58 protein-coding genes and 12 pseudogenes (1 of these 70 running past the window's edge) are annotated in these 55,157 nt (G+C 57.9%); 40 read left to right on the top strand and 30 right to left on the bottom strand.

Annotation, left to right across the window (positions count from 1 at the left end; all coding sequences use genetic code 11):
- Positions 1 to 1,409, top strand: the 3' portion of a protein-coding gene (locus tag C8024_RS13750) for a hypothetical protein (RefSeq protein WP_173206142.1). 211 nt of this gene lie to the left of the window's left edge; only the last 1,409 of its 1,620 coding nucleotides appear in the window; its start codon lies beyond the left edge, outside the window; its stop codon occupies positions 1,407 to 1,409.
- 5 nt (positions 1,410 to 1,414) lie between these two features.
- On the opposite strand, the gene nhaA is transcribed toward C8024_RS13750, so the two are convergent.
- A complete protein-coding gene (gene nhaA, locus C8024_RS13745) occupies positions 1,415 to 2,620 on the bottom strand; it encodes a Na+/H+ antiporter NhaA (protein WP_217272201.1) in 1,206 nt (401 codons plus the stop codon).
- Positions 2,621 to 2,721: 101 nt separating this feature from the next.
- Positions 2,722 to 2,901, bottom strand: a complete 180-nt coding sequence (locus tag C8024_RS13740) for a hypothetical protein (RefSeq protein WP_173206139.1) — start codon at positions 2,899 to 2,901, stop codon at positions 2,722 to 2,724.
- 123 nt (positions 2,902 to 3,024) lie between these two features.
- Between C8024_RS13740 and C8024_RS13735 the strand changes: the two genes are divergently transcribed.
- On the top strand, positions 3,025 to 3,930 hold the full coding sequence (locus tag C8024_RS13735; RefSeq protein ID WP_100092793.1) for a hydrogen peroxide-inducible genes activator: 906 nt from the start codon (positions 3,025 to 3,027) through the stop codon (positions 3,928 to 3,930).
- A gap of 63 nt (positions 3,931 to 3,993) precedes the next feature.
- Entirely contained in the window at positions 3,994 to 4,863 is an 870-nt protein-coding gene (gene aat / locus C8024_RS13730) for a leucyl/phenylalanyl-tRNA--protein transferase (protein ID WP_173206134.1), read from the top strand.
- Positions 4,864 to 4,898: 35 nt separating this feature from the next.
- On the opposite strand, the pseudogene C8024_RS23545 reads toward aat, so the two are convergent.
- From C8024_RS23545 to C8024_RS13705, 6 genes and pseudogenes are all read right to left on the bottom strand, one after another.
- Positions 4,899 to 5,030 (bottom strand): annotated as a pseudogene (locus C8024_RS23545) (hypothetical protein); the annotation flags it as partial.
- 29 nt (positions 5,031 to 5,059) lie between these two features.
- A pseudogene (locus C8024_RS23540) lies at positions 5,060 to 5,149 on the bottom strand (DUF2155 domain-containing protein); the annotation flags it as partial.
- 184 nt (positions 5,150 to 5,333) lie between these two features.
- Positions 5,334 to 5,741 (bottom strand): NADH:ubiquinone oxidoreductase subunit NDUFA12, encoded by a 408-nt coding sequence (locus tag C8024_RS13720; protein WP_100092791.1) that lies wholly within the window; start codon positions 5,739 to 5,741, stop codon positions 5,334 to 5,336.
- A gap of 84 nt (positions 5,742 to 5,825) precedes the next feature.
- Positions 5,826 to 6,326 carry a DUF192 domain-containing protein gene (locus C8024_RS13715; RefSeq protein WP_173206131.1) on the bottom strand — a complete coding sequence of 167 codons (501 nt, stop codon included), beginning with the start codon at positions 6,324 to 6,326 and terminating at the stop codon, positions 5,826 to 5,828.
- Positions 6,327 to 6,343: 17 nt separating this feature from the next.
- Complete coding sequence (locus C8024_RS13710; RefSeq protein WP_123906225.1) at positions 6,344 to 6,958, bottom strand: cold-shock protein; 615 nt, start codon at positions 6,956 to 6,958, stop codon at positions 6,344 to 6,346.
- A 152-nt stretch (positions 6,959 to 7,110) separates the two neighbouring features.
- Positions 7,111 to 7,437 carry a RecX family transcriptional regulator gene (locus C8024_RS13705; protein WP_367947346.1) on the bottom strand — a complete coding sequence of 109 codons (327 nt, stop codon included), beginning with the start codon at positions 7,435 to 7,437 and terminating at the stop codon, positions 7,111 to 7,113.
- Between the two features lie 375 nt (positions 7,438 to 7,812).
- On the opposite strand from C8024_RS13705, the pseudogene C8024_RS13700 reads away from it, so the two are divergent.
- Together C8024_RS13700 and C8024_RS13695 are read left to right on the top strand one after the other, a co-directional pair.
- Positions 7,813 to 9,541: pseudogene (locus tag C8024_RS13700) on the top strand (fatty acyl-AMP ligase).
- A gap of 87 nt (positions 9,542 to 9,628) precedes the next feature.
- Positions 9,629 to 11,998, top strand: a complete 2,370-nt coding sequence (locus C8024_RS13695; protein WP_367947345.1) for a putative bifunctional diguanylate cyclase/phosphodiesterase — start codon at positions 9,629 to 9,631, stop codon at positions 11,996 to 11,998.
- Here the strand turns inward: C8024_RS13695 and C8024_RS13690 are convergent.
- The gene (locus C8024_RS13690) at positions 11,905 to 12,744 is read right to left on the bottom strand and encodes a ParA family protein (RefSeq protein ID WP_173206129.1); all 840 of its coding nucleotides are present in this window, start codon (positions 12,742 to 12,744) and stop codon (positions 11,905 to 11,907) included. The genes C8024_RS13695 and C8024_RS13690 overlap by 94 nt on opposite strands.
- Positions 12,745 to 12,791: 47 nt before the next feature.
- Positions 12,792 to 13,141 (bottom strand): annotated as a pseudogene (gene arsC, locus C8024_RS13685) (arsenate reductase (glutaredoxin)).
- Positions 13,142 to 13,298: 157 nt separating this feature from the next.
- On the opposite strand from arsC, the gene C8024_RS13680 reads away from it, so the two are divergent.
- Positions 13,299 to 15,461, top strand: coding sequence for a TonB-dependent receptor (locus tag C8024_RS13680; RefSeq protein WP_367947344.1), 2,163 nt, complete (start codon positions 13,299 to 13,301; stop codon positions 15,459 to 15,461).
- A gap of 170 nt (positions 15,462 to 15,631) precedes the next feature.
- On the opposite strand, the gene C8024_RS13675 is transcribed toward C8024_RS13680, so the two are convergent.
- Both C8024_RS13675 and C8024_RS13670 read right to left on the bottom strand, forming a co-directional pair.
- Positions 15,632 to 16,171, bottom strand: coding sequence for a (2Fe-2S)-binding protein (locus tag C8024_RS13675; protein ID WP_173206123.1), 540 nt, complete (start codon positions 16,169 to 16,171; stop codon positions 15,632 to 15,634).
- A gap of 99 nt (positions 16,172 to 16,270) precedes the next feature.
- Positions 16,271 to 17,034: pseudogene (locus C8024_RS13670) on the bottom strand (class II aldolase/adducin family protein).
- A gap of 258 nt (positions 17,035 to 17,292) precedes the next feature.
- On the opposite strand from C8024_RS13670, the gene rpsU reads away from it, so the two are divergent.
- The 4 genes from rpsU to C8024_RS21915 all read left to right on the top strand — a co-directional run bounded on the left by rpsU (position 17,293) and on the right by C8024_RS21915 (position 18,777).
- Positions 17,293 to 17,499: a 30S ribosomal protein S21 gene (gene rpsU, locus C8024_RS13665; RefSeq protein WP_067197663.1), complete on the top strand. Its 207-nt coding sequence runs from the start codon at positions 17,293 to 17,295 to the stop codon at positions 17,497 to 17,499.
- A gap of 35 nt (positions 17,500 to 17,534) precedes the next feature.
- Entirely contained in the window at positions 17,535 to 18,098 is a 564-nt protein-coding gene (locus C8024_RS13660; RefSeq protein WP_100092782.1) for an FKBP-type peptidyl-prolyl cis-trans isomerase, read from the top strand.
- 65 nt (positions 18,099 to 18,163) lie between these two features.
- Positions 18,164 to 18,574 carry an FKBP-type peptidyl-prolyl cis-trans isomerase N-terminal domain-containing protein gene (locus C8024_RS21920; protein WP_254305921.1) on the top strand — a complete coding sequence of 137 codons (411 nt, stop codon included), beginning with the start codon at positions 18,164 to 18,166 and terminating at the stop codon, positions 18,572 to 18,574.
- Positions 18,574 to 18,777, top strand: a complete 204-nt coding sequence (locus C8024_RS21915) for an FKBP-type peptidyl-prolyl cis-trans isomerase (RefSeq protein WP_254305920.1) — start codon at positions 18,574 to 18,576, stop codon at positions 18,775 to 18,777. Before C8024_RS21920 ends, C8024_RS21915 begins: the two co-directional genes overlap by 1 nt.
- 19 nt (positions 18,778 to 18,796) lie before the next feature.
- On the opposite strand, the pseudogene C8024_RS13650 reads toward C8024_RS21915, so the two are convergent.
- Together C8024_RS13650 and C8024_RS13645 are read right to left on the bottom strand one after the other, a co-directional pair.
- Positions 18,797 to 20,886 (bottom strand): annotated as a pseudogene (locus tag C8024_RS13650) (bifunctional (p)ppGpp synthetase/guanosine-3',5'-bis(diphosphate) 3'-pyrophosphohydrolase).
- Positions 20,887 to 21,059: 173 nt separating this feature from the next.
- The gene (locus C8024_RS13645; RefSeq protein WP_100092780.1) at positions 21,060 to 21,389 is read right to left on the bottom strand and encodes a hypothetical protein; all 330 of its coding nucleotides are present in this window, start codon (positions 21,387 to 21,389) and stop codon (positions 21,060 to 21,062) included.
- 172 nt (positions 21,390 to 21,561) lie between these two features.
- Here C8024_RS13645 and C8024_RS13640 point away from each other — a divergent pair, with 172 nt between their 5' ends.
- Positions 21,562 to 22,101, top strand: a complete 540-nt coding sequence (locus C8024_RS13640; protein WP_100092779.1) for a helix-turn-helix domain-containing protein — start codon at positions 21,562 to 21,564, stop codon at positions 22,099 to 22,101.
- A gap of 19 nt (positions 22,102 to 22,120) precedes the next feature.
- On the opposite strand, the gene C8024_RS13635 is transcribed toward C8024_RS13640, so the two are convergent.
- Positions 22,121 to 22,702, bottom strand: a complete 582-nt coding sequence (locus C8024_RS13635) for an HD domain-containing protein (RefSeq protein ID WP_173206120.1) — start codon at positions 22,700 to 22,702, stop codon at positions 22,121 to 22,123.
- A 161-nt stretch (positions 22,703 to 22,863) separates the two neighbouring features.
- On the opposite strand from C8024_RS13635, the pseudogene C8024_RS13630 reads away from it, so the two are divergent.
- Both C8024_RS13630 and C8024_RS13625 read left to right on the top strand, forming a co-directional pair.
- Positions 22,864 to 24,047, top strand: a pseudogene (locus C8024_RS13630) (sensor histidine kinase).
- 43 nt (positions 24,048 to 24,090) lie between these two features.
- Positions 24,091 to 24,891 (top strand): LytTR family DNA-binding domain-containing protein, encoded by an 801-nt coding sequence (locus tag C8024_RS13625; RefSeq protein ID WP_100092777.1) that lies wholly within the window; start codon positions 24,091 to 24,093, stop codon positions 24,889 to 24,891.
- Positions 24,892 to 24,894: 3 nt separating this feature from the next.
- On the opposite strand, the gene C8024_RS13620 is transcribed toward C8024_RS13625, so the two are convergent.
- Complete coding sequence (locus C8024_RS13620; RefSeq protein ID WP_173206114.1) at positions 24,895 to 25,353, bottom strand: nucleoside deaminase; 459 nt, start codon at positions 25,351 to 25,353, stop codon at positions 24,895 to 24,897.
- A 163-nt stretch (positions 25,354 to 25,516) separates the two neighbouring features.
- On the opposite strand from C8024_RS13620, the gene rpmB reads away from it, so the two are divergent.
- Entirely contained in the window at positions 25,517 to 25,807 is a 291-nt protein-coding gene (rpmB, locus tag C8024_RS13615; RefSeq protein ID WP_100092776.1) for a 50S ribosomal protein L28, read from the top strand.
- A gap of 4 nt (positions 25,808 to 25,811) precedes the next feature.
- On the opposite strand, the gene C8024_RS13610 is transcribed toward rpmB, so the two are convergent.
- Positions 25,812 to 26,885 carry an esterase-like activity of phytase family protein gene (locus tag C8024_RS13610; RefSeq protein ID WP_217272200.1) on the bottom strand — a complete coding sequence of 358 codons (1,074 nt, stop codon included), beginning with the start codon at positions 26,883 to 26,885 and terminating at the stop codon, positions 25,812 to 25,814.
- Between the two features lie 110 nt (positions 26,886 to 26,995).
- Here C8024_RS13610 and C8024_RS13605 point away from each other — a divergent pair, with 110 nt between their 5' ends.
- The 6 genes and pseudogenes from C8024_RS13605 to C8024_RS13585 all read left to right on the top strand — a co-directional run bounded on the left by C8024_RS13605 (position 26,996) and on the right by C8024_RS13585 (position 30,884).
- On the top strand, positions 26,996 to 27,694 hold the full coding sequence (locus C8024_RS13605) for a CoA transferase subunit A (RefSeq protein ID WP_173206179.1): 699 nt from the start codon (positions 26,996 to 26,998) through the stop codon (positions 27,692 to 27,694).
- A gap of 31 nt (positions 27,695 to 27,725) precedes the next feature.
- A pseudogene (locus C8024_RS22600) lies at positions 27,726 to 27,968 on the top strand (DUF5076 domain-containing protein); the annotation flags it as partial.
- 103 nt (positions 27,969 to 28,071) lie between these two features.
- Positions 28,072 to 28,968, top strand: a complete 897-nt coding sequence (locus C8024_RS21905; protein WP_254305918.1) for a hypothetical protein — start codon at positions 28,072 to 28,074, stop codon at positions 28,966 to 28,968.
- 2 nt (positions 28,969 to 28,970) lie between these two features.
- Positions 28,971 to 29,612, top strand: coding sequence for a 3-oxoacid CoA-transferase subunit B (locus C8024_RS13595; RefSeq protein WP_173206108.1), 642 nt, complete (start codon positions 28,971 to 28,973; stop codon positions 29,610 to 29,612).
- A 10-nt stretch (positions 29,613 to 29,622) separates the two neighbouring features.
- Entirely contained in the window at positions 29,623 to 29,937 is a 315-nt protein-coding gene (locus tag C8024_RS13590; RefSeq protein WP_173206105.1) for a hypothetical protein, read from the top strand.
- Positions 29,844 to 30,884: a serine hydrolase gene (locus C8024_RS13585; protein WP_173206103.1), complete on the top strand. Its 1,041-nt coding sequence runs from the start codon at positions 29,844 to 29,846 to the stop codon at positions 30,882 to 30,884. Before C8024_RS13590 ends, C8024_RS13585 begins: the two co-directional genes overlap by 94 nt.
- Here C8024_RS13585 and C8024_RS13580 read toward each other — a convergent pair.
- On the bottom strand, positions 30,881 to 31,678 hold the full coding sequence (locus C8024_RS13580; protein ID WP_173206101.1) for a sugar phosphate isomerase/epimerase: 798 nt from the start codon (positions 31,676 to 31,678) through the stop codon (positions 30,881 to 30,883). The genes C8024_RS13585 and C8024_RS13580 overlap by 4 nt on opposite strands.
- Positions 31,679 to 31,824: 146 nt before the next feature.
- Here C8024_RS13580 and C8024_RS13575 point away from each other — a divergent pair, with 146 nt between their 5' ends.
- The 5 genes from C8024_RS13575 (at position 31,825) to C8024_RS20335 (ending at position 35,331) form a co-directional block, all read left to right on the top strand.
- A complete protein-coding gene (locus C8024_RS13575) occupies positions 31,825 to 33,450 on the top strand; it encodes a fatty acid--CoA ligase (protein ID WP_217272199.1) in 1,626 nt (541 codons plus the stop codon).
- A 79-nt stretch (positions 33,451 to 33,529) separates the two neighbouring features.
- Positions 33,530 to 33,814 (top strand): enoyl-CoA hydratase/isomerase family protein, encoded by a 285-nt coding sequence (locus C8024_RS20350; RefSeq protein ID WP_217272198.1) that lies wholly within the window; start codon positions 33,530 to 33,532, stop codon positions 33,812 to 33,814.
- Positions 33,811 to 34,272, top strand: coding sequence for an enoyl-CoA hydratase/isomerase family protein (locus tag C8024_RS20345; protein WP_217272197.1), 462 nt, complete (start codon positions 33,811 to 33,813; stop codon positions 34,270 to 34,272). Before C8024_RS20350 ends, C8024_RS20345 begins: the two co-directional genes overlap by 4 nt.
- A 139-nt stretch (positions 34,273 to 34,411) precedes the next feature.
- Positions 34,412 to 34,876 carry a hypothetical protein gene (locus C8024_RS20340; RefSeq protein WP_217272196.1) on the top strand — a complete coding sequence of 155 codons (465 nt, stop codon included), beginning with the start codon at positions 34,412 to 34,414 and terminating at the stop codon, positions 34,874 to 34,876.
- Positions 34,877 to 34,884: 8 nt separating this feature from the next.
- Positions 34,885 to 35,331, top strand: a complete 447-nt coding sequence (locus C8024_RS20335; RefSeq protein ID WP_217272195.1) for a hypothetical protein — start codon at positions 34,885 to 34,887, stop codon at positions 35,329 to 35,331.
- A gap of 39 nt (positions 35,332 to 35,370) precedes the next feature.
- Here the strand turns inward: C8024_RS20335 and C8024_RS13560 are convergent, their stop codons facing one another.
- From C8024_RS13560 to C8024_RS13535, 6 genes are all read right to left on the bottom strand, one after another.
- Positions 35,371 to 36,192, bottom strand: coding sequence for a DMT family transporter (locus C8024_RS13560; RefSeq protein ID WP_254305917.1), 822 nt, complete (start codon positions 36,190 to 36,192; stop codon positions 35,371 to 35,373).
- Between the two features lie 270 nt (positions 36,193 to 36,462).
- Positions 36,463 to 37,221, bottom strand: a complete 759-nt coding sequence (locus tag C8024_RS13555) for an SDR family NAD(P)-dependent oxidoreductase (RefSeq protein WP_173206097.1) — start codon at positions 37,219 to 37,221, stop codon at positions 36,463 to 36,465.
- 32 nt (positions 37,222 to 37,253) lie between these two features.
- Positions 37,254 to 38,039 (bottom strand): ThuA domain-containing protein, encoded by a 786-nt coding sequence (locus C8024_RS13550; protein ID WP_173206095.1) that lies wholly within the window; start codon positions 38,037 to 38,039, stop codon positions 37,254 to 37,256.
- Positions 38,040 to 38,279: a hypothetical protein gene (locus C8024_RS13545; protein WP_173206093.1), complete on the bottom strand. Its 240-nt coding sequence runs from the start codon at positions 38,277 to 38,279 to the stop codon at positions 38,040 to 38,042. It lies immediately after the preceding gene.
- On the bottom strand, positions 38,246 to 38,446 hold the full coding sequence (locus tag C8024_RS13540; protein WP_173206091.1) for a hypothetical protein: 201 nt from the start codon (positions 38,444 to 38,446) through the stop codon (positions 38,246 to 38,248). Before C8024_RS13540 ends, C8024_RS13545 begins: the two co-directional genes overlap by 34 nt.
- Before the next feature lie 136 nt (positions 38,447 to 38,582).
- Positions 38,583 to 39,212: a glutathione S-transferase family protein gene (locus C8024_RS13535; RefSeq protein WP_173206088.1), complete on the bottom strand. Its 630-nt coding sequence runs from the start codon at positions 39,210 to 39,212 to the stop codon at positions 38,583 to 38,585.
- A gap of 182 nt (positions 39,213 to 39,394) precedes the next feature.
- Here C8024_RS13535 and C8024_RS13530 point away from each other — a divergent pair, with 182 nt between their 5' ends.
- Positions 39,395 to 40,972 carry an SRPBCC family protein gene (locus C8024_RS13530; RefSeq protein ID WP_173206085.1) on the top strand — a complete coding sequence of 526 codons (1,578 nt, stop codon included), beginning with the start codon at positions 39,395 to 39,397 and terminating at the stop codon, positions 40,970 to 40,972.
- A 2-nt stretch (positions 40,973 to 40,974) separates the two neighbouring features.
- Positions 40,975 to 41,397, top strand: a complete 423-nt coding sequence (locus C8024_RS13525; protein ID WP_173206082.1) for a PaaI family thioesterase — start codon at positions 40,975 to 40,977, stop codon at positions 41,395 to 41,397.
- Positions 41,398 to 41,400: 3 nt separating this feature from the next.
- Here the strand turns inward: C8024_RS13525 and C8024_RS13520 are convergent, their stop codons facing one another.
- From C8024_RS13520 to C8024_RS13505, 4 genes are all read right to left on the bottom strand, one after another.
- Positions 41,401 to 42,213: a helix-turn-helix transcriptional regulator gene (locus C8024_RS13520; protein WP_100092758.1), complete on the bottom strand. Its 813-nt coding sequence runs from the start codon at positions 42,211 to 42,213 to the stop codon at positions 41,401 to 41,403.
- A 118-nt stretch (positions 42,214 to 42,331) separates the two neighbouring features.
- A complete protein-coding gene (locus C8024_RS13515) occupies positions 42,332 to 42,565 on the bottom strand; it encodes a biotin/lipoyl-containing protein (RefSeq protein WP_067197704.1) in 234 nt (77 codons plus the stop codon).
- A gap of 6 nt (positions 42,566 to 42,571) precedes the next feature.
- Positions 42,572 to 43,564: an alpha-ketoacid dehydrogenase subunit beta gene (locus C8024_RS13510; protein ID WP_173206079.1), complete on the bottom strand. Its 993-nt coding sequence runs from the start codon at positions 43,562 to 43,564 to the stop codon at positions 42,572 to 42,574.
- Complete coding sequence (locus C8024_RS13505) at positions 43,561 to 44,544, bottom strand: thiamine pyrophosphate-dependent dehydrogenase E1 component subunit alpha (protein WP_254305916.1); 984 nt, start codon at positions 44,542 to 44,544, stop codon at positions 43,561 to 43,563. Before C8024_RS13505 ends, C8024_RS13510 begins: the two co-directional genes overlap by 4 nt.
- Positions 44,545 to 44,838: 294 nt before the next feature.
- Between C8024_RS13505 and C8024_RS13500 the strand changes: the two genes are divergently transcribed.
- The 5 genes and pseudogenes from C8024_RS13500 to C8024_RS23535 all read left to right on the top strand — a co-directional run.
- Positions 44,839 to 45,840, top strand: a complete 1,002-nt coding sequence (locus tag C8024_RS13500) for an NADP-dependent oxidoreductase (protein WP_173206076.1) — start codon at positions 44,839 to 44,841, stop codon at positions 45,838 to 45,840.
- 86 nt (positions 45,841 to 45,926) lie between these two features.
- Positions 45,927 to 47,137, top strand: a pseudogene (locus C8024_RS13495) (acyl-CoA dehydrogenase family protein).
- Between the two features lie 12 nt (positions 47,138 to 47,149).
- Positions 47,150 to 47,650, top strand: coding sequence for an acyl-CoA dehydrogenase family protein (locus C8024_RS20330; RefSeq protein ID WP_217272194.1), 501 nt, complete (start codon positions 47,150 to 47,152; stop codon positions 47,648 to 47,650).
- Positions 47,632 to 47,883, top strand: a pseudogene (locus tag C8024_RS20325) (acyl-CoA dehydrogenase); the annotation flags it as partial. The gene C8024_RS20330 and the pseudogene C8024_RS20325, both read left to right, overlap by 19 nt.
- Before the next feature lie 8 nt (positions 47,884 to 47,891).
- Positions 47,892 to 48,185 (top strand): annotated as a pseudogene (locus tag C8024_RS23535) (acyl-CoA dehydrogenase family protein); the annotation flags it as partial.
- Positions 48,186 to 48,302: 117 nt separating this feature from the next.
- On the opposite strand, the gene C8024_RS13485 reads toward C8024_RS23535, so the two are convergent.
- On the bottom strand, positions 48,303 to 48,686 hold the full coding sequence (locus C8024_RS13485; RefSeq protein ID WP_173206170.1) for a nuclear transport factor 2 family protein: 384 nt from the start codon (positions 48,684 to 48,686) through the stop codon (positions 48,303 to 48,305).
- An 81-nt stretch (positions 48,687 to 48,767) separates the two neighbouring features.
- On the opposite strand from C8024_RS13485, the gene C8024_RS13480 reads away from it, so the two are divergent.
- From C8024_RS13480 to C8024_RS13455, 7 genes are all read left to right on the top strand, one after another.
- Complete coding sequence (locus tag C8024_RS13480) at positions 48,768 to 49,538, top strand: SDR family NAD(P)-dependent oxidoreductase (RefSeq protein ID WP_173206073.1); 771 nt, start codon at positions 48,768 to 48,770, stop codon at positions 49,536 to 49,538.
- An 82-nt stretch (positions 49,539 to 49,620) separates the two neighbouring features.
- Positions 49,621 to 50,034 carry a Zn-ribbon domain-containing OB-fold protein gene (locus C8024_RS13475; RefSeq protein WP_367947343.1) on the top strand — a complete coding sequence of 138 codons (414 nt, stop codon included), beginning with the start codon at positions 49,621 to 49,623 and terminating at the stop codon, positions 50,032 to 50,034.
- Positions 50,034 to 51,182 carry a thiolase family protein gene (locus tag C8024_RS13470; protein WP_206170085.1) on the top strand — a complete coding sequence of 383 codons (1,149 nt, stop codon included), beginning with the start codon at positions 50,034 to 50,036 and terminating at the stop codon, positions 51,180 to 51,182. Before C8024_RS13475 ends, C8024_RS13470 begins: the two co-directional genes overlap by 1 nt.
- Before the next feature lie 8 nt (positions 51,183 to 51,190).
- A complete protein-coding gene (locus tag C8024_RS13465; RefSeq protein WP_100092751.1) occupies positions 51,191 to 52,366 on the top strand; it encodes an acyl-CoA dehydrogenase family protein in 1,176 nt (391 codons plus the stop codon).
- Positions 52,367 to 52,369: 3 nt separating this feature from the next.
- The gene (locus C8024_RS23530) at positions 52,370 to 52,768 is read left to right on the top strand and encodes a hypothetical protein (protein ID WP_367947342.1); all 399 of its coding nucleotides are present in this window, start codon (positions 52,370 to 52,372) and stop codon (positions 52,766 to 52,768) included.
- The gene (locus tag C8024_RS13460) at positions 52,660 to 53,391 is read left to right on the top strand and encodes a zinc-binding dehydrogenase (RefSeq protein ID WP_367947341.1); all 732 of its coding nucleotides are present in this window, start codon (positions 52,660 to 52,662) and stop codon (positions 53,389 to 53,391) included. The genes C8024_RS23530 and C8024_RS13460 overlap by 109 nt, the downstream gene beginning before the upstream one ends.
- A gap of 14 nt (positions 53,392 to 53,405) precedes the next feature.
- Positions 53,406 to 53,798 carry a limonene-1,2-epoxide hydrolase family protein gene (locus C8024_RS13455; protein WP_173206070.1) on the top strand — a complete coding sequence of 131 codons (393 nt, stop codon included), beginning with the start codon at positions 53,406 to 53,408 and terminating at the stop codon, positions 53,796 to 53,798.
- Between the two features lie 2 nt (positions 53,799 to 53,800).
- On the opposite strand, the gene C8024_RS13450 is transcribed toward C8024_RS13455, so the two are convergent.
- The gene (locus tag C8024_RS13450) at positions 53,801 to 54,562 is read right to left on the bottom strand and encodes an SDR family oxidoreductase (protein ID WP_173206067.1); all 762 of its coding nucleotides are present in this window, start codon (positions 54,560 to 54,562) and stop codon (positions 53,801 to 53,803) included.
- A gap of 279 nt (positions 54,563 to 54,841) precedes the next feature.
- Between C8024_RS13450 and C8024_RS13445 the strand changes: the two are divergent.
- Positions 54,842 to 55,157, top strand: a pseudogene (locus C8024_RS13445) (hypothetical protein); the annotation flags it as partial.

Below are 55,157 nucleotides of genomic sequence, written 5' to 3'. Positions count from 1 at the left end.
CGAAAACGGAATTCGGGCTGATGGTGCATTGGCTGAACAAATGGGAGACCTCCCCTCCCGCCTGGTTTTCCGAATGGCTGGTGAAGAGCGAGCTGCACCGGATGGCGTTCGATATACTTCGATATTTGACCAGGGATCTCGCCGCAATCGAAATGAGCGAGCAGGAATATCAGCAGCTGATGGCCCAGGCGAAATCCCCGGGACTGGTGGGCGATGACGGCACGATATTCGGACTGGCGCGCTACGAGCAGCTCGACCCGAAATGGATGGTCGCAACGCTCAACTATGTCCTCAACCTCGTGCATCCTGCGGATATTTATCATCCTTTCCCCAATTCGGAACTGAGGCCTATAGCGTTGTCACCGAAAGCGCGGGGGCCGGAGAAGCCGGACAATCCCGAACCCGTTCTGGGAATTATCGGCGATTGGGGCGGCGGCAATTACGCGGAAACGGGCAGGAACAACGCCTCTGTGGCCAGTCCTGCGATGCGGGTCATCGAAGATGTCAAAAAGCAGCCGACCGACTATCTGATCCATCTGGGTGACACCTATTATGCAGGGACAGCGGAATCGCGACTCGGTCCGGACTCTGCGCACGAGGAGCTGGACAATCTTGTCAGCCTATGGCCGGATCAGGGCCAGGGGCGTAATTTCACGCTGAATTCCAACCACGAAATGTACGGCGCCGGCAAAGGCATTTTCGGTACCGCGCTGACCCGGTCGGAATATTTCGCGGCGCAAAACGGGGCGAGCGTTTTTGCGCTGGAATATCCGATCCGGCCGACCGATGGAAAAGAAGGCCAAAGCTGGCTGGTGCTCGGGCTCGATTCGGCTTATTATTCGGACACCAGAAATGGTATCAAAATGTATATGGAAGGCGCGATTGGCACCGACGGCTTTCTCTTCATTGACCGGCACCGCAAGCAAATCGAAATGATCGAGAATGTCTGCGCAGGGCATCAGGGACCGATCATGGTCATGACCCACCACAATCCGTGCGACACGATCACCGCAGAAACCAATATCCTCTATGATCAGGTCTGCAAGGCAATCGGTTCGCCTCCTTCCTTATGGTATTGGGGGCATGTCCATAATGGGATCGTCTATGACCGGATGATCGTCGGCAAGGACACCACTTCTGTTACCAAGAGCCGCTGCTGTGGCCACGGAGCTGTGCCCTTTGGTCCCGCTTGGGGTCTCGAGAATGCGGCGGTGAGGGACAATATCGATTATTACGCCCATTGCCACGATCCGGCATTTGCCGACGATGTCCCGCGTATGAAAAACGGCTATGCACTGGTCACCCTGCATGATGATGGCGGCTTCACCGAATCCTTTTACGAGGTGGGTGATACCGAAAATCCGGCCTATTCACGGCGCTGGACGGCCGCAGAAATCGGTCTTGCCTGATAGATTCAGCCCGTTTCGGCCTGCGCCTCTCCGGCCCGCTTCGCGCCTGCCGGAGGAGCAAAGCGCAACAGGCAATATCCGAGCAGGCCGGAAACCACCGAACCGCTGATCACGCCCAGCTTGACGGTTTCGATCTGCCCGGGATCGTCAAAGGCGAGATTGCCGATGAACAGGCTCATGGTGAAGCCGATGCCGGTCAGGCAGGCGAGACCGTAAAGCTGCAGCCAGGACACGCCGGCGGGCCGTTTCACCAGACCGGTCCGGGTGGCCAGATAGATGCAGCCGAACACGCCAAGCTGTTTTCCGACCACCAGACCGGCGGCAATGCCCAGCGCCAGTGGCGCCATCAGGTCGGATATCTGCAGACCTGCCAGCGATACGCCGGCATTGGCAAAGGCAAATATCGGCAGCACCAGAAAGGCAGTCCAGGGATGCAGGATATGTTCGAGATGTTTCAGTGGCGAGCTGCCGTCCCTGGCGGAGAGGGGGATCGCCAGCGCTGCGATCACCCCGGCGAGCGTAGCGTGGACGCCGGATTTCAGGACGCAGATCCAGAGAAATATACCGACCAATATATAAGGGGCGGTGCGGATCACGCCCAGTCGGTTCATCGCGAACAGCAACACGGTTCCGCCACCGGCCAGCAACAAGGAGACGCTCGAGACGTCGGCGGTGTAGAACAGGGCAATGATGATGATCGCGCCGATGTCGTCGATAATCGCGATCGCGAGCAGCAGCACTTTCAGCGACACCGGTGCATGTTTGCCGAGCAGGGCCAACACACCGAGCGCAAAGGCGATGTCGGTTGCCGCCGGGATCGCCCAGCCGTTGACATTTTCCGCAATATTCCAGTTGAAATAGAGAAATACCAGCGCCGGGAGCGCCATGCCGCCAACCGCGGCGATAGCCGGGAGCGCCGCTTGCTCAATGCTGGAAAGCTGCCCCTCGATCAGCTCGCGCTTCACTTCCAGGCCAACCAGAAAGAAGAAGATCGCCATCAGGCCGTCGTTGATCCAGAGCGACAGCGGTTTGGCGATTTCCAGCGCGCCAAACTGCAAGGCCACCGGAATGTCGAGAAAGGCCAGATAATAAGGATTGAAGGCGCTGTTCATGGCAACCATTGCCGCCACCGCCGCGCAGAACAGGATGATGCCTGCGCTGGTTTCCCGCGCGATAAATTCCTGCAGCGCCGCGTTCATCTTTCCTACCATCAGGCCATCGTCCTCTTTCCAGAATAGCGGTTACAAAAAATCGGGGCGGCCAGCCGTCGAGGGGGAAGCTGCCGCCCCAGTGGGGGGAAGGGTAAGCGTGACTAGGCGGTTTCGCCCTGCTGGCGATATGCGGCGCCCCGTTGGATTTTGCGGATGCGTTCGGCCAGGCTGCGCTGCAACCGTTGCAGCTCGCGGACCTGTTCGCCATGGTCCTTATGATTGGCGATCTGATCGCCCAGCTTGCGATGTTTGCGGATCAGGCTGTTGCTATATTGTTCCACGACTATCCTCTTTCTATCGTGCATCGGCATCGATAGTGTTGATATGATGCAAGGCAGGTGATAAGTACAATCGAATGAAATTGTCTTTATCAATAGACTGTTTCTATAATATGGAGCAGCGTCATGCCGACATTACGCCAGTTTGAATATCTCGTTGCGGTCGCGGACCAGGGCCATTTCGGCAAGGCTGCACAAGCGGCCGGAGCCTCGCAGCCGACGTTGAGCCACCAGCTGCGGACGCTCGAACAAAGACTGGGTGTAACCCTGATCGAGCGGCGCACCCATGGCGCCGAACTCACACCGGTGGGCCGGGAAATTGCCGCGCGTGCGCGGCAGGTTCTGGTCGAGGTCAAGGATATCCGCGATCTGGCCGAACGGGCCAGCGACAGTCTGGCGGGCATATTGCGCTTCGGTGTATCGCCAACCCTGGGCCCCTATCTGATGCCGCCGGTGATTGCGGCGCTCCACCGCAGCCGTCCGGACCTGCGTTTTTACATGCGCGAGGGGATACCCGATCTGCAGGCAATGGAACTGACCAAAGGGTCTATCGACATGCTGCTGGGGCCGTTGCCGATCGAGGGCGAAAATCTGCATATCGAACCGCTGTTTCGCGAACCGTTGCTGCTGGTCGCGCCTCCCGACCATCCGCTGGCCGCGCACGACCATCTGACCCTGTCCGATCTGGCCGGCTCGCCGGTGCTGAGCATGGACCGACGGCATCATCTTCACCGCGACGTGGCCCGGCAGTGTCAGCAGCATGATATGAACCTGCTGCGCGATTATGAAGGCACCAGCCTGGACAGCGTCCGGCAGATGGTTGCATCCGGGCTGGGACTGGCGATATTGCCCGCGCTTTATGTGCGATCCGAACTGCCCCGCGGCGGTGACGTTGCCTTGCTTGATGTCGAGGGCTGGTCGGTGACCCGCAGCATCGGCGCGGCCTGGCGCACCAATGCCGGCTTTGCCAGCGAATATGCGGCGATAGCGGAGAAAATCGCCGAGGAAGCACGCGTTCTGATGACGGCCTGACGGCTGGAAATCTTTATCGCTTTCACTCTGGGCGAATGATGTTCGCCGCGTTATCCCCTGTCCATGACCATTGATCTTGATCTTCTCGTCAAAGCCTATGCATCGGGTATCTTTCCGATGGCGGACGCCCGGGATGATCCGGAAACCTTCTGGGTCGAGCCCAAGGCGCGCGCGATCATCCCGCTCGACAATTTCCGGATGTCGCGCTCGCTGCGCAAAACCATCAGGTCGGACCGGTTTCGCGTTTCGACCGACAGCGCCTTTGCCGACGTGATCGGGATTTGCGCGAGCGAGGCCGCCGATCGCAAGGAGACCTGGATCAATGCCGAGATCGAGGAGGCGTTCAACCGGCTGCACGAACTCGGCCGTGCGCACAGCGTCGAATGCTGGCTGCAAGATGCCGAAACCGGCGAGGAAAAGCTGGTCGGCGGACTTTATGGACTGGCGATTGGCGGGGCCTTTTGCGGCGAAAGCATGTTCTCGCGCGCCAGCGATGCGTCGAAAGTGGCACTGGCCTGGCTGGTGGCCCGGTTGAAGGTCGGCGGATTTCCGCTGCTCGACTGCCAGTTCATGACCGACCATCTGGCATCATTGGGAGCGGTTGAAATCAGCCAGAAAGTCTATCTCGAGATGCTCGCGAAAGTGCGGAATTATGCGCCGTCATCGGTATCGGCGATCAGGTCGCCGATCAGGTCTTCCGGCGGGTTGCTGACCGGCGGTGCGGGCCTGGCCGCTGGCGCGGGAGCCGGCGCAGATCTCGGTGCTGCGGCTGAAGGCGCCGGGGCTTCCGGCACGGTTTCATTCGGCGCGCTCGATATATTATTGGCCAGATTGGACGAGGATGTGCGTGGCGCCGTCGGATTGCCCGAATCCTCGGGCGGATCCTCTTCGCCGGGGAAGCTCATCGCGCAGCTTTTGACCCAGACGTCATAAATCGGGTGCTCGACGACATTCAGCGACGGTGATTCGCGAAACAGCCAGCCGGAGAAAACCCTTTTCCACTGGTCTTCGCCCGACCGGTTGGAGGGGCGGTCGTTGACCAGCAACTGGACAAAGGCGCCTGTTCCGGGGTCAGTTCCCAAGGCGCCGTCCGCTCGCACGCGCGCAGGCGGACGATTGCGCGGCCGATGCGGATCGACTGGCCCGGCCGCAGCTCGAGATCGCGCGTGAGTCCGTTGCGCTTGTTGAGAAAGCCGAGCGTGGCGACGCGTTCCGCCATCGGTGTTCCGATCTGCTCGGTAACCGATGCGACCAGATCACCGTCGGTGGCAGCAACCTCCCCTTTTTCAGCAGCCTGGCCGGTCGCGTTTCATCGACATTGTCGTCGCTGAACCAGCCACAACCCGTCAGCAACAGCATGGCGGCCAGCATCGGAAATGTCACGGAGTGGCGCATCATGCCCGTCATTCCGCTTCGGCGGGGTTCCAGGATTCATAGTCGCCGGTTGCTGCGGCACGGTGGCCGCCTTCTTCCAATGCCCCTGCCGGGCGATAGGCACGCGCGGTGCCGGTCAGGTTCCCGCTCGGTTCTTTTTCCCAGATACGCGCTTGCGGCAAATGGCTTTCGGGGATTTCGTCATAGCTGTGATGCAGCCAGCCATGCCATTCCGGCGGCACGCGGCTTGCGTCATTGGAGCCATTGTAAATGACCCAGCGCTGCCCGGCCGGATGGCCGGTCCCGGGCTTTTTCGCCTGATAATAGATATTGCCAAACACATCTTCGCCGACGCGCTTGCCTTTGCGGGCGCTGAATAGGGCGGTGCCGATCGTTGCGCCGTCCCACCAAGTGAATATTTTCGCCAATATGTTCATGCTGTGCGCTTAGCCCCGCAGCCATGCGCTTCGCAATGAAAAAATGTCAAACAGGACGGATGCAAGCGGGCGTCGGGACGGTCACTACCAGGTGACGGTGTCGCCCGGCCCGATGCCTAGTTCCGCTGCCCGGCCGGCTGCAATTTCGAGCACCGCACCCACCGGCTCGTTGGAGCGGACCGATTCCAGCGAATAGGGAGGCGTATTGGCGGCGATCGATTCGATTGTCCCGTCCCTGCGAACGAAAATGATATCCAGCGGGATCACCGTATTCTTCATCCAGAAGCTCGCGATGCGATCCTGGGGGAAGGGGAATATCATGCCCTTGTCGGGAGCCAGACGGGTGCGGAACATCAGACCCTGGGCCTGCTCGGCGCCGCTTTCTGCCACTTCGACGACGAAATTATGCCGGCCATCCGCGGTCCGGACGCTGAGCGGCACCTGTCGGAGTCCCGCCTCGGATACTGGCAGTTCCGCTTGCGTGCTGGCCGCCGCGCTGTCGCCGGTCCGGGCGTAGCAGCCGGAAATGCCGGCCGTGCCAAGCAGGGCCAGGGAAAGCGCGATCGCTTTTGAAATCTTGATCATTCGGGAGGGTCTCTTTTTCAGTCCGACGGGGGCAGGCAGACTTGCACCGCCATATGTCCGCGGTTTCCGTCTCTTATTCGGGTCAGCAACAATTGGCCCGGAGCAATTTCCGCAATCCCGGCGTCACGCAGGGTTTCCATATGGAGGAATATATCGCCGTCGAAATCGTCGCTCACCAGAAAACCATAGCCTTTGGCCCGATTGAACCATTTTACCTCGGCATTGACGAAGGCGGAATCCTCGTCGACGATGTGCATCGCCTGGCGCGAGCCTGTCGGTGGAGACGTATCTTTCTTGGGTCCGCAATCGGAAAGATCAATGTCGAGAATTCTCGTCGCCTGCAGGCCTTTGGGCGCGACGGCATATTCGCAGGTGACCATCGCCATTTCCGGCAATTCCCGCGTGCCGAGCGATTCCAGCAGGCTCCAGTGGACCAATATGTCGGATTGCGGAGCGGGACCGTCTGTGTCGCTATTTTCCGGAACGATGAAGCCGAAGCCGCGATGGCTGTCGAACCATTTTACGCGGCCGGTGGCGCGCAGCAACTCGCCGCCGGTTGATATATGATCATGCTCGCTGTCACCGGGCGCGCGATTACCCGCAGGGTCAGGTTCCGCAAACAAGCTTGCCACTATGCATCTCCGAACAAAACTAAGCCAAATCAAAAATCTAACACATTCCGACTCGGTCGGCACTATATATCATAATATTATTAGGCTGGCGATTCTTGCCGCCAAAGCGCCCGATCCAATTATTGGGCAAAATCTACTTGCCCAGATATGAACTAGTCTTCCACTGTTATTTCTTCGCCGGGTCGGGCGAAGACAAAGCGGGATGCCAGGTCGAAATCATGGCCTGCCCGCAGAAAAGCCTGCAATTGCTTGCGACATTTGTCCGCGTCCTGCTCGGTTTCGGCATAGCAGCCAATTTTCCGCTTGCGGGCAAATTTGTCCGCCGCGGCCCATTTGTTCGCTTCGCTGATCTGAAAGGCTTCCCGCCCGTCCGTTTCACTGATGCCGGCCTGGTAAAGCGCGTGCGAGACCCGGCGGGTTCCATAGCCGCGCCGGATGAGCGACGCGGCCTTGGTCTGGGCATATAATGCGTCGTCAATATAGCCCTGATCAACGAAACGGGCGATCAGCTGTTCGACTGCCGGCGGCTCGGTATCCAGCCATTCCCTTTCGCGGATTTTCCGGTGCAGATAATCGGCGAGTTTTTGCGGCTCGTTGCATATCGTTCGACATAGCGTATAGCCAGCCGATGCAAGCTCTCCTGATCTAACGTTTTAACGCTGTTTTTCAACGGTTTGACCTTCAACTATGCCCTTTGCCCTTTTTGTGCCACAGTCGGGCCGAAATTTAAACGCCAGAGGTTAGCAATGACATTGGCAGATGCGGCCGAATGGGGGGACAATGACTATTCATTCCCTGTTAGCGCGAACGAGATTGATTTTGGGAAGGCTGGACCTCCCGGAAATGGATATTGAATGACCGAATTGACACCAACCCCGACCCTGGATGAACTTCCGCGCCGCTTCTCCGATTTCGAGACGCTGGGGGAAGCTCTGGACTATGCGGCCAGAGGGGAAAAGGGCTTCAACTTTCACGATGCCCGCGCTTCGCTGGTTCGGGCCTATCCGTTCAGCGAGTTGCGTGACGACGCATTGGCGGCGGCAAAACGCCTGATCGCTGCTGGTATAAAACCGGGCGACCGGGTGGCGCTGATCGCCGATACCGAGCCGCAGTTTTGCGCGCTTTTCTTCGGCGCTGTTTACGCCGGTGCGCTGCCGGTGCCATTGCCATTGCCGACGTCTTTCGGCGGCAAGGAAAGCTATATCGACCAGATCGGCGTGCAGCTGGACAGCTGCGACCCCGCCCTGTTGCTGTTCCCGGACGAGATTGCCGAATTGGCAGGCCCGGCCGGCCAGTCCCGTTCGATCCCGATCTCCGGCTGGGACGCGTTCGCGCAACAGGACGCACCTGAGGTGGAATTGCCGACAGCCAGCAGCAGCGATATCGCCTATTTGCAATATTCCAGCGGTTCGACCCGCTTTCCGCATGGCGTTGCCGTCTCGCACAAGGCGCTGCTGCACAATCTGGGTTCGCACGCCCACGGCATGCTGATCAATGGCACCGATCGCTGTATCTCCTGGTTGCCCTTTTATCATGACATGGGCCTTGTCGGATGCTTCCTGTCGATGGTCGCCAACCAGGTGTCGACCGACTATCTCAAGACCGCCGATTTCGCCCGGCGGCCCCTGTCATGGCTGGACCTGATCACCCGCAATCCCGGCACGTCCTGCAGCTTCTCGCCGACCTTCGGCTACGAGATTTGCGCGCGGCGCATCGGCAGCCAGTCCAATGTGCAGGAGCGGTTCGACCTCTCGCGCTGGCGGCTGGCGGGCAATGGCGCCGACATGATTCGGCCCGACGTGATGCAGCGCTTTACCGATGCGTTTGCGCCCGCGGGATTCGACGCCAAGGCCTTCTTGCCGAGCTACGGCCTCGCCGAAGCGACGCTGGCCGTAACCCTGATGCCATCCGGCGAAGGCATGGAAGTCGAACTGGTTGAAGAGACCGAACTGTCCGGCGAGAAAAGAGCGACGGCAGCCGTCCGAAACGCTATCGCGCGATCGTCAATTGCGGGAAACCGGTTCGCGATACGCAGCTTGAAATCCGTGAGGAAAACGGAGCGGTGCTCGCTGAAAAGGCCGTTGGCAAGGTCTGGATGAAGGGCCCGGCGGTAATGGAATGCTATTATCGCGACCAGGAGGCAACCGATGCCTGTCTGGTCGATGGCTGGCTCGATACCGGCGACATGGGCTATCTGTCGAACGGCTATCTCTACATCGTCGGTCGCGCCAAGGACATGATCATCATCAACGGCAAGAACCACTGGCCACAGGATATCGAGTGGGCGGTGGAACAATTGCCCGGTTTCAAGGCCGGCGATATTGCCGCCTTCGCAATCACGACGCCGGGCGGCGAAGAAACGCCGGCGGTGCTGGTGCAGTGCCGGACATCCGACGAGATCGAACGGTTGCGGCTGCGCGACGAGATTCGGGACAAGGTGAGGGCCATTACCGGTATGAATTGTGTGATCGAGCTCGTGCCGCCCCGGACCTTGCCAAGAACCAGTTCCGGAAAACTGAGCCGTGCGAGGCCCGGAACCTGTATCTCTCCGGTGATATTCAGCCTTATGCGGTGGCCGCCTGAAGCGGGACTGCACAAGCGGTCCGGATAGGGCAGAAAAATTAGCCCGATCCTTACTTTTCGCTAAGAATTTCGTTGTAGGGACGAGCGGTGTTAAGAACATTCGCTCAAACCGGCCTGCCTCGGGTGATCCCGCTCAGCGTGCTGTTAGGCCTGTCCGATCCCCCCGGGGTCGACTGGGGCCGTATCCGTGCGTTGCAGTTCAATGGCAATAACCAGCATGGTCTGCTGAAGATTGTTGCTGCGGTCGTGTGCGGTCTGCTGACCCTGCAACTGGGTGTCGGCCAGGTCAATATCCTGCTGCTCGGTGTCTGGCTCGTATGTTTGTGCGCTGTATATGTCTACGCCCACCTGCTGTACCGAAAGCAGTCTGCCTGGCAGCGGAAATCGATCCACCGATCCGAATTGACGGCTTTCTACCTCATTTCCCTGGCTGGCGGCTCACTGTGGGGCGCTGGCTTCCTGCTATTTGCCTTCAGCTCTGACCTGCTGACCATGATACCGGTGTGGGCGACCATCATCTGTCTGATGGTGGGCTCGGCGATGCTCTTGTCGAATATGCCGCTCAGCAGCATCTTGTTCATATCATCGTCCAGCGCAGCGCTAATTTTCGGCTGGCTCTATATCGGCAGCCCCCATCTGGCCCTGGCCACTCTGGCAATCGCGGTCCTGCTGATTTCCGGATGCCTGATGTCCGGCCGGTCGTTCATTGACCGGCGGGTCGCGGAAGCCAGTCTCAACGAGAAAAGCGAAGTGGTCAGCCTGTTGCTCAAGGAATTTGAGGATACCGGCGCCGACTGGCTCTGGCAGACCGATACCTCCCGCCGCATCATGCATGTCTCGCCGCGATTCGCCCATGCGATAGGACAGCCTACCGAAGAGATCGAAGGCAAGCCGTTTCTGCAGCTGGTCGCCGGAGAAGCCTGGGACAGCGGGAAATTCTCGACCGCCCTGCACGAACTGGCGGAAAAGCTGAAACAGCGCGACAGTTTCAGCAACATGCTGGTGCCCGTGCAGATCAATGGCGAAACCCGTTGGTGGGAATTGTCCGCTTCTCCGAAGCTTGATGACAATGGCGTGTTTCATGGTTTTCGTGGTGTCGGCTCGGACATTACCGAACAGCGCCAGTCGGCGGACAAGATTTCGCAACTCGCCAGATTCGATACGCTCACGCGTCTCCCCAATCGCCTGCAGCTGACCGACGCGGTCAGCAAGGCTATGCAGACAGCCGAGAAATGGAACGGCCGCTGCGGATTCATGATGATCGATCTCGACCGGTTCAAGGCCGTGAACGATACGCTCGGCCACCCGGTGGGCGACCGGTTGCTGGCCCGCGTAGCCGACCGGTTGCGTTCGATCATGACCGACAACGAGCTGTGCGGGCGTCTCGGAGGGGACGAATTTGCCATCGTGATCAAGGAAGCGAGCGACACCCAATATATGGAATTGCTGGCCGAGAGGATCATCGACACCCTCTCGCGGCCCTATGAGGTTGACCAGCACACGTTATATATCGGCGCCAGCGTCGGTACGGCGATCGGTCCGCGTGACGGGCGCACGGTCGAAATGCTGATGCGCAGCGCCGATCTCGCGCTTTACCGGTCCAAGGACCAGGGCGGCGGGGCCTACACCCATTATGAGCCGAAGCTTCATGTCCAGGCAGAAGAACGGCGAGTCATGGAAATAGCGCTGCGCAAGGCGCTTGAGAATGACGAACTGTCGCTCAATTACCAGCCGGTTGTCAGTGCAGAATCCGGCGGCGTTGTCGGCTTCGAGGCTTTGCTGCGCTGGACCAGTCCGGAATTCGGCGTTGTTTCCCCTGCCAAATTTGTACCGCTGGCCGAAGAAGCGCGGCTGATCGTTCCGATCGGCGAATGGGTCTTGCGGACGGCATGCAAGGAAGCGCTGGCCTGGCCCGCCTCGGTCAAGGTCGCGGTCAATGTGTCGGCGGACCAGTTGACCGAAGTGAATTTTCTTTCGATGCTGGTCTCCGCGCTCGAGGAAAGCGGGCTTCCGCCCAGCCGTCTGGAGATAGAGGTTACCGAAAGCATCTTCATGCGCGAGGGCAACGGCGCTGCAGAAGTGCTCGATCAGATCATTGCACTGGGCGTCAACCTCTCGCTTGACGATTTTGGCACCGGCTATAGCTCGCTCGGCTATCTGCGCAAAACCCGTTTCAACACGATCAAGATCGACCGCAGTTTCGTTCAGGGTGCCGCCAAAAATGCTCCGGAAAGTCTTGCCATCATCCGGGCGGTCGTCGCCATGGCGGATTCTCTGGGCATGTCCACGACCGCCGAGGGCGCGGAAACGGAAGAAGAAGTGCAGATGATCAAGCGGCTGGGTTGTCGCAAGATCCAGGGCTATTATTTCGGTCGTCCGATGATCCCTGCCGATGCCAAGCAATTGTTCCGTTCATATGAACCGGGACATCTGGAATATGGCAAGAAGACCGCCTGAGTCCGTCCAGCCGGACTATTTTTCGCCAGCCTTTTCTCGATGCCGCGCCAGATCCGGGCATAGGCCTGTGCGGCAGGGCTGCGCGGTGCGAAGCTGCCGACCGGCTGCTGCAATTTGGTCATATGTTCAACGGCGCTCGACATCGGAATGACCGGCCATTTCGGTTTGCGGGCCAGGCCCTCGTTGTGAATCGAGCGGCGTCTGTCGACCATCGTATAGACCGGCAGCAATGGCGCGTGTTTCTTGCTGTTGCTGTTCAGAAACATCTGGACATCGGTGAGCGCGCGTTCCGACAGCGGGGAGGGGATTGTCGGTACGATGACAATATCGGCGTTGCGCAATATCTGTTCGCTGGTTTCGGTCAGGCCGGGCGGGCAATCGAGAATGATCCGGTCATAATTCTTGCCGATTTCCTGCAGCAGCTTGCCGAGATGCCGTTTCTTGCTGATCTGGAAGAACAGCCGGTCGAGACCGCGCAACGATACGTCGGCGGCCAGAATATCGAGATTCTCCACGTCCGTATGCTTGATCAGCTTTTCCGGATTGACATCGCCGGCGACCATGGCGCGCGCGCGGTCCTTTTTCGACTTGTCGCCCTTGAGAATGAACGAAGCGGCGCCTTGCGGATCCAGGTCCCAGAGCAATGTCCGCCGTGAGCTGCCGACGGCGCTGTTCCATGCCAGATTCACTGCGGTGCAGCTTTTGCCGACGCCACCTTTCATACTGTACACTGCGATTACCGCCATTGTCTTTCCCGGTCCGTTCTATCCCAATCCGCCGGAAGCAAATCGCGTCAGAGTATTTCTTGCACGATATCCTGCGGCCGGCACAGTCTGACTCCCTTGTCGGTCTCGACCAGCGGCCGGTTGATCAGGATCGGCTCCCTGGCCATGGCATCCAGAATCTGGTCGGCAGTGGCGTCATCTTTTGTCAGCCCCAGCTCCTCGGCCGGGGAACCGCGGACTCGTAGGCCTTCCTGCGGCGTCATTCCAGCATCGCTGTACAGCTGTTCCAGCTTGGCACGGCTGGGCGGGTTTTCAGATATTCGACAACGGTCAGGTCAACACCGGGCGTTTCTTCCAATATCGCCAAGGTCTTGCGCGACGTCCCGCATTTCGGATTGTGCCAGATGGTTGCTTTCATGTTTCTCTCCCGATTCGTTAAACGACTCTCATAAACACGAATTGGCTGGCGGGTTCAAAGAAAACCCAACGGAACCAAGCTTCGCTATTGCATATGAAAACCATTCGCATTAGCAGCACCGATGTTTAGTCCAGTTTCCATATCAGGTAGATTCTTCGTGAATATTATTTCGCGCCGTTCTTTGCGCTTCTGCGTTTCTGTCAGCCTCGCCGCGATTGCCGCGATCCCAGCCCCCGTTGCTGCAGCAGAGGCGCTGGAAGACGGCTTTGCAGATGATCAGGAGATTATCGTCACCGGTGAAAAGGAAGGCTATGTTGCGATCAGCAGCGCGGGCTTGAAAACCGACACGCCGCTGATCGATACACCGCAGACCGTCTCGGTCGTCACCCGCGAGCAGCTTGACGACCAGGCGCTTCAGGATATTGGCGACATTCTCCGCTACACGCCGGGTGCATCGATCGGGCAGGGTGAAGGCAATCGCGACCAGATCACCATCAGGGGACAGAACACCACCGCGGATTTCTTCGTCGATGGCATTCGCGACGACGTCCAATATTTCCGGCCGCTCTACAATATCGAGCGAGTCGAGATTCACAAAGGTCCCAATGCGATGATCTTTGGCCGCGGGGGCGGTGGCGGGATCATCAACCGGGTGGTCAAATCACCGATTGCCGATCGCCAGTTTGGCGAAGCAACCGCAAGTGTCGACAGCTTCGGCGCATTTTATCTTTCGGGTGACCTCAATCTGCCGGTGGGTGAATCAGCTGCTTTCCGGCTCAACGGCCTGTATGAGGAATTCAACAACCATCGTGATTTTTACGATGGTCGCCGATTCGCCATCAATCCGACCTTCGGCGCCGAATTGGGCGACAAGAGCCGGGTCTTGCTATCCTACGAATATGTCGACGATGACCGCGCAGTCGACCGTGGCAATCCGGCGGAACTGCGCGCTCTGGGCGATGCCTGTTCGTTTGCCGACCCTTGCGGCCCGCTGACCGGTTATCACGATACATTGTTTGGCCAGCCCGGCACCAATCGCACGACGCTGCAGGCGCATATCCTGAAATTGCGGTTCGAGCATGATTTCAGCGATGAGTTGAGCTTCAGTTCGACCACGCAATATGGCGACTATGACAAGCTTTATCGCAACGTCTATCCGGTGGACGCGCGCAGCAACGACATCCGGCTGACGCCGGTCGCCGATTCGGTCACGCTCGACGGCTATGTCGACACGACCGACCGCGAAAATTTCATCACCCAGGGCAATCTCCTGTGGACGGGCGACACCGGGGTTTTTGGCCACAGCCTGCTACTCGGTTATGAATATGGCGAGCAGAAATCCGCCAACGCCCGGCGGGACATATTATTTGCGGCTAGCAATGACGACCAGATCGTTGTTCCGCTGACCGATCCGATCGCTGTTCCGGCCTTCACCTTTCCGGCGTTCAGCCGCAGCACTGTTTCCGACCTGAAGTTCCTGTCGCTTTATGTGCAGGACCAGATCAGCATCGGTGATCATTTCGAGATTATCGGCGGTGTGCGTTTTGACCGGTTTGATCTGGATGTAAACGATATCCAGAACGGCTTGCTGCTTGGCCGGACCGACGAGAAATTCTCGCCGCGTTTTGGCGCGATCTACAAGCCGCAGGAGAATATCTCGATCTATGCGAGCTATGCGAAGAGCTTCCTGCCGCGTTCGGGCGACCAGTTTCTGACGCTCACGCCGAGCAATGCCAATCTGGCGCCCGAAACATTCGAAAATTACGAAATTGGTGTGAAATATGACCTGACATCGGGGCTCAGCCTGACCGCTGCGCTTTTCCGCCTCGACCGTGATGATCAGTCGATCCTGCTCGATAATCAGGGCAATACAACCCTGTCCGGTTCCAGGACCGAAGGCGTCGAGTTCCAGCTCGTCGGCAAGCTGACCGAGCAATTGCAGATCAACGCAGGCTATAGCTATCTCGACGGCCAGCAGCGCAACGCAACTACCGTTGGCGGTCAGGAATTGCGCCTGTTCCAGGTGCCGGAGCATATGGTATCGCTGTGGACGAAATATGATTTCACCGATCAATTTGCTGCCGGTCTGGGCGTGACCCATCAGTCGTGCCAGTTTGCCACCAATGACAATACGGTCCGTATCCCGGCCTTCACCCGAGTTGATGCCGCGCTCTATTATGATGTCAGCGAGCAGGTGCAATTGCAGCTCAACGTCGAGAATCTGTTCGACGAGACCTATTATCCGTCGGTCCATAATAATGACAATATTTCAACCGGTGAGCCGCTCAACGCCCGGCTGACCGTGAAATTTGGTTTTTAGACTTTACGCGGAACTTGTGCCCCGGCGAAGGCCGGGGCCCATCTGCAAAATCCGGTCAGCGCGCAAGCGTGGAGAGGTTCAGCTTTTTGCGATCTGAAAGCGCTGCAAAATTCCCGCCAGGATGTATCTCGATGCTTCTGGACGGACGCCCGCCTTCGCGGGTGAACAACTCATTCCTTGGGCGTCAGTGCCGGGACTGCCTTGGCGGCATCTTCGGGATCAATGCCCGGCGGCGGGGCTACACTTAGCACCGCTTCACCGCGTGCAACACGACCGGCACGCTGGATCGCCTCTCGGATGCGCGGGTAGGTGCCGCAGCGGCAGATATTGGTAATTGCCTCGTCAATCGCCGCTTTCGACGGATTGGAATTTTTCTTCAGCAATACCGCCGCCGCCATGATCATGCCGGACTGGCAGAAGCCGCATTGCGGGACATTCTCTGCCGCCCAGGCCTGCTGGACCGGATGGCTGCGATCGCGCGAAAGCGCTTCTATCGTCGTGACAAAACGGCCCTCCATCTCGCCGATGGTGACCAGACAGGAGCGGATCGCCTCACCGTCGACCTCGACCATGCAGGCGCCGCAATCGCCCGTGCCGCAGCCATATTTGGTACCGGTAAGATTGGACGCGTCACGCAGCGCCCATAGCAGCGGCGTTTCCGGGTCCATCCGGTACTGGACCGGACGGTCATTGACGGTGAATTTGGTCATGGCGTCCTGCTCGTCATCCTGAACTTGTTTCAGGACCTCCTGCGAGTGGCTTATGCAATAAGAGATGCCGAAACAAGTTCGGCATGACGAAAGCGGTTATTACTCCCGCCAGCTTTTGTCTTCGCGATCGATCAACCGTACCATCGCGTCGAATTCCGGGACGCCCTGCTGCAGCGGATCGATCGAGGCCTGCGACAGATTGTCGAGATGCTTCCGGATTACCTCTTCGCCGATCATCACCGGCTTGCCCATCGACAGGGTCTGCATCTGGATTTCGCAGGCGCGCTGCAGCACCCAGTGGTTTAGAAAGGCCTGTTCCAGCGTCCGGCCCATCACCACCGGTCCGTGATTTTCCAGCATCATCATCCGTTTCTTGCCAAGCTGGCGAGAAAGCGCGGGCCTTCATCCTCGTGCACCGTAATGCCTTCAAACTTGTGATAGGCGAGGCGCGGGACGATGGCGGCGGCGTAGAAATTGATCGGTTGAAGGCCGCCTTCAACCGACGATACCGCCATGGTCGCGGTCGTGTGGGTGTGGATGATCGCGTGGACGTCCGGCAATTCGCGATGGAACAGGCTGTGCTGGGTGAAGCCGGCCTTGTTGACCGGAAAGGTCGAGCCATCGAGCGTGTTGCCGTCGATATCGATCTTGACCAGGTTCGAGGCGCTCACTTCGCTGAAATGCAGACCATAGGGATTGATCAGAAAGGCGTCATCTTCGCCCGGTACCTTGAGCGTGACATGATTGAAGATCATTTCGTCCCAGCCGAGATAGGCGAAAATCCGGTAGCAGGCTGCGAGCCGCTGGCGGGCCTTCCATTCTGCTTCGCTGCAGCTGGACTGGACGTTGATCGCGGTTGCCATTTCTCTCTCCTCGAATCGGCTCATATTATCTTTGTTCGGCATATTATAGCAAAGCCCCGAAAAGACGAATGCAAAGCGCCTGTCATTCGCGCATTGAATCGTGTAAAAGCTTGCCTCGGTTCCAAGAAATTGATAGGCGGCGCGAGATTGAAGCAGATTGATTCTGCTGCAAACCCTTTTTATGGCTTTTACACTAATATTGGCCGGAAGAAATTGCTTCTGGACCGCTACGAAATCTGAACGGAGTTACTCAGTCTTATGCAAATCATGGTTCGCGATAATAATGTTGATCAGGCCCTCCGGGCGCTCAAGAAAAAATTGCAGCGTGAAGGCGTCTATCGCGAAATGAAGCTTCGTCGCCATTATGAAAAGCCATCCGAAAAGCGCGCTCGCGAAAAGGCTGCTGCCGTTCGCCGCGCCCGCAAGATGGACCGCAAGCGCATGGAACGCGACGGCCTTATTTAAACGCTTCGGCTCCACGAATATAAGGTAGCCTGCCCATGTCTGTTACGACGGTTCCGATTCACCCCATCAAAAAGGGTTCGCTGACCAAGATCTGGATCGGCGTGCTGCTGGTTGTCGCTGTCGCGCTCGGCCTTGCCTATGCCGGGACCCAGAATGCCGTTGTTGTCGGTGCCTCCAACGAACAGTTTCTGGCAGCCAATGCCGATGAAGATGGTGTCGTGACGACCGATTCCGGGCTGCAGTATAAGGTTATCACGCCCGGTGAAGGACCTTCGCCGATCGCTACCGATACCGCTCTGGTGAGATATGAAGGCACGTTGCGCGATGGCACGGTTTTCGACGCCAACGAGCAGGCACCGATGCCGGTTGGGGCCGTCGTTCCCGGATTTTCCGAAGCGCTGCAACTGATGCAGAAGGGCGGCGAATATCGCATCTGGATCCCATCTGAACTCGCATATGGCGAGGCGTCTCCCGGCGAGCAGATTCCGCCAAACAGCCTGCTGATCTTCGACGTCGCACTGATCGACTTTATCTCGCAGGCGCAGATGGAAGAGTTGCGCCAGCAAATGCAGGCACAGGGTGCTCCCGGAAATCCGTAAATTCCGGGCCGCTAGCGACCTCCATATTTTCATAATAGCGTTTCCGGATTTTTGGAGAATAATGCGTGTCTGATATCGCCTCGAATCCGCAAGCCAGCCGTCCGTCGTCCTCTGTCAGGCCGTTTCTGTTCGGGCTGCTGCTGGGGATGATTTTCCTTGCTGCGCTCGCCGCTGCGATCCCGGAGAAAACGAGTCCGACGGAATTTGTCCAGTCGGGATGGGAACAGCTGTTTCCGCCGCCAGGCAATGACGAGTTTCTGGCCGACAATGCCAAGCAGCCGGGCGTTATGGAAACCAAGTCGGGGCTGCAATATCAGGTGATCAAGGCAGGCAAGGGGCCGTCTCCGGTGGCTAGTGACACCGCTCTGGTCAAATATGAAGGCTCGCTGCGCGACGGTACTATCTTTGATGCCAATGACCAGGCCCCGATGCCGGTTGGCGGGGTCGTGCCCGGTTTTCCGAAGCGCTGCAGCTGATGCAGAAAGGCGGCGAATATCGCCTCTGGATTCCGTCCGATCTGGCCTATGGCGAAGCCTCACCGAGTGAACAGGTCCCGTCGGGAAGCCTGCTCATTTTCGATGTGACGCTGCTGGATTTCATTTCCGCCGAACAGATGGAGGAATTGCGTCAGCAGATGCAGGCGCAGGGCGTCCCCGGCGGACCACCGCCCGCTTCCTGAAACAGGCTGTAAGCGGGCGTCAGGTCCGTTCTGCCTGGGCGACCGCTTCCGACGCGCGCAGGGCTGACAATATCCGCATCAGATGGTGGACATTGTGCACTTCCAGATCGACGTCGAAGGTATGGAACGGGCCGTCCCGGTGGGACAGGCGCAGGTTCAGGATATTGGCGTTGTGAAAGCCGAAAATCCCCGCCATTTCGGACAGCGTCCCCGGCTTGTTGTGCAAGACCACGCATAGCCGCGCCGCTGCGCCATCGCTTTCATTGCCCCAACTGAGATCGACCCAGTCGGCATCGACGCCGTCGGCAAGGCTCTGGCAGTCGATCGTGTGCACCTCGACATTCTGGCCGCTGCGACGCAAGCCGACGATCCGGTCGCCGGGTACCGGGTGACAGCATTCGGCGAGATTGAATGCCACGCCGGGCGTCAGCCCCTTTATCGAAATCGCGCGATCCTGTTCCGGCCATTGCCGCTCGTCGTCATTGTCGTGCACGCTGCCCGGGATGATCGCTTCCATAACTTCCCGATCGCTGAGCTGGCGGGTGCCAATCGCGATCATCAGGTCGTCTGGCTCCTTCAGGTCCAGCCGTTTGAGCGCGGCCTTGATCGCGCGCTTGCCGATCTTGCCGGGCAGGCGCTCGATGATTTCCTCGTAAAGTTCCGTGCCGATCGCGATAATCTCGTCACGCTCCTTGAACCGGACGTTGCGGCGGATCGCTGCGCGGGCCTTTCCGGTGATGACAAAGGATAGCCAGCCCGGCTGCGGTTCCTGTCCCTTGGACTTGAGGATTTCGACGACATCGCCATTTTGCAGCTGGGTCCGGAGCGGCACGTGCCGGCCGTTGACCTTGGCACCGACCGCCTGGTTTCCGAGATCGGTGTGCACCGCATAGGCAAAGTCGACGGTGGTCGATCCGCGCGGCAGCTGCAGCAACGTACCTTTCGGGGTGAAGGCAAAAATCCGGTCCTGATACATTGCCAGCTTGGCGTGCTCGAGCAGTTCCTCGGCGTCCTCCGCCTGATCCAGAATTTCGATCAGGTCGCGAATCCAGCCGGCCTGTCCATCGGGCCGGTTGCCCTGTTTATAGGCCCAGTGCGCGGCAAGACCGAATTCATTGTCCTCGTGCATGCGCTGTGAACGGATCTGGATTTCCACCCGCATATTATTGCCGTGCATGATGGTTGTGTGGATCGACCGGTATCCGTTGCGCTTGGGCGTGGAAATATAGTCCTTGAACCGGCCGGGGACCATTTTCCATTTTTCGTGCAGGATGCCCAGCGCCCGGTAGCATTCGGCGCTATTGTCGGTAACCACCCGGAAGGCCATGATGTCGGTAAGCTGCTCGAAACTGACGTGTCGTTCCTGCATCTTGCGCCAGATCGAATAGGGATGTTTCTCCCGGCCGCTGACTTCCGCTACCAGCCCGCCGCTTTCGAGGGCCTTCTGGATGGACTGGGCAATTTTATCGACCTGGCCCTCGTCGCCTTCCTTGATCGCCTGCAGCCTTTTGGTGATGGTGTCATAGGCTTCGGGCTCCATATGCTCGAAAGCCAGCAACTGCATCTCGCGCATATATTCATACATGCCGATCCGCTCTGCCAGCGGCGCATAGATATCCATGGTTTCATGGGCGATCCGCAGCCGCTTCTCTTCACTCTTGATGAAATGCAGCGTCCGCATATTGTGCAGACGGTCGGCCAGCTTGACCAGCAGCACGCGGATATCATCCGACGTCGCCAGAAGGAATTTGCGGAGATTTTCCGCGGCTCTCTCGTTGTCGGTCTGCGCCTCGATCTTGGAGAGCTTGGTCACGCCATCGACCAGCCGGGCGATTTCCGAACCGAATAATTTGCTGATTTCTTCCGACGTTGTGAGCGTATCCTCGACAGTATCGTGGAGCAGCGCCGTCACAATCGTCTGCTGGTCCAGCTTGAGATCGGTCATCAGGCCGGCAACCTCGATCGGGTGGCTGAAATAGGGGTCGCCGCTGGCCCGTTTCTGGCTGCCGTGTCTTTGAACGGAAAAACATAGGCACGGTTGATCAGATCCTCGTCCGCATCGGGATCATAGGATCTTACTCGCTCCACCAGTTCATATTGTCTTAGCATGGCTTAAAGATGGTGCGCTTTTAAGGCTGGGGCAACAAAAAGAGCGCCGAAGCCGCCGCTTGTTTCCGGGGAAGGGAAGCAAGTCCGGGCTTCGGCGCTAAAGCTGACCGGCGGGGGCCAGAAATCTGGCAGTCACGGGGAGCGAGAAAGCCGGTCAGACGGGGATGGTCAAATCAGTTGTTGCACTTGGCGATCGCTTCGGCGTCAAAAGCCTCGCCTTTGTAGGCGAAGCTCGTCACCGGGCCGAATTTGTCGGCGATCTTGGCGCAGATCGTCCGCGGTGCGGAGCTGCTTTTCGTGCCGATACATTCGGTGCCGGTGCAGCGAACGACCGCGCCCCGGATGATTTCCTGGCCGGCTTCCACCGGCGCCTGCAATTCGGCGGTATAGGCGACTGGCGTAGTGCGCGCTTCGGCGGTCGTCGCCGTGAACAGGGTCAGGGATGTCATTGCCGCGATCGAGAATAATATGGAAGCGCGAAGCGGGCTTTGGGAGAGAAGCATGATATTTCCTTTCTTCTTTATCAGTTGCGAAACCCGGGTGCCCGGGCCGCAGGGGAGAAAATTACGGTTGCAATTTAGGTTGCGAATCACTACTTATATTATTAGGTTTTAAGTTGCAACTAAAACGTATATTTTTTCGCACTCGCCAGAAAACTGGTTTAGGAATGGCTATATGGACAAAATCAGAGAAGATTTATCGAGTCTGACGAGCGGAGAGTGCAGCCTTCCCGTATCGCTGGAAGTCATCGGCGAGCGATGGTGCTTCATGATATTGCGCGCGGCACTCAACGGCGTCGGGCATTTTGAGGATTTTCTCTCTGAAATCGGCATCGCCCGGAACATATTGGCCAATCGGCTGACCCGGATGGTCGAGGCGGGGATCATGACCCGCCGTCCCTGTGATCACGACAAGCGGAAAGTGGAATATCGGCTGACCGACAAGGGGCAGGATCTTCTGCCAACCATGATCGCTCTGCGGCAATGGGGCGAAAGATGGGAAACCGGCGTGGCGTCCAATCCGATTTTATGCGATTCGCGCGATCGCCAGCCGATCGGACCGATCAGCATCCGGGCGCATGACGACCGGGTTCTGGAAATGGAAAATCTGTGCTGGATCGACGAAGCGGAATTGAAACTGGATTCCGAAGGCGCCAACCGCGACGATATGGTGGTCCGTCACCTGAAGGAAATCGGCGAATCCTCGGCGGCCTGAGGCCGTTCGCCGCCTTGCCCTATTCGGTCGCGTAAATACTGTTGACCGGCCGCGCCATGACGCGGCGAACCATCGGTTCGAAAAATTCCAGCGGCGCCGTGTCATAATTGGCGTCAAAGGCCGTCTGGTCATATTTTGCGCAGAATTCCGCACAATCCTCGAAATGTTCATGGCCGCGATATTGTTCGCGCATGTCGCGGTCCTGGCCGAGATAGTGGAAGAAATAATAGCCCTGGAAAATGCCGTGTTTCTCCGTGATCCAGTGGTTCTTCTCGCTGACAAAGGGTTTGAGGATCGCGGCGGCTATATCGGGATGGTTATAGGTGCCAAGCGTATCGCCGACATCGTGCAGCAATGCCATTACAACATATTCTTCGTCCCGGCCATCGCGGTGCGCGCGGGTGGCGGTCTGCAGACTATGTTGCATCCGGTCGATCGGGAAGCCGCCAAAATCTCCGTCCAGCAATTTGAGATGGTCCAGTACCCGGTCGGCGACCTTGCTGGCGAAAGGGCCGAAATGGCCGCCGATGATCTGCCAGTCTTCCTGCGTTCCCTCTTCCATCGAAGGAAATTTTGCCCGGACTTCGTTTGGACCACCCATGATATTCTCCTTTGTATTTTGCCGATCTTTGGTCCCATTTTGTCACCGAACAATACAAATAGCTTTGCATTTGCGTCGAAGAACGGAACTTTCGTCGTCTTATTTGCGCAAATGATAGGCGATTCTTTCCCAAGCGGCAATGGCCCGCTATAGATGGCGCAATGGCCGTTATGGAAATCCGTCCCCAGCCGTTTTTGGCAACAAGAACCGGGCATTCTGGAACCTGCAATCCGCGGGCTGGGCCGGCGCGCTTATTCTGCGCGCGATTGGCGGGATATCCAACGGATTGCCACTTGGTTTCCTGGTGCCGGTCATCATCTCGACCATTACCGGCTATTCGATCTCCCTGCTGCTGTCGGTGGTCTACAAGAATCTGATCCACCGCCGCCCGATTGTGACATGGAGCAGCACCGCCGCGATATTGACGGTTGCATCGGCGCTATATGCATTCATCGACGCCTGGGTCTTTCTTATCCAGAACCCGGCGTCGGAAACCGCGTTCGGTACCTTGTTCCTGGGTTCTCTGTTTCTGGGCATCATGCTGCTCGGCGCATGGTCGGCGCTCTATTACGCGATCAATTTCTTCCTGCGGGTGGAGGAACAGAATGACCAGCTGCTGCAGCTGGAAGCGCAAGCGACCCGCGCGCAGCTGGCAATGCTGCGCTATCAGCTCAATCCCCATTTCCTGTTCAACACGCTGAACAGCATTTCGACCCTGGTGCTGCTGCGCCAGACCGAACCGGCCAACGCCATGCTGTCGCGCCTGTCCTCTTTCCTGCGCCATACGCTGGTCAATGAAGTCCACAGCCGGGTCACGCTGGCGCAGGAGGTGGAAACCCTGCATCTCTATCTGGATATCGAGAAAATGCGTTTCGAGGAACGGTTGCGGTCGCATTTCGATATCGATCCCGCGGTGCGCGATGCCCTGCTGCCATCGCTATTGCTTCAGCCTCTGGTCGAGAATGCGATCAAATATGCGGTGACGCCGCAGGAGGAAGGCGCCGATATCTCGGTGTCGGCCCATCGCGACGGCGACAAGCTGCGTATTGTCGTCTCGGATACCGGGCCCGGGAAAATCGGCGGCACGTCGGGTAAATCCGCATCGACCGGTGTCGGCTTGGGGAATATTCAGGAGCGATTAAACCAGGCTTATGGAGAAGGCGCGATATTCGAAACGCGCTCGTCGCCTGGCGAGGGCTTTTCGGTATTCATCGCCTTGCCATTTGAAACCAGAGAACAGATCGAACGGGAAGCGGCAGACCATTCTGCCACCGATGAGCAATTGAGGAACGAGACTATTTTGGAGAGCATGCATCCAGTGATGACCATCAGCGGGAGCCGGTAAATGCACGGTCGATGGCATCATTTCAGCATAAGGATTTAAAAACATGACGATCAAGACAATTTTAGTCGATGACGAGAAGCTGGCGATACAGGGTCTGCAGATCCGGCTCGAGAAATTTGACGATATCGAGATTGTCGACACCTGTCGCAATGGCCGCGAAGCGATTCGCAAGATCAAGACCCTGAAGCCCGATCTGGTGTTTCTTGATATCCAGATGCCGGGCTTTGACGGTTTTTCCGTTGTGCAGGGAATCATGGAGATCGAACCGCCGCTGTTCATCTTTGTCACTGCCTATTCCGAACATGCTGTCCGGGCTTTCGAGGCGGAGGCGATCGACTATCTGGTCAAACCGGTCGAGGAAGACCGGCTGGCCGACGCAATTGACCGAGTGCGAAAGCGCCTGCTGGAGAAACGCGGCGGTGCCGAGCTTGAAAAGCTGAAAAATGTGCTCAGCGAAGTGGCTCCCGACGCGATGGCCGATATCGAGGATACCGATGAGCCGGCATCGGCGAATCGCTATGAGAAGCTGATCAATGTGAAGGACCGCGGCCAGATTTTCCGCGTCGATGTCGACACGATCGAACGGATCGACGCCGCGGGCGATTACATGTGCATCTATACCGCGGACAACAGCCTGATCCTGCGCGAAACGATGAAGGATCTGGAGAAGCGCCTCGATCCGCGCCATTTCCAGCGGGTGCACCGCTCCACCATCGTCAATCTGAGCCAGGTCCGGGAAGTGAAGCCGCATACCAATGGCGAATGTTTTCTGGTGCTCGGGTCAGGCGCGCAGGTCAAGGTCAGCCGCAGCTATCGCGATGTCGTCGCGCGCTTTGTGCACTAGGCTTTAGTCGCGGCGCCCGCGGAAAAAGCCCAGCAGCATTTCGGCGGAATTCTCTGCTTCTATCCCGGCGTAAACGTCCGGCCGGTGATGGCAGGTCGGCGCGTCGAAGAAGCGGACACCGCTGTCCACGGCACCACCCTTGGGATCATCGGCGCCATAATAGACTCTGCGCAGCCGGGCATGGGCAATTGCGCCGGCGCACATCGTACAGGGCTCGAGCGTGACCCACAGGTCGCAATCGTCCAGCCGGTCATTGCCGAGAAAGCGGGTCGCTTCGCGAATCGCCACAATTTCTGCATGGCCGGTGGGATCGTTGTCGATGCGGGTGCGATTGTGGCCACGGCCAATGATTTCGCCGTTCCTGACGATCACGGCACCGACCGGCACTTCCTCCACGGCGATCGCCGCGCGAGCCAGATCCAGCGCATCGCCCATGAATGAAGTATATCTTGCTGCCGTCATGCCGGTGGAGTAGCGCGGAAGCGGTTCGAAGGCTATAGGGAGCCGGAGACGGACCGGTTCGCGCAAAATGGCTCGGACATGCTTGACGCATGGCTCGATTATGGTTAGGTGACCGCTCTTTCCCGCTGGGAATCACTCAATAACAAGAAATTGGACTTTTACGATGTCGCGGATTTGCGAACTGACAGGTAAGACTCGGCTGGTAGGCAATAATGTGTCGCACGCCAAAAACCGGACCAAAAAGACATTTTTGCCCAATCTGCAAAATGTGACTCTTTTGTCCGATACACTCGGCAAGGGCGTGAAACTGCGTGTTTCGACCCACGGCCTGCGTTCTGTGGAACATGTCGGCGGCCTCGACAACTGGTTGCTGAAAACCAAGGACGACAAGCTGAGCCTGCGCGTCAAACGCATCAAAAAGGAAATCGTGAAAAAGCAGGTTGCGACCGCTTAAACGATCAATCCGATTCGAACGTTGAAAAGCCGGGGTTAGCCCCGGCTTTTTCGTTTTGGCTTTCGGGACCGGTCTTTTTCAGTCTGTTTTCGTCATCCAGCAGCTGGAACTTGAAAAACAGCGATTCCTGCAGCGTGCTGAAATTATCATCCGACGCGATCCAGACGATTATCTTGGCGCCTTCCCGGGTGACCGCGAGAGCCTCCATATTGTCGACCTTGACCGGCGGTTTCAGCGTGGCGACCGGCTGCGATGTCGCGACCTTCCCCGGTTCGAAATCCGCCAATCGCGCAACCGACAATATGGCCGAAACCCCGTCGAGCGGCGTAAAGCGCCGGTGCAGCATCAAGGCTGTTCGGTCATCAAGTAATGCTGCGTCGGTGAGCTTATAGCCTTTCGGACCCCGATATCCCATCAGCTTTGCCTTGCTGCCCGGTTCGGATGCGTCACCCTCGAAGACCAGTGCCTGATAGCCGCCTTCGGAATATTTCGCCGATTCCGAAAAGACCAGAAAACGGCCGTCCGGTAAACGAAGCATGGCCTCTGCACCGCCATTGTCCGGCCATTCCTGCATCGCTTTCGGGAAATTAACGGATTCCTTGCGGGCAAAAGAGGGGCCGTAGCGCCAGATACTGTGCTGATGCTCGTAGCCGACCCAGAACTGACCGGTCCAGGGGTCATGGAGAAAGGATTCGGAGTCCCAGTTCTTCTTTGCATAGTCATTGGGCGGAGCAGGACCCTCGGGCAGGGGGGCAATGAACGGCCGGATCGCTCGATGATTTGCTTCGTCCAGGGTGAAACCGACCAGTGTGCCGTTGTCGCTGAGCATCAGGAAGCGGTTGTCCGGCAATGCCAGCATCGAGGATATGCCGCCGAACTCGCCATTGTCACTGGTAATTTTCCAGCCACCCAGAAAGGCGAGACGGCCGACGCGGATACGTTCCGGGTCTCTGGCATCCAGGGCGATCGGTTCGAGCGCGATATATTGACTGTCATTTGCCGGCGGTACCGGACCACGCACATAAGTGACCGGCACCAGAAAGAAAAATAGCGACAGACAGGCAAGCACACGCAACATGGGATTGCGCATAACCGATTCGCATCTTCAAACATATTCTATTCTGGACGCTCGTGCGCCTCCTGCGCTAGACGGCAGACAACCAGTCAGGAAAGCAAGTTTATGAAAAAATCTATCCGGATGCGGCGGCCGCTCTCGAGGGCCTTTTATTTGACGGAATGCATCTCTGCGTTGGCGGTTTCGGCCTGTGCGGAATTCCGGAAAAGTTGATTGATGCGATCCAGGAAGACGGCGTCAAGGGGCTCACCATCGCATCCAACAATGCCGGCATCGATAACGAGGGGCTCGGCAAATTGTTGCGTTCGCGCCAGGTGAAGAAAATGATCTCCTCCTATGTCGGCGAGAACAAGGAATTTGAGCGGCAGTTTCTCTCCGGCGAACTGGAAGTGGAATTCTGTCCACAGGGAACGCTGGCCGAACGGTGCCGGTCTGGTGGCGCGGGTATTCCCGGCTTTTATACCAAGACCGGCGTCGGCACGCAGGTGGCCGAGGGCAAGGAGCATAAGGAATTCGATGGCGAGACCTATATTCTCGAGCGCGGGATTTTTGCCGACCTCTGCCTGATCAAGGGCTGGAAGGCCGACAAGGCGGGCAATCTGATGTTTCGCAAGACGGCGCGGAATTTCAATGCGCCGATGGCGACCGCAGGCAAGATTTGCGTCGCCGAGGTCGAGGAAATCGTCGAAGTCGGCGAACTGGATCCGGATTGCATCCATTTGCCGGGCATCTATGTAAAACGCCTGATCGATGGGTCGCCCTATGACAAGAAGATCGAATTCCGCATGACCCGGGAACGCGCAGACGCCTGATGGCTGAGGAAAAAAATCTGAGGGCCGGTTCATCAACGCAATTGCAGTCGATGAATATGACTTTCTGGATCAATCCCATGAAGTCGCGAGGCTCTGGGTAGAGGATAACGGTCCTGCTACGTGTCTGATTCAACCTGACAAGCTGGCTCAGCCAGAGATGTTCGGCATGCTGATGGTCGATGCCATCCGGCATGGGGCCAGAGCTTTCGCCCAGGCCCATGATATAAGCGAAACAGAAGCGTTGCGAAGAATTTGGTCCGGGCTGGAAGCCGAACGCGATCGAAATACAACCGACCTCGATACCGTTCAGGATTATGAAAACCGAACTGATGTCGAGAGCTGGCCATATATTTCTATCTTTATCAGCTTGCACGCTCTTGTCAGGTTGCGTCGCAGCGCTGCTGCCGCTGGCCGCTCTGGGGACGATTGGCAAAAACGAGATCGATCGCGGCCGGGCGAAGCAGGAGCTGGTTGCATCCGGTGCGATTGGTCTGGGAATGCCGGTCGGCTCCGTGACGATCGGGCTCGACGGCGACAGCGCGGCAGGTTTGCCGGTGCCCGCTGACGGCCCTGCCGGACAGGGCGGCGCATTTGAAATTGCGGAGCTTGATCTGGAAAGTGGCTCGGCTGACCGGGAGTCTCAAAATTTCCAGCCGTTGGTGCCGGGCGCTTCGCCTTATGCCAGTTTTGCAGCTCATGCCCTGAAACAATCGGCCAGACTGGAAACGGGAGAGGGCGTGGAATCGGTGGTACTGGTTCCGCGCGTGGATATTTTTCAGCCCGAAACCATGGATTGCGAAGGCAAACCACTGGCCGTGCTCATTGATCTCGATGGCCCAGCAGCTGCCGGGCTCCTGAAGGCCGAGACGCTTTACCGGCAAAATGGTCTGGTCGAAGCGCTCAACCGTCTGCATTTTGCCCAGATCAGCGTGATTTGGCTGTCCGATCATCCGGTTGCTGCATCCGGGAGAATTTCCGCCATTCTCAACGAAGCCGGTTTTTCACATTCCGAATCGGATGATTTTCTTTTCCTTGACCGCGGCGGGGAAGACCGCAAACAGGTTCGGCGTTGGGATGCAGCACGCAACTATTGCATTGTCGCCATTGCGGGCGACAACCGTGCTGATTTCGACGAGCTTTATGATTATTTGCTGGAGCCCGACGGAGCCATTACGCTCAATCATATGTTCGACAACGGCTGGTTTCTAACGCCGCCCCCACTTGTGGAAGCGACCAAGGAAATGGTAGCCAAACCAGATGACAAAGAAGGATGACTATGCCCTGGACTCGCGATGAAATGGCCGCTCGGGCGGCAAAGGAACTGCATGATGGCTATTATGTGAATCTCGGCATCGGCATTCCAACGCTGGTCGCCAATCATATTCCGCCGGGCGTGGAGGTCACCTTGCAGAGCGAGAACGGGATGCTCGGTATCGGACCCTTTCCCTATGAGGACGAGATCGATCCCGACCTGATCAACGCCGGCAAGCAGACGATCAGCGAACTGCCATCCTCAAGCTATTTCGGTTCGTCCGACAGCTTTGCCATGATCCGCGGCGGCCATATTGATTTGACCGTTTTGGGCGCGATGGAAATTGCCGAAAATGGTGATATCGCTAACTGGATGATTCCCGGCAAGATGATCAAGGGCATGGGCGGCGCGATGGACCTGGTTGCGGGTGTGAAGAAGATCATCGTCGTGATGGACCATTGTGCAAAGGATGGCAGTCCCAAGTTCATTCCCGAATGCACATTGCCGCTGACCGGGACCAATGTCGTCGACATGATCATTACCGATCTATGTGTGTTCCAGCGGCCCGACCATGACAGCCCGTTCCGGCTGATCGAACTGGCTCCGGGTGTCAGTGCCGAGGATGTCGCCGCGAAAACCACCGCTGCCTATGAAATAGCATTATAAGTTACGGGACGTGAAAAAATCTCTGGTGCTGCTGTTCGGGCTGGCGGCTCTGCTGCTCGTCGGCTGGTATGGCTATCGCGCGCTGGTCGAACAGCGAACGGGTTTTCCACTGCCCTTGCTGGCGCAGCCGGAAGCTGAAAAAAACTACCCGTCGCCGCCGATGACTGGCACGGCAGAATTGATTATCGTGGCCTCGACCGCGATTTTACCGTGCTGGCGGCGCGACCCGAAATGGCAGGGCTGGCGGTCGCCATTGTCGAGGAAGGCGAACTCCGCTTCATCGGCACATATGGCGTGGCCGACAAGGAAAGCGGCAAGCGGGTGATGCCCGATACGGTATTCCGCTGGGCTTCGGTTTCAAAAGGCGTGGCGGGATCGCTTGCGGCCAAATTGTCGGAAGAAGGCGGGCTCAATCTGGACGCACCGCTGAGCAGCTGGCACTCTTCGCTGCAACTGCCTGGAAATGCCGAAACGCAAATCACGCTGGCACAACTGCTCTCGCACCGCACCGGTCTCACAAAAAATGCCTTTGATAGCAAGCTGGAGGACGGCCAGGATCCGGGGCTGCTCCGCAAGCAGCTTGTCGACGCGCCGTTGCAATGTGTGCCGGGCAGCTGTCACAGCTACCAGAATATCGCCTTTGATGCGGCGACCGAGATATTGGGGCAGGCAGCGGGAACCCTATATTCTGACGCGGTCCAGAAAAGACTGTTCGAGCCGCTTGGCATGAAAAGCGCGCAATTCGGCATGGCCGGCCTGACCGGGTCAAAAAGCTGGGCGCGGCCGCATCGCGGTGATCAGGTGCGGACCCTGTCGGAATCCTACTGGCGGGTGCCTGCAGCTGCCGGTGTGAGCAGCAATATCGTCGATATGGCCCGCTGGATGCGCGCGCAGATGGGCGAGAATAAAGATGTCCTGTCGGAGAAGGCGCTGATGCTCGCCCACGCACCACTGGTCCGCACCCGACGCGTCTATAGCGGCGATCTGGCCCGGGCATTGGGTGATCCGCATTACGGGCTCGGCTGGCGGAGCTTTACCTATTCCGGCCGGCAACTGGTCGGGCATAGCGGCGCCGTGGACGGCTTTCGTTCGACGATGATTTTCGATCCGGTGGCGAAGACCGGCGTGGTTGCGATGTGGAACAGTGGCTGGGGACGACCCTTCGGCCTGCCCTTCGCGGTGTTGGACAGCTTCTACGGCCAGTCCGCACATGACTGGCTCGATCTGTCGGACCTGCCTGTGCCGAAGGTATCACAACCCCCGGCGTCCTAGCCCAGCAATTTGCGACAGCCGTCGACCGCGCGTTGCGCCCAGACCTCTGCATCGCAATCCGCTGGCCCGGCAAAATTCGGTACCTCGATGTCGATATCAACTTGTGGTCCCAGCAGGGCGACCAGTTCCGCCAGTGGAAATATTCCCTCACCGGGGACCATCCGGTTCATCGCTTCATCCAGATAGGCGTCCGACAGCCGGAAATCCGGTCCGTCGCACAGCTGGGCATAGCCGATGATCGCCGGGTCCACGGCCTGTAATTGTGCAAGGTCGCCGCCGGTGCGAAACAGATGGAGTGCATCGATCGCGATTTTCAGATTGGGCCGGTCCACACAGCCATGCAGCGCGACGGCATCCTGCAGACCGTGGCAACCAGCAGAAAATCCCGTGAACTCCAGACCGACCTCCATCCCGTGGTCGAGCGCCAGGAGGCATAATTTCGCAAGCTGGTCTTCCGCACGGTGCGCATCGGTTTCGTGGATATGGCTTACCAGCCGCCTGGCGCCCAGTTCGGCGGCCAGACCTATCGCGGGAAGATAGTCCGCCACATCCTGCGCCGCCATTACCGGGAAATATTCTGCGTTTACGAGATTCATCTGATGATCGCGAAGCAGACGCTTGAAGGATGAAGCGGTCGCCGCATCAACGACCGGGAACATGGTCTGGCCATTTGCATCGCGCGGCGTGGCGGTGAACAGGCAGACCCCGTCCAGTCCGGCTTCGGCGGCAAAGTGAACCAGACCCTCCGGCCCGCCCTCCATCAAAGTGATCTGATGCAATGCCAGTTTGCGCATGGATTTACCCTAAAGCAGCTTGCATTGCTTTTGCCACCGGAGTGGGGGCTTTGCGGCTAGTCAATCTGCTAGCTGTATCATGTCATGGCGTCTCTATGTATTCCATGGAAAAGCCGATCACAGAATCGCGCCAAGAGGACCGTTGCATGACCGAAGAAGATATTATTTCCGTTGCCGATGTGGTGCGTTTTCACGCGCAGGAACAGCCGGATTCCGTCGTTTTCACCTATGAAGGCGATGAGATGACCTATGCGGCGCTCGACGAAGGCAGCAGCCGGGCGGCGCAGGCGCTGAAATCGAGAGGCGTCGGCAAGGGCGACCGGATCGCCTATATGGGCAAGAACAGTCACCTCTATTTCGAGATTCTGGTCGGCGCCGCGAAGCTGGGTGCGGTCATGGTTCCGGTCAACTGGCGACTAGCCCCGCCGGAAGTGGCCTATATCCTCAATGACTGCCAGGCCAGCATCCTGTTCATCGGCCCCGGTTTTGACGATCTGGTCCGCAAGATCGACGCCGATCTCGAACATGTCCGGCTCATTCTGGGCAGCGAGAAGGCCGAGGGCGAATATGGCAGCTACCCGGAATGGCGCGACGGTTTTGACGCTATCGATCCGATGGTGCCCTGCGCCGAGGAAGATGACGCACTGCAGCTCTATACTTCGGGCACGACCGGTCACCCCAAGGGGGCGATCATGACCAGCGGGTCGATTTTCTCCTCGCGCAGTTCGGGAATCTCCGAAGATGATCTGATGGACTGGCAAAAACCGATCCCGGGCGAGATTACCCTGCTGGCCATGCCCTGTTTCCATATCAGCGGAACCGGCACCGGACTGGGCGTGATGTTCACCGGCGGCAGCGCCGTTGTCCTGCCGGAATATGACCCGACCCAGGCGCTGGACCTGATCGAGAAATATACGATCTCGAAAATCTTCATGGTGCCGGCGGCGATCCAGATATTGCTTAATCACCCCCGCGCCAGGGAGGTCGATTTTTCCGATCTGCAATATATTACTTATGGTGCCTCGCCGATTCCGCTCGAACTGATGAAACAGGCGATGGATGTGCTCGGCTGCGGCTTTGTCCAGATGTATGGCATGACCGAAACGTCAGGGACAATCACCACGCTCAATCCCGAAGACCATGATGTCAACGGCAATGAGAAGATGCGCTCGGTCGGCACGCCGCTGCCCGGAGTCGAACTCAAGATCATCGACCCCGAAACCGGAGAGACATTGCCACCGCGCACGATTGGCGAGATTTCCACCCGGTCGGCCAAGAATATGAAGGGCTACTGGAACCGTCCGGAAGCGACCGCCGAGACCATCGATGCCGACGGCTGGCTGCGTACCGGCGATGCCGGCTATCTCGACGAGGACGGTTATCTCTATATCCAGGACCGGCTTAAGGACATGATCATCTCCGGCGGCGAAAATGTCTATCCGGCGGAAGTCGAAAATGCGCTTTATGCCAATCCCAAGGTTGCCGACGTTGCGGTGATCGGTGTTCCTGACGAAAAATGGGGCGAGGCGGTGAAGGCCTGTGTGGTTGTCAAAAAGGGCGAGACGCTGACGGAAGCGGAACTGATCGCCGATGCGCGGAACCGGATCGCTGGCTATAAATGTCCCAAGTCGATCGATTTCATCGATGCCCTGCCGCGCAATCCCTCGGGCAAGATCTTGCGCAAGGATCTGCGGGCGCTTATTGGGAAGGCAAGGATCGGGCGGTCAACTGACCGATCGAGCAGGCGGGGACCAGTAAACCGTTCGCCCTGAGCCTGTCGAAGGGCACTTCTCGTCGAGAGGTGCTTCGACAAGCTCAGCACGAACGGAGTCCGACAAAGGGAGTGAATCCATGACGAATCTCGTACTGCGTGAAGATCAGGATGGCTGGGCGCTGTTGACGCTCAATCGCCCCGACAAGCTCAATGCTTTGACCGTGGCGATGTTCCGGGAGCTGCGCGGCCATGTCGAGGACCTGCGTAAAGATGACAGCATCGGTTGCGTCGTGCTCCGCGGTGCGGGCAAATGTTTTTCCGCCGGGCATGATCTCGGCGATATTGCCGAGGGCGAAGCGGTGCCGTCGGCCGGCTGGCATTCCGAAACCTTGCGGATGCTTGAAAACTGCCCAAGCCGGTGATCGCGGCGGTGCACGGCCATTGCTACACCGGGGCTCTGGAAGTGGCTTTGGCAGCGGATTTCATTCTCGCAGCGGATAGCGCGCGCTTTGGCGATACCCATGCGAAATGGGCGCTGACCCCGGTGTGGGGGATGAGCCAGCGATTGCCGCGGCGAGTGGGCGTTGCCACCGCCAAACGGCTGATGTTCACCGCCGACATGATCGACGCCGACGAAGCGGTGCGGATCGGCCTTGCCGAATATGCCGTGCCGCTCGCGCAATTTGACGCGGAGATCGAGGCATTGGCGAACAAGATTGTCGCCAATTCCGGATTTTCCCATGCAGCGAACAAGCGGCTGCTGGAGGCAACCGACGGCGGCCCGCTCGACGCCGGCCTGCAATGGGAAGTGATGGAGAGCGAAGGCCATGGGCCGGACATGCACGAGCGGATTGGGGCTTTCATCGGGAAAGGCAAGTGATCGGGAGATGATCCGCTTGCTTTCGGCGTCTATATTGGTCTGAAAGCGAACTCCAGCGCTGGCACTCGCTCGAAATTCGTTTAGAATTGGCAGCATGGATTCCCAACCATGATTCATGCCTCTGGCCAGCGAGACCCCAATGAATAGCAATCCCTTTTATCCGATCGGAATTCCGGGCCAGGCTTGGGGCGAATATGAGCGGAAACAATGGCGGGCACGTCAATCCGTCCAGCGCCGGTATGCTCAGGACGTTGTGCCGCGGATCGAGGCAATGGCTGACCAATTTGATATCGTCACATATGGTCAACTCGATTACGCCGATGATATCTATCCACTCTTCGCTCTGCGGAACGGTGCTCATGACCCGGCTCTGCCCACGGCGTTCGTGACCGGCGGAGTCCATGGCTATGAGACGAGTGGCATAATGGGCGCCCTTGAATTTCTGGAAACGCGCGCAGCCGACTATGTCGGAAAGATCAATCTTCTTGTCGCACCTTGCGTGAGCCCTGGGCCTACGAGCGCGTTAATCGTTGGAATTACAACGCGCTGGATCCCAATCGCAACTTCAAGACAGGCAGCGAAGCGGCTGAGTGTGCCGCGCTGATGGCATTGGTGGCTGCGCAGCCCGGGCCGTTCCTTCTGCATATCGACCTGCATGAAACAACCGACAGCGACGAGACCGAGTTTCGTCCCGCGCTGGCGGCACGAGACGGCAAAAGCTATGAGCCGGATACCGTGCCGGACGGATTCTATCTGGTCGATGATAGCGCGAACCCGCAACCCGCCTTCCAGCAGGCAATCATCGCTGCGGTCGAACGGGTAACCCATATCGCTCCGCCGGATGAGAATGAAATGATTATTGGCTCGCCAGTCGTCGCTCACGGCGTGATCGAATATCCGCAAGCGGAATATGGCATGTGCGGTGCCATGACCGATGCCCGGTTCAGGACAACGACCGAAGTCTATCCGGATAGCCCGCGGGCCACCCCGCAGATATGCAACGAGGCGCAGGTCACGGCTGTTTGCGCTGCTCTTGATTATGCGCTCGCGCCCGCTTGAGGCCGCTGGAATATCTGTCTTGGCAGACGGGTCCGCCGTCTATGCCGGGGCACCTGGGGTGATCATTGCATTGTCCGATTCGGTGGTCAGAAGCGCGCCGATCGAGGCGATGACGATGCAGCCGATGGCGAGCCATTGCAGGCCGCTGAGTTGTTCATGAAGAAGAAACATGCCTGCAATCGCGCCCAGGGCCGGTTCGGCAGATAGCATCACGCCAAAGGTCCGCTCCGGGATGTGGCGCAGGGCAATCATCTCCAGTGAATAAGGCAGAGCGCTGGAGAGCAGGGCGACACCCAGGCCGACAAACAGCACCGACGGCAACAGCAAGGCTGTACCCGCGCTCATGACGCCAAAGGGCAGGATGACCAGAGCGGCGGTGCTCATCCCCAGTGCCACGGACTGTCCTGCATGCATGTGCGACAGGCTCTTGCCGAAAACAATATACAGGGCCCAGAACAGACCTGCTGCTGCGGCGAAAGCCACTCCGACGGGATCCAGTGCATGCACGCCGCCGCGGAGGGGCAGCAGAAGGCCCAGTCCGACAACAGCACAGCCAACCCAGAGAAAGTGAATCCAGCGGCGGGCGTGTATTAACGCCAGGGCCAATGGCCCGATAAATTCGATCGCGATAGCCGGTCCAAGCGGTATTGTGCGCAGTGACAGATAGAAGGCAAGATTCATCAGTCCCAGCACGAGCCCGTATAATAATATTCGGCCAGCATCAGCCTTGCTCAGCCTGAAACGCCAAGGGCGCCAAACGGCTATCAATATAAGAGCCGACAGGCTGACCCGCAGGGCGGATGTGCCCTCCGCACCAATCAGTGGAAACAGCTGTTTTGCGAAGGAAGTTCCTATCGCCAAGGAAGCCATCCCCCGAACAGGGCAAGATAGGGCATGGCAGTCCAAAGGGACCGGGGCGGAGTGGAGTTTTGCGCAGAAGTCGACATGACACGAGCTATAATGCGCTTCGCATCGCTTGCCTCATAAAATCATGGGGGGATTGCGAGAGCATCCATTTTTACTGTGGCTGCTGGCTGGAAAATTACTCGCGTTGATGAGCACAAACCGGAACACGGCGCCCGAAAGGCAGATCAAGCCTCCCCTCGATCGGGAGGGGGAGGCTTGTAAATTCTAGAACTGGACGCGTTTGGTAAAGCCGCCGTCGATGACCAGATGCGCGCCTGTGGTATAGCTGGATGCCGGGCTGGCGAGGAAGACGACGCCGCGGGCGACATCATCGGCGGTGCCGAAATCACCGAGAGCAAAGCCGGCTTTCGTGCCTTCGTAAAATTCCGGCATGCCCTTTTCGATCTGGGACCAGTTGCCGCCCGGGAATTTGATCGGACCGGGGGAGACCATGTTGACGCGGATACCCTTGGGGCCGAGCGCCTGGCTGAGCTGGCTGCCATAGGTGATCAGCGCGGCTTTCATCGCGTTGAAGGCCTGTGGCGCGACGAAGGTTTCGAAGGCTGCGGTAGAAGACATGAAGATCACGCTGCCGTCATCGGATTTTTCCAGATGCGGTTCGAGCACTTCCATTGCCTTGACCGCGCCGAGGATGTCGGTGTTGAAGGTGACTTCCCAGTCACCGGTCGCGCCGGCACCGGAGGAGCTGACATTGTGGATGAAAATATCGCAGCCGCCGAGATCGCCTGCGGCTTTTTCCAGCCATTTGGCATAGCCGTCGAGATCGGTCATATCGAGCGCATCAGCGAACACCTTGCCGCCATGGGCTTCGAGTTCCTTTTTCGCGGTGGCGACCTGCTCGGCATTGCGCGAGAAGAAGGCGACATCAGCGCCTTCCGCTGCAAAATGTTCCAGCGCAGCGCGCCCGAGGCCACGGCTTCCGCCGGTGAGAATGACTTTCTTGCCCTTGAGTCCTAAATCCATTGTCTTCTCCTTTGTGTTTCGTGAAATCGGGGTTAGAATTTTGCTATGGCCGGTTCGCAGCTCCAGCCGATGCCGCGCCGGAGCAGATCGTAGATGATCGGCTGCTGCCAGCCGGAACGGTCCACTTCCGGCCACCAGTCGAGTACCGGCTCCATATCATAATGGCCGCGGCAGTGACCCATGGTCAGATAAAGCACGGCGCCTTCGCCCCTCCGGCGGATATAGAAGACCGGGTGGCGGCTTTTCTTGATATCGCTGTGGACGAAGCCGCTGATGTCGTCGGTGCCATTATATTCGGTGTCGAGCAACACATCGAGTTCGGCGCGGGTCTCGACCAGATATTGCTCGTCGACGGTTTCAAAGCTCGGGATACCCTTGACCAATGGATGATCGGGCTGGGCATTGTCGACGGTGAACGGAATAATCGGCGGGTGGCTCAAAAAGCGCGTGCCGAGCGTGTCGGCAAAGACCGGCATTTCGTCCGGCGCGTCGACCAAGCCATTGTCCAGAAATTTCAGCACCGCGTTGGTGCCGTGCAGGGCGAAATAGCGGCCACCGCCGTTGACGAAATCCTGAATATTCTTTTGGGCTGCCTCGCTGGGCTGCAGGTCGCAGGTATAGCTGACCAGAAAATCTGCGTTCTGGATCGCTTCGAGATTTTCATAATCCTCGAACACCCGGACCCGGATGCGGTCATCCTCGGCGAGCAGTTTCATTACCTCGAGACGGGCGTAGTCAATATCATGATATTTGCCGGCAGCGACCAGCACGCACTGGATCGGTTTCTGGTCGGGGCGGCGTTCGGGCGCTTCGCTCATCTATTCTTTTCCTATCACGGGGTTTGTCTGGCCATCCCAGTCGAGATGCATCTGGCGCATCGCAGCAAAGCCGTCGAGGCCGGCCTGCGGGATCTGCAGATATTCGATGATCGTGCCGGGGCCGCCGCCATAGTCAGCGTAGAAAGCGCCGCCGACACCGCCGGGCAGGCTGACTTCCTGGATGACCTCGCCGCCGGCCTCTTCGGTCAGCGCGCGGGCATGGTCGAGATCGTCAACCACCAGACACAGATGCTGGACGCCTGAAGCCCTTTCTCGCGCCAGTCCTTGAACATGGAGGGCGCATCATTATTGGGGCGGATCAGCTCAACCTGAACATCACCCCAATAGCCGATCGCCATGGAGAACTGGATATCGGACGGCTCGCCGCGATATTTGACATTTTCCACCTCGACTTTCTCGGTGTGGAAAACGGGCCGGCGCCCATTTTCTGCGTCCAGTAATCGAGCGCCGCATCATAATCCTCCGGCACATAGCTGATCTGCATGATCGTGCCGAGCTTGGCGAGAGAGGCCGGTTTCTCGCTCATTCGCTGTCCTGCCAGACTGTCGAGGAGGGGCGCTCGCCAATCCGATCGACAAATTTCGCCAGATTGTCCGTGCCTTCGGGCAGCGCCCAGCCGACGGTATAGCCGAACTGGATGAAGCAATAGGCGATGAGGTCGGCCATGGTGAACTTGTCCTGGCAGATATAGTCCTTGCCCTCGAGCTGGCCGTCGAGCCATTTCCATTTATTGTCGGCCATACGCGACAGGTCGGCTGCGCCTTCCGCGCCGACGACATCCATCCGCGGTTCGAACATCGGCCGTCCGGCACCGCCACGGAAGCCGAGGGTCATCGGAACGGCGATTTCCAGATCGATCCGGCGGGTCCACATCCGCACTTCGGCGCGCTCCTGCGGCGTTGACCCGATGAGCGCGGGTTCGGGATGGGTTTCTTCCAGATATTCGGCGATCGCCATGATCTCGCTCAGCATGAAGCCATTGTCGAGTTCGAGCACCGGCGTTGTGCCGAGGATATTCTTGTCCGCGAATTCCGGCTGCCGGTTTTCCGCTGTCAGAATGTCGATATGGACGCGTTCGACATCGAGCCCCTTCTCGAGGATGAACATGCGGATGAATCGGGGATTGGGACCAAGGCTTGAATAAAGCTTCACGTGAGATTTCTCCTTCGGGGCGGATTCGCTTCCGTCTCTATATGATGTAAAGATACACAGGTAATCGCCGAGGGCTATCCTCTCAAAAACAACAGGCGATGCTGCCAGATTCACTAGTGGCCGAGCGGCCTCTTTAGGTTATTTTGATCGAAACAAAGACGTTTAGTTTTCAGGAGAAGATGATGGTTGAGACTTTAACCGGACATAATCGGTCGAACGGCATTTCCTATACCGAATTGCTGGAAGGCGACAAAGTTGCGCCTCCCGCTGTGTTCCTCGAAGAATCTCCCATGGAGCCGGGCGTCACCACCGTCGAGGTCAGCCGCTACTGGTCCAAGGAAGAGCATGACCGCGAAGTCGAGAAGCTCTGGAAACGCGTCTGGCAGATGGCTTGCCACAAGGATGAAATCAAGAATGTCGGTGACACATTCGTCTATGATATTGCGGAGCTCTCCTTTCTGGTGGTCCGGGTCTCCGAAGACGAGATCAAGGCCTTTCCGAACAGCTGCATGCATCGCGGCCGGGCGATCTGCGACAATCACAAAAAGGGCCAGAAGGCGCTGCGCTGCCCGTTCCATGGCTGGTCATGGGAGCTCAATGGCAAGCTCAAGGAAGTGCCCTGCCAGTGGGATTTCCCGTCGGTCAGCGAAGAAACGCACAGTCTGAAGGAAGTCAGCGTCGGTGAATGGGGCGGTTTTGTCTTCATCAATCCGGATCCGAATTGCGAGCCGCTGGAGGATTTCCTCGGCGATATCGATCGCCATTTCCAGATTCCGTTTGAGCGGCGCTACAAGGCGGCCCACATGATCAAGCGGTTGCCGTGCAACTGGAAGATCGCGCAGGAAGCCTTCATGGAATCCTATCATGTGGTCGGCACCCATCCCGAACTGATGCCGGCCTTCGCCGACGCGAACAGCAAATATGATGTCTGGCATAATTTTTCCCGGGCCATGTCTGCTCACGGCCAGCCGAGCCCGCATACCGATCTGGTCAATCCCGATCCGACCGCCTTTCCGGATGCAAAAGCGTTCCAGAGCTTCATCCATCCGATCAGCAAGCACAAGTTCGAGCGGCTGGAAGAGGACCGGGTCAAAGTGACCCTGCCCAACGGCAAGAGCGGCATTTTCGACATGAACGCCAATTATATCGAGGGCGATGTGACATCGGCCGATCCGCATATGTGCAACTGGATCGGCGGCAAGATTGCAGCCGCGGAAGAAGATATGCCGATGGTCTATAGCGATGTTTCTGCCCATGCCTTGCGGGATGAGGCGGCGCAGGCGCGGCGCGAGGAAATGCGCCCGACCTGGGGTGATATGGTCGACGACATCAGTGATGCCGATCTGGTCGACGCCATTTTCTACAGCGTCTTCCCTAACATCAGCCCCTGGGCCGATTTCAATCCCATCTTCTACCGGTTCCGCCCCGATGGCGACAATCCCGAGCAATCGCTGCATGAAGTCATGTTCATGGTCGCCCTGCCCGAAGGCGCGGAACGTCCCGAGCCGGCAAAATGCACCTTCCTGGACCTGCATGACGACTATACCCAGGCGACGGAATTCGGCAGCTATCTGAACAAGATTTTCAATCAGGACTATCTCAATCACAAGGCGATGCAAAAGGGCGTGAAAAGCCAGCCGGATGGCGTTTCCCTGTTTGCGCAATATCAGGAATCGAAACTCCGCCACTTCCACGAAACGCTGAACCTGTGGCTGAATTCCGATGAACCTCCGAAAAGCCCGAAAAGAGCGGCTGCCTGACTTTGGATAGTCTCTCTGCCGATAATATCCCGGCCGGTTTTGAACGAGCGAAATTTTCCAGCCCGTTTCTTGACATGGCCGGGCCATATTATGAGCGCCAGGGTGAGGATGGCATCATTGTCGCGACCCGCATCAACGAGGGACATATCAACCATATCAAGGTCGCTCACGGCGGTGTGCTGGGTACGTTGGCGGACGTTGCGCTCAGCTATCAGGTGCACCGCGCCGAAAAGCCTGCGCTGCCGGTGGCAACAATGAACCTCAACACAAATTATCTGGCCGGAGCAAAGCTCGGTGACTGGGTAGAGGCCTATGCCCGGATAGACAGGATCAGCAAGCGCACCGCCTATTGCAGCGGCCAGATTGTGTGCGGCGAAGCGGTGCTGATGACGATGACCGCGGTCTTCGCGATATTGCGGAAATAGACCCTAGTCGGTCGCGCCGAGATAGCCCAGCTGGCCGGCCTTGAATATCGTCTGTCCGCGATTGACACTGTTCAGCTTCTGCCCGGCCCGGTTCACATGATAACGGATCGTCGCGTGGCTGAGCGACAGGATCATGCTGATTTCCTTGTCAGTCTTGCCGATCGCGGCCCAGTGCAGGCATTCGGCTTCGCGCTTCGACAGGATGCAATTGGCCGGCATGCGGTGTTTCTCGCGCATGGCGAGGACATAGCCGGTGACGAACCGGCCGGTCACGATGCCGAAAAAGTCGGAATAGAGCCGATAGGCTTCGGTGAGATCGGTGATACCATGTTCAAGCGTTGAGAAGCTGACCGCAGCGATCTGCCCGAACGGCAGATGTACGGGAATGAGGATGTGCGATTTCGAAGTCTGGGACTGGGCGTAGAAATCCTTGAGATCGATCTTGTCGAGATATTCGTTCGGCCAATGTCCGTGAAAGCCCTCGGCGTTGCACCAGATCGGTTCGCTTTCGTAACGGCAGGCCCGGGGCAGGGGAGAGCTGAGCGCAAGACGGGTGTCTTCCCACCAGCGCTCGCCTTCGGCGACCCAGCCGAACACATCCTTGTTGATCAGATTGCCGTCCGCATCGACGAGATGCGCTTTGGACGAAATATCCGCCGAAACCGCAATCCGGAATCCATAGGATTGCGCGATTTTGTTAACCGCCTCCGCAGCGGGACGAATTTCCGCCGGATTGGTGATGGTAACACTGTCTACATCTTCCCGAAAACGTTTCCGTCCAATCTCGGGAATTTCGGCAATAAAATTCTCGGCCATCCAACACTACTCCTTGCGACGCTTATAATTATTCGCAGTGTGTCGCGTCGTTTGGTTTTGTAGTCAACCAAACATTCCTAACGATAGTGATAGGATGGGTAGAGACTTGTGGCCTTTGCTATTCGATCGTTCCGATCAGTTCGCCAACCGGATATTCCTCGCCGTCGGCCTGGATGATAATCTTCAGCTTTCCGCTGGCAGGGGATTCGACTTCCTGGGTCGATTTTTCGTTTTCCAGGGCGTAGATTTCCTGACCCGCCGTGACGTCGGCTCCGTCCTCGACCAGCCATTCCGCGAGGATCCCGGATTCCATGCTGAAGCCGAGTTTCGGTATTCTAATTTCAGTAGCCATTATATTTTACCCTAAGATTTTGTGCACTTCGCGTTCGATATCGTCCTGGCTGAACATCCAGGCCTTTTCGATCGCGGGAGAGAAAGGAACAGGCGCATAGCCGGAGCCGACGCGGCCCACGGGCGCCTTCAGTTCGGAGAAAAGTTCTTCATGAATGCGCGAGGATATTTCGGCACCCACACCAAAATTCCGGACCGCTTCATGAACGACGACCGCTGCCTTGGTCTTGGCGACGCTTTTCAGCACGGTTTCTTCGTCAAATGGCGCGATCGTGCGGAGGTCGACAATCTCGCACGAGATGCCATCTTCCGCCAGCTTCTCTGCCGCGGCGTGGCAGCGGCTGATGCTGCTGCCATAGCCGATCAGCGTGATGTCCGTGCCTTCGCGAGGAACCGATGCCTTGCCGAGCGGTACCACGTGGTCCGGTGCAGGGGCAGGGCCCTTGACGAAATAGCCTGGCGTATTCTCGATGAAGATCACCGGATTGGGATCCATGATCGAGGAATAGAGCAGACCATAAGCGTCAGCCGGATTGGAGGCTGCGACGACTTTCAGTCCGGGCACGTGCGCAAGCCACGCTTCCAGCATATCGCTATGCTGGCCACCAAGACCGGTACCGGCACCGGTGGTGGTGCGGATGGTCAGCGGGACGGTCGTCTGCCCGCCCGACATGAACCGCAGCTTGGCCGCGTGGTTGACGATCTGGTCCATGGCAACGGTGATGAAGTTCATCAGCATGATTTCCGCAACCGGCTTGTAGCCGACCATCGCGGAGCCCACTGCAGCGCCGACAATGGCCTGTTCGGAAATCGGGGTGGAACGCACGCGGTCGGTGCCGAATCGCTCGGACAGGCCGAGGGTGACCTTGAACACGCCGCCGCCTTGCTCGTCGGCGATGTCTTCGCCCATCAATATGACTTTGGGATCATCTTCCATCGCTTTGGCCATGGCCATGTTGCAGGCCTGGGCGAACATGATGTCTTTTGGTTTATCGCTCATGCTGCAATCTCCACGTCGAGGACATCGATGCGATATTCGTCGCCCGGAGGATAAGGTGTATCCAGCGCAAATTGTGACGCTTCTTCGATGATTGCGGCATTTTTCGCCTCAATCGCTGCAATATCGGCTTCGCTGATCTGCAGGTCGAGCAATTGCTGGCGCAGGATCGGCATCGGATCGTCCTTCTTCGCCTGCTCCATTTCCTCTTTCGGAATATAATGGCTGGTGTCGCCGAGCAGATGGCCGTGGAAGCGGAAGGTCATCGCTTCGATCAGGGTCGGTCCATGGCCGGCCCGCGCATATTCGACGGCTTCTTTCGCCGCAGCATACATGGCGCTGGCATCATTGCCGTTCACTTGGACCGAACGCATGCCCAGGCCTTCGCCGCGCTGCTTGATCGAATCCGAGCTGGTCGCAAATGCCATCGGCGTATGTTCAGAGTAGAGATTGTTCTGGCACAGGAAAATGACGGGCAGCTGCCAGATCTGCGCCATGTTCAGTCCCTCGTGAAAGGCACCAATATTGGTCGCGCCATCACCGAAGCAGCAGACCGTGACCTTGCCGTCCTTGTCCAGCTGGCTGGCTAGCGCGAGGCCGTTGGCAATAGGAATGCCGGACCCGACGATGCCGGTGGTCACCATCACTCCGGTTTCGGGATGGGTGATGTGCATCGGCCCGCCCTTGCCCTTGCAAGTGCCTGCCATCTTGCCGGCGAATTCGGCCCATAGGTCTTTCGAGGGGATGCCCTTGGCGAGCTGGTCGTGCAGGCCGCGATAGATCGTAACCAGATAATCTTCCTTGTTCACCGCGGCCATCATTGCCGACGAGACAACTTCCTGTCCGCGCACAGGATAATAGACGATTTGCAGTTGACCCGCTCCGATCATCTGACGGAATTTGATATCCGACTGCATGATCAGGTCGGCGCGGGTGAAAATATCGATGAGGACGTCTTTGTCCGCCATGTCACTATTGGCCAAGGCTTTGCTCCTTTGTAATGCGGCCCTCTGGAGGGGGCGCTTTCCTTAAAAACTTCATAGCGCGAGCGGCCCGACCCGCCACTATTGTTATAGGGAGTGAGCCGCGAACAGGCGAGCTCCGGACCGGACGATCTCTGTCCGGTACTATGGGGGAAAAGCGCCGGTCATGCGCGGAAAATATTTCCGCCAACGGCGCGTGACCGCTGTTTTAATCGATCAGCTATCAAAGCTGGCAGTTCGGTTGAGCGAAGAAATCCGTCTAACAAGATTTCAAGTCTTCCAATGGAGAGAAAAATGACCGACAACAGGCAATGGCTGATCAACGGACGTCCCAAGGGGCGCGGGCTGGTGGACGATGATTTCAAAAAGGTCGTCACCGAGGTTCCGGAATGCGCCGAAGGCCATGTGCTGGTGAAAAACGAGATATTGGGATTCGATCCGGCGCAAAAAGGCTGGATGGAGAATATTGGCGGCTATGTTGCGCCGACAGAGATCGGCGAGGTTATGCGCGGGTCCGGCATCGGCACCGTCATCGAATCACGTCATCCCGGCTATTCGGCTGGCGACAAGGTGATGGGAATGCTGCGCTGGCAGGATTATGCGCATGTGCCCGGCGGTGAATTGTGCAAGATTCCCGATGACGATCTTCTTGCGGCCAACCTGGGTGCGCTCGGCACGACCGGCATGACCGCCTATTTTGGCCTGCTGAAGCACGGCCGGCCCCAGCCCGGTGATATGGTTGTCGTGTCCGGCGCGGCTGGCGCGACCGGCTCGATGGTCGGGCAGATTGCCAAAATTGCCGGCTGCCGCACCATTGGCATCGCTGGCGGTGAAGAGAAATGCAAATGGCTGACCGACGAAGTTGGCTATGATGTGGCCATCGACTATAAGAATGACGATGTCCGGGCGAAGCTGAAGGAGCATTGCGCCCAGTCGATCAATGTCTTTTATGACAATGTCGGCGGCAAGATCCTGAACGACGCGCTGGCCCATATTGCCATGCATGCCCGCGTTGCGATCTGCGGTGGTATCTCCCGTTACGAACAGGGCGACATGCCGGCCGGTCCTGAAAATTACTTCAACCTGATCTTCAAGCGGGCCAGCATGTCGGGCTTTATTGTATCCGACTATGCAAGTGAATTTCCCGAAGCGCAAAAGCGCATGCGGCAGTGGATCAAGGAAGGCAGAATAACCTTCAAAGAAGATATCCAGGAAGGCTTTGACAATATTCCGGCCACATTGAAGCGGTTGTTCGCGGGCCAGAATTTCGGCAAGCAAATGCTCCGTCTGGACTGATGGTTAGGATGATATCGCTAACTAAATGCGCAGTGCCCGCATCATGCCGGCTGACATATGACATGGTTGTCACGAGAGGTTAAGTCATGAGCGATCTTGAAAATTTCCGCACGGAAGTGCGGGCATGGCTGCAGGAAAACTGTCCCGAGGAAATGCGCGACGGGGATATTACTGCCGAAAACCAGTGCTGGGGTGGGCGGCAATGGGAATTCCAGTCCGAAGCCCAGAAAGTCTGGTTCGAGCGGGCCTTGGCAAAAGGCTATACGGTACCGACCTGGCCCAAAGAATATGGTGGTGCCGGGCTTTCCGTGGACGAAGCCAAGATACTGGATGAAGAGCGGCAGGCTATCGATGCCCGCAAGCCGCTGAGCAATTTCGGTATCTCAATGCTCGGCCCCGCTTTGCTGGCTTATGGTACCCACGAACAGAAGGCGCAGCACCTAACCGCGATTGCGCGCGGCGAAATCCGCTGGTGCCAGGGCTATTCAGAGCCGGGGGCCGGTTCGGATCTCGCGTCGCTCAAGACCAAATGCGAGGACAAGGGTGATCACTGGCTGATCAACGGCCAGAAGATCTGGACCTCAAACGCCGATATTTCCGACTGGATATTCTGTCTGGTGCGGACCAATTTCGATGCGCCCAAGCACAAGGGCATCACCTTCATCCTCATGGACATGGCGAGCGAGGGGATCAGCGTGAAGCCCATCGTCCTCATTTCCGGCCATTCGCCCTTTTGCGAGACATTTTTCGACAATGTCAAAGTGCCGAAAAGCTATGGCGAGAATAATGCCTCTGTTGTCGGCGAGGTCAATCGCGGCTGGGATGTGGCGAAGAATCTGCTGGTGCACGAGCGCGGCATGCTCGGTACGATGTCGCCCTGCGCGGCACCAGCGGGCCGGAGAGCCTGGGCAAATATGCAGCCGAGAAAATCGGTCTCGATGCTTCCGGTCGTCTGGACGATCCCGCATTGCGCCAGAGCATCGCGCAGGCGGAGCTGGACAATTGGGCCTATAATCTGACGGTCGAGCGGCTCACGGACGAAGCCAATGCCGGCAATGGTCTGGGCGCGAAATCCTCGATGCTCAAATATGCTGCCTCGGAACTCACGAAGCGCGGTACCGAATTGCGTATGGACATAGAAGGCACGACTGCGGCCACCATCGGTGAAGATGGCATTGAATATGGCAGTCTGGCCAATAACTGGCTCTATAACCGGGCCTATTCGATCCTCGGCGGTACCACCGAAGTTCAATTTAACATCATTTCCAAGCGCGTCTTGGGATTGCCGAGCCAATAGGGCGAATTTGTCATGCCGTTGATACTGAGCGAAGAACAAGAAATGCTGCAGGATGCAGCAAACGGTTTTCTGGCCGAGAAAGCGCCCGTGTCCGCCTTCCGCAAGGTACGCGACAACAAGCCTGCGGACGGTTTCTGCCGGGAACTATGGTCCGAGATGGCGGAGATGGGCTGGGCCGGAATCATCGTCGAAGAAGAACATGGCGGCAGCGGCTTCGGCTATGTCGGTGCCGGGGTGCTGGCCGAACAGATGGGCCGCAATCTGACCGCCTCGCCTTTTTTCTCCACATCCGTTCTGGGCGCTACGGCGATCCAGCAATATGGGACGGAGAAACAGAAAGAGGAAAATCTGGCGGCGATCAGCAGCGGTGAAAAGCTCTATGCGCTGGCCGTGGACGAGGGCCCGCGGCACAATCCCAGCCGGATTGCTTTTCCGCCAAGCCGTCGGGCAACGGCTTCACTCTCTCCGGGGCCAAGACTTTTGTTGCCGATGGCCATGTGGCCGACAAGCTGATCATCGCGGCCCGTACTTCGGGAGAGCAGGGCGATCCGCAAGGCATCACGCTGTTTCTCGTGGACGCCAATGCGCCGGAAATCACGCGCGAATATACGCCGATGGTGGATAGTCGCAACGCTGCCAATATTTCGATCGACGGCCTCGAGGTTACCGGGGACGACATTTTGGGCGAACTGGATGGCGGCTATGGCGCGCTCGAGGGTATATTGTCGGCCGGCGTGCCGTGCTGAGCGCGGAAATGTCCGGTTCGGCCCAGCAGGTTTTCGGGGTGACTACCGACTATCTCAAGGAACGCGAGCAATTCGGCCAGAAAATCGGCTCTTTCCAGGGGTTGCAGCATCGGGCCGCCCATCTGGCAACCGAGATTGAAATGATGAAATCGGCGGTGCTCAAATCACTCAAGGATCTTGATGCGGATTTCGACAATGCCGGCATGACCTGTTCGCTGGCCAAGGCCAAGACCGGTCAGGTCGCCCAGCTGGCGACCAAGGAGGCCATCCAGATGCATGGCGGGATCGGCGTGACCGACGAATATGACGTCGGGCTGTATTTCAAGCGGGTCCATGTCGCCCAACAGATGTTTGGCGATGCTGGTTTCCACAGTGACCGCTGGGCAAAAATTCCGGTTTTTGATCGATTCTGGAGAGGTCTAGGCGGTCTTCACCGTAACATTGGCAGGTCCAAAATGCGCAGTCATCTTGTCGACTTTGCCGTCCGGGTTATACTCGAAAATATCGATGACTTCCACGACCAGAACCGCTCCGCCTTCCTGGTTGATCTCGGCGCGGAACGGAAAGGCCGCTGCTTTTGCCGAAATGCGCACGGGGCCGGTCAGTTCCACTTTCGCGCCGCCGGAAAAGGCATTGGTGTAAAATTGCAGGATATCGTCGCCACGCTTGGGCTCTGTGCCGGCCGGATCCTCGACCGCAGCGTCATCGGCATAGATTTCCATGACCGCGTGCATGTCGCCATCGTTGATCGCGGCCAGATACTGGTCGACAATTTGCTTCATATATTCCGGAGTGAGCATCATGCATCCTTTCGCATTGTAGATAGCGGGAACTAGAGCGCCGGGGCAGGATAAGCCTCTGCTGAATTTGATAGGGAGAAGAATATGTCGGGTCAATTGGAGGGGAAGGTTGCCATCGTCACCGGGGGAGCGTCCGGTATCGGAGCCGCGACGGTCGAGCGCTTTGTCCGGGAAGGCGCCAAAGTGCTGTCTACCGACGTACAGGAGGCCCTCGGCCAGTCGGTTGCGGAGGAAGCGGGCGCCTTGTTCATGGTGCAGGACGTTGCCGACGCGAAATCCTGGGACCGGGTGATGGAAAAGGCGCTCGGTGAATTTGGCCGGCTTGATATCTTGGTCAACAATGCCGGAATCGTGATCGGCAAGACTATCGAGGATGTCGATCTCGAATGCTGGCACCATTTGCTCGGCATCAACCTGACCGGGGTGATGCTCGGTTGCCAGAAGGCGATTGCCGCGATGAAAGCCAATCCCGGCGGCTCCTGTGGTTCGATTATCAACATCGCATCGACCAGCGCTTTCGCGGCTCTCCCCAGTGATGTGACATACACGGCTTCCAAAAGCGCAGTGCGCATGTTGTCCAAATCGGTGGCGGTCCATTGCGCGCAAGCGGGATTGAATATCCGCTGCAACAATCTCGTGCCCGGTGCGACCCATACGGGCATTATCGACACGGCCGCCAAAAGCGTTCCCGGGATGGTCGAAATGGCGGCCGCCATGTCGCCGTTGAACCGGATCGGGCAGGGCAGTGATCTGGCCGCTGCCGCGGTATATCTGGCCAGCGATGACAGCAGCTTCGTCACCGGTAGCGACCTGCTGGTCGATGGCGGCATGCTGGCGGTACATCCGGGCTATTGATACTGGTCTATCCTAGCCGTTTTGGCAGTTATTTGCCGCCCGCTTTCCCCCGTATAGGACTCGCATAAAAGGAGAGATCTTCGTGAGTGCACAACCGATTGCTGACAATCTGTTTACCGATGACATGAGCGCGCTATTGGGCGCGCGCAACAGGGAAACCGGTCAGATATTCTTTCCGCTGCCGTTGACTCCCGATGACAATATCGAGCCGGTGGCGCTCGGTACGGGCGGAACCGTCTGGACCTATACGGTCCAGCGATTTCCGCCCAAACCGCCCTATATCGGACCGACCGATCCGGAGAAATTCAAACCCTATGTGGTCGCCTATGTCAGCCTGCCGGGCCAGACGATGGTGGAATCGCGATTGACCGGTGTTGATCCGGATGATGTCCAAATCGGCATGGAGGTCGAGTTTACGGTGATCCCGCTGGATCCTGAAGCGCCGCCCGAAGAGCAGAAGCTCATCCATGCCTTCAAACCTGTCCAGGGAGAATAATCATGTCAGACGTTTGCATCGTAGGAGCAGGCATTCACCCGTTCGGCCGGACCGAAGGGCGCGATGGCATGGACCAGGGCATTTTCGCCGTACGGCAGGCGCTGGCCGACAGCGGCATCGAATGGAAAGATGTGGAGTTCGCTTTTGGCGGCTCGGCGGCTTCGGGCAGCGCGGACAATATGGTGTCGCAGCTGGGCCTGACCGGCATCCAGTTCATCAATGTCTCCAATGGCTGCGCAACCGGCGGATCGGCGCTCAATGCAGCGGTCAGCGCGATCAAGTCGGGTGAATATGAAATGGGCATGGCGGTCGGATTCGACAAACATCCGCGCGGTGCTTTCAACGCTGATCCGTCGGCTTACGGACTGCCAAACTGGTATGGTGAAGCCGGCTATATGCTGACCGTCCAGTTTTTCGGCGCGAAGATCATGCGCTATCTGCACGAGCATAATATCAGCCGTGAAACGCTGGGGCGGGTCGCCGAAAAGGCGTTCCGCAACGGTGTGAAAACCGATCACGCATGGCGACGCAGCGAAGTGGACCTCGACACGATCATGAACGCGCCGATGATCTGCGATCCGCTGACCAAATATATGTTCTGTTCACCGGCCGAAGGCGCCGTGGCGCTCATTCTCGCGAGCGAGAAAAAGGCGCGGGAACTAGGCGTGCCGATCATTCGCCTGAAGTCTTCGGTGATGCGGACCAGGCCTCCGGGTTCGTTCGAAGTATTTGCCGCATCGATCGACAACGAGCGTGGCGGCACCGCGACCGAAATCGCTTCCAAGGCTGCTTTCGAACAGGCCGGCATGGGCCCTGAAGATATTGATATCGCGCAATTGCAGGACACGGAGTCCGGCGCAGAAATCATGCATATGGCGGAAAACGGTTTCTGCAAGCCGGGCGATCAGGAACAGTGGTTGCTCGAAGGACGCAGCGATATCACCGGTGAATTGCCGATCAATACTGATGGTGGTTGCCTCGCCTGTGGCGAACCAATCGGCGCTTCCGGCTTGCGCCAGGTTTACGAGAATGTCGTGCAATTGCGGGGAACGGCGGGAGCGCGGCAGGTGCCGGGCGATCCGAAAACGGCCTATACGCAAGTCTATGGCGCGCCGGGCGTATCTGCCGTAACGATTCTCCAAAGATAGGAGATTCGATGACCAAAGATATTAGCGCCGAGGCGCATGACATGGCTGAACGGGTTGAGAAATTCGTTCGCGACAAGATTTTTGCTTTTGAAAAAGACGAGCGTTGCGAGGACCATGGTCCGACCGACGGTCTGGTGCAGGAAATGCGGGCATTGGCCAAAGAGGCCGGCGTTCTGACACCACATATCCGTGAGGATGGCAGCCATTTGACGCATCTGGAAACGGCGCTTGTTCTGCGCAAGTCCGGATTGTCGCCACTGGGTCCGCTGGCGGTAAACACGTTCGCGCCGGACGAAGGCAATATGTATCTGCTCGGCAAATGCGCCTCGCCGGAGCAGAAGGAGCGGTTCTTGGAGCCGCTCGTGTCCGGACGGGAACGCTCGGCCTTTTTCATGACCGAACCGGCCAGCGAAAATGGCGCGGGTTCTGACCCGATGATGATGCAGACGACCGCGAAGCCGGATGGCAACCATTGGGTGATCAATGGTCGCAAGACGTTCATCACCGGCGCCAAAGGCGCGAAGGTCGGGATCATCATGGCGAAGTCTGACGAAGGGGCTACCATGTTCCTCGTCGATCTTCCCGATCCTGCGATCAGGATCGAGCGCGTACTCGACACGATCGACAGCTCGATGCCGGGCAGCCATTCTGTGGTGCAAATCGACAATCTCCGCGTTCCTGCCGACCAGATGCTTGGCGAAAGCGGCGAAGGCTTCAAATATGCGCAAGTGCGTCTGTCGCCGGCGCGCCTGACCCATTGTATGCGCTGGCTCGGCTGCTGCGACCGGGCGCAGGAAATCGCCATCGACTATGCCTGCAAACGGCAGGCCTTTGGCAAGCCGCTTATCGACCATGAAGGCGTTGGTTTCATGCTGGCCCAGAACCAGATCGATCTGAAGCAGGCCGAACTGATGATCGACTGGTGCGCCACGGTGCTCGACACCGGTGCATTGGGAACAACCGAGAGCTCGATGGCAAAGGTTGCCGTTTCCGAAGCCTTGTTCCGCATCGCCGACAATTGCGTCCAGGTGATGGGCGGCACCGGCCTCAGCAAGGATACTGTCGTCGAACAGGTGTTCCGTGAAGTGCGCGCCTTCCGTGTCTATGACGGCCCGACCGAAGTCCACAAATGGTCGCTCGCCAAGAAAATCAAGAAATCCCACAAAATCGCGAACGAAGGATAATATATGACCAAGAACCGCAAATTCACGCTTGTCAGTCGCCCGGTAGGCGAGCCAAAGGAAAGCGATTTTGCGCTGGTCGAAGAAGACTTGCCGGAACTGTCCGACGGTTCGTTTCTGGTGCGCAACCATTATATCTCCCTCGATCCGGCCCAGCGCGGCTGGATGAGCGATGCGGAAAGCTATATGCCGCCGATTGCTTTGGGCGCTGCGGTCACGGCCAGCAGCGTCGGTCGGGTCGCCGAATCCAAAACCCGGATTTTCCAGTCGGACAATGGGTTGTCGGTCTTGGCGCGATGGAGGAATATTCGGTGGTGGAAGCCGGCGGTTTCACATCGCCAGTCGATGCCTCGCTGGTTCCGTCTCCGACCAATTTTCTGTCGGTACTCGGTGCGGTCGGGATGACCGCCTATTTCGGCATGATCGATGATGGCAAGCCCAAGGCAGGAGACACATTGCTGGTGACTGGTGCGGCCGGTGCGGTTGGTTCGCTGGTTGGCCAGATCGGCAAGATCAAGGGCTGCCGTGTTATCGGTATTGCTGGCGGCGCGGACAAATGCCGTCGCCTGACCGAAGATTATGGTTTCGATGCCGCCATCGATTATCGCGGCAAGAGCCAGGCCGAACTCGAAAAGGAAATTGCGGCGGCAGCGCCAGACGGTGTCGATATCATCTGGGAAAATGTCGGCGGTGAAATTCTTGACGCCGGGATTACCGCGATCAATGAATATGGCCGCGTCGTACTCTGCGGCCTGATCAGCGAATATAACAGCCCCGAACCCGTCGGTATTCGCAATCTCTGGTATCTGATCTCGCGTCAGGCGACGATCAAGGGCTTTCTGGTCCGCGATTATCCGCCACGTTTCGCCGAAGGCATTGCCGAAATGGGTAAATGGCTCGCCGAGGGCAAGATCAAGCATGACGAAGATATCGATAAGGGAATTGAGAACAGCTACGCTGCCTTCATGAAACTTTTCTCCGGGGCCAATCAGGGCAAGATGATCCTCGACGTTTCGCCGGAAGACTAAGGGAGAATTTCGCCATGGCCGACAGCAAGCAACAGGTGCTCGATTTTATCGATGCGTGGAACCGGCTGGATTATGACGCGATCTACGCGGCCATGGCGGACGATATTTTCTACCATAATATCCCGATGGAACCCTGTGTCGGCATCGATGCGGTGAAGGCCTTTTTTGACGGTTCGGGCATGGGCTCCGACGGCGCGGAATGGATCGTCCACCATATCGTTGCCGAGGGTCAGACCGTTCTCACCGAGCGGACCGACAAGTTCCGGATCAACGGGCAATGGATTGCCATCCGCGTTATGGGCACGTTCGAAATGCGCGACGGCAAGATCGCCAAATGGCGTGACTATTTCGATCTCGCGGAATTCCAGAACCAGATGGCGGCAGCCATGCGTGCCTCCGCCTCCTGATATCAGGCGGGCTTGTAGAGCACCCCGTTGTCGACCGGATATTCGCCGGCGGTCATGAAGCGGGATTCGTCGCTCGCCAGATAGACGCATAGAGCCGCAACATCATTGGGGTGGCCCAGCTCGCCGATCTTTATCATTCCGGTTGCCGGCGTTTCTCCGCCACCAGCGCCAACGGCTTCCTGACGCACCATCGGCGTATCAATGCCGGCGGGGTGGAGACTGTTGCAGCGGATCGGATAATCTTGTTCCTTGCAATGCAGGGCCACCGATTTGGTCATCGACCGCACGCCACCTTTGGCGGCGCTATAGGCGACAAAGGGCGAATAGCCCTGCAAGGCCGCCATCGAACTGAGGTTGATGATCGAACTGGGCTGGTCGTTGGATTTCATGGCCCGGACCGCGCTGCGGCACCCGAGGAACACGCCGTCGAGCATGACGGACGTCTGCTTGCGGAACAGTTCGAGCGAGCAATCCTCGATCGTGCCGGGAATGACCAGCCCGGCATTGTTGACCAGAATATGCGGCGCGCCGAAAGCGTCGGCCGTAGCCGCGAATATTACGTCCCAGCGCGCCTCATCGACAACATCCTGCTGCAGCGCGATGGCATTGGCACCGATCGCGTCCGCCACTTTTGTCGCGGCTTCGATATCAATATCGGTCAGAACGACTTGCGCGCCTTCTTTGGCAAATGTTTCACTGATCGCCTTTCCGAGACCGGAACCGGCGCCAGTTACGATTGCAATTTTTCCACTGAGGCGAGCCATTTTCTTTTCTCCGATTCTGAATTCCTGGCGCCTATAGGCGGGGAGTTTCCGGTCGACGCAATCCCTATTATCGTTAGCATTATCGCTAGGGCCGTTGCCGTTTGGCTGCGTGAAACGTACAATTGTTGCGCAAAAACACAGTTCTCCGTATTTGCTATCAAATTGGCTAGCAGAGCGATCCGAAACTGCGGCTTAAGATAATCCCACAATAAGGCGGAAAAACCGCCAAAAATTGGAAAGGTACCGACGGATCAGGTCGGACCATTTTGGGAGAGAGTAATGACCAGATATCCGCTACGCCACAAATCCGTCCTGAAATCCAGAGCGATCCGATCGCTTTTGCTGGGTTCTGCCGCCGCGACCGCCTGTGCGGGTCTCGCGTCGCCGGCATTGGCTCAGGATTCCGACGAGATCGACGAGTCTACGGTAATTACGGTTATCGCGCGCAAACAGACTGAAACATTGCAGGAAGTCCCAGTAACCGTAACTGCAATCGGCAGCGATACGCTGGAAAAATATCAGGTCAATGAAATTGCCGATGTGGTCAGCCGCGTGCCCGCGCTGAACGTGCAGGTTGGCGGCTCCGGTTCGGGCG

The organism is Sphingopyxis sp. BSNA05 (genome assembly GCF_013265645.1).
In the GTDB taxonomy this organism is placed as follows: domain Bacteria; phylum Pseudomonadota; class Alphaproteobacteria; order Sphingomonadales; family Sphingomonadaceae; genus Parasphingorhabdus.
The sequence above is the reverse complement of the archived record's forward strand: the minus strand, read 5'-3'. Positions and strand labels throughout refer to the sequence as shown.

Coding starts and splice junctions, on each gene's coding strand:
- C8024_RS13555 (WP_173206097.1), bottom strand. CDS start 37,221: ATGGATTTAGGACTCAAGGGCAAGAAAGTCATTCTCACCGGCGGAAGC.
- C8024_RS13510 (WP_173206079.1), bottom strand. CDS start 43,564: ATGAGCGATAAACCAAAAGACATCATGTTCGCCCAGGCCTGCAACATG.
- C8024_RS20350 (WP_217272198.1), top strand. CDS start 33,530: ATGACGAATCTCGTACTGCGTGAAGATCAGGATGGCTGGGCGCTGTTG.
- C8024_RS13635 (WP_173206120.1), bottom strand. CDS start 22,702: ATGGGTGGTCCAAACGAAGTCCGGGCAAAATTTCCTTCGATGGAAGAG.
- C8024_RS13625 (WP_100092777.1), top strand. CDS start 24,091: ATGACGATCAAGACAATTTTAGTCGATGACGAGAAGCTGGCGATACAG.
- C8024_RS20340 (WP_217272196.1), top strand. CDS start 34,412: ATGAATAGCAATCCCTTTTATCCGATCGGAATTCCGGGCCAGGCTTGG.
- C8024_RS13455 (WP_173206070.1), top strand. CDS start 53,406: ATGGCCGACAGCAAGCAACAGGTGCTCGATTTTATCGATGCGTGGAAC.
- C8024_RS13675 (WP_173206123.1), bottom strand. CDS start 16,171: ATGACCAAATTCACCGTCAATGACCGTCCGGTCCAGTACCGGATGGAC.
- C8024_RS13595 (WP_173206108.1), top strand. CDS start 28,971: ATGCCCTGGACTCGCGATGAAATGGCCGCTCGGGCGGCAAAGGAACTG.
- C8024_RS13640 (WP_100092779.1), top strand. CDS start 21,562: ATGGACAAAATCAGAGAAGATTTATCGAGTCTGACGAGCGGAGAGTGC.
- C8024_RS13520 (WP_100092758.1), bottom strand. CDS start 42,213: ATGGCCGAGAATTTTATTGCCGAAATTCCCGAGATTGGACGGAAACGT.
- C8024_RS13735 (WP_100092793.1), top strand. CDS start 3,025: ATGCCGACATTACGCCAGTTTGAATATCTCGTTGCGGTCGCGGACCAG.
- C8024_RS13575 (WP_217272199.1), top strand. CDS start 31,825: ATGACCGAAGAAGATATTATTTCCGTTGCCGATGTGGTGCGTTTTCAC.
- C8024_RS13610 (WP_217272200.1), bottom strand. CDS start 26,885: ATGTTGCGTGTGCTTGCCTGTCTGTCGCTATTTTTCTTTCTGGTGCCG.
- C8024_RS13660 (WP_100092782.1), top strand. CDS start 17,535: ATGTCTGTTACGACGGTTCCGATTCACCCCATCAAAAAGGGTTCGCTG.
- C8024_RS13580 (WP_173206101.1), bottom strand. CDS start 31,678: ATGCGCAAACTGGCATTGCATCAGATCACTTTGATGGAGGGCGGGCCG.
- C8024_RS23530 (WP_367947342.1), top strand. CDS start 52,370: ATGACCAAGAACCGCAAATTCACGCTTGTCAGTCGCCCGGTAGGCGAG.
- C8024_RS13715 (WP_173206131.1), bottom strand. CDS start 6,326: ATGATCAAGATTTCAAAAGCGATCGCGCTTTCCCTGGCCCTGCTTGGC.
- C8024_RS13480 (WP_173206073.1), top strand. CDS start 48,768: ATGTCGGGTCAATTGGAGGGGAAGGTTGCCATCGTCACCGGGGGAGCG.
- C8024_RS13450 (WP_173206067.1), bottom strand. CDS start 54,562: ATGGCTCGCCTCAGTGGAAAAATTGCAATCGTAACTGGCGCCGGTTCC.
- C8024_RS21915 (WP_254305920.1), top strand. CDS start 18,574: ATGCAGAAAGGCGGCGAATATCGCCTCTGGATTCCGTCCGATCTGGCC.
- C8024_RS13530 (WP_173206085.1), top strand. CDS start 39,395: ATGGTTGAGACTTTAACCGGACATAATCGGTCGAACGGCATTTCCTAT.
- C8024_RS13645 (WP_100092780.1), bottom strand. CDS start 21,389: ATGCTTCTCTCCCAAAGCCCGCTTCGCGCTTCCATATTATTCTCGATC.
- C8024_RS13620 (WP_173206114.1), bottom strand. CDS start 25,353: ATGACGGCAGCAAGATATACTTCATTCATGGGCGATGCGCTGGATCTG.
- C8024_RS13500 (WP_173206076.1), top strand. CDS start 44,839: ATGACCGACAACAGGCAATGGCTGATCAACGGACGTCCCAAGGGGCGC.
- C8024_RS13485 (WP_173206170.1), bottom strand. CDS start 48,686: ATGATGCTCACTCCGGAATATATGAAGCAAATTGTCGACCAGTATCTG.
- nhaA (WP_217272201.1), bottom strand. CDS start 2,620: ATGGTAGGAAAGATGAACGCGGCGCTGCAGGAATTTATCGCGCGGGAA.
- aat (WP_173206134.1), top strand. CDS start 3,994: ATGACCATTGATCTTGATCTTCTCGTCAAAGCCTATGCATCGGGTATC.
- C8024_RS13720 (WP_100092791.1), bottom strand. CDS start 5,741: ATGAACATATTGGCGAAAATATTCACTTGGTGGGACGGCGCAACGATC.
- C8024_RS13465 (WP_100092751.1), top strand. CDS start 51,191: ATGACCAAAGATATTAGCGCCGAGGCGCATGACATGGCTGAACGGGTT.
- C8024_RS13690 (WP_173206129.1), bottom strand. CDS start 12,744: ATGGCGGTAATCGCAGTGTACAGTATGAAAGGTGGCGTCGGCAAAAGC.
- rpsU (WP_067197663.1), top strand. CDS start 17,293: ATGCAAATCATGGTTCGCGATAATAATGTTGATCAGGCCCTCCGGGCG.
- C8024_RS13460 (WP_367947341.1), top strand. CDS start 52,660: ATGGAGGAATATTCGGTGGTGGAAGCCGGCGGTTTCACATCGCCAGTC.
- C8024_RS20330 (WP_217272194.1), top strand. CDS start 47,150: ATGCCGTTGATACTGAGCGAAGAACAAGAAATGCTGCAGGATGCAGCA.
- rpmB (WP_100092776.1), top strand. CDS start 25,517: ATGTCGCGGATTTGCGAACTGACAGGTAAGACTCGGCTGGTAGGCAAT.
- C8024_RS13550 (WP_173206095.1), bottom strand. CDS start 38,039: ATGAGCGAAGCGCCCGAACGCCGCCCCGACCAGAAACCGATCCAGTGC.
- C8024_RS13515 (WP_067197704.1), bottom strand. CDS start 42,565: ATGGCTACTGAAATTAGAATACCGAAACTCGGCTTCAGCATGGAATCC.
- C8024_RS13585 (WP_173206103.1), top strand. CDS start 29,844: ATGGCAGGGCTGGCGGTCGCCATTGTCGAGGAAGGCGAACTCCGCTTC.